Here is a 57,671-nt window from a genome sequence, read left to right as displayed (position 1 = left end):
TCGGGAAAGCGGCCATTTAGCTGGCCTCCGAGCTTCGACGGCAACGACTCCGTTTTGGACAAGCGGTCTTCACATTGGCTACCTAAAAGCAGACATTCCCGCGTTTCTCAGGATCGTCGGACGTAGCTGAAGATAAACATACTCAAAGGATGTTTAGCCATTTTGGCTAACGCTCCGGCCGGTCTTTTCCGTTTTGGGCGACTCTGGACGGGGCTTGCCGCGAAAATCCGGAAAGTCAGGCGCTACTGCTTGGATCGTGTCGAAACCACCGTCAATATCCCCCAAGATCGTGACACGCTTGCATCGCCAACCGGGATTACGTTGTCAATGATCCAATATTGACCGCTGGCACCGGCATGTTACCTTTAGCCTCTGGAAACGCGGGGGAGTGGACGATGTGGCGGCCTAAGGTGGCCTGGAGCGTGCTTTTGGCAGTTTCCGTATCGACTGTCTGGAGCCGCGCCGCGTTCTGTCAAGTAGCAGACGACTATTTTGCCGACGCGTTCCGCATGGTGCAGGCAGGGCAGCAAGCCAACGCGATGGAATTTTATCTTGAGGGCTTGCGCCTCGATCCGAATAACGGCCTTGGCCATTATTATCTTGCGCATCTTTATAACCAGACTTTCGACAGAAAAAACGCCTATTTTCATTTCCGACGCGCCAGCGAACTGATACCGGCTACCGAGCAGGGACGAGATGCTCTTGTCAGCAGGCGTCTTTTGGCCCGGGAATTATTTGACCATCGTCGAAAAGCTCTTGGTCTGAAACGTAAATTTTTCGAGTATCATCTGAGGTTTAGCTCCCGAACGCATGTGTTTTGCGCAAAAATTGACCAACATTTGCTGCAAACGGACCAGGAGGATTTTCGCTTTCTCGAGAAGAGTTTCATCCGCTGGCGGATGTGGATTGCGAACAAAAAGACAGGAAGTATGGAGGAGATGGAGCAGAAATATGCCCTTGAATGGTCCGAATGGGCCGGCGAGACGGCAATTGCAATGAAAGCAATCGAACCGATAAGCAAGCTGGGTCTGTATGTTCCTGATATAAAGGTCGTAGAATACACTTATAAAGGGATAAAAAACTTCAGCTATATTAGCGACAAACTGAACGCCGAGCAGTCACAAGGTGAACTCAGTTATGCGGATACACGGCTAGGGGGAGCATCCAGTTGCTGGAAAGAATAGGGGGATAAACGATGGCCCGAGGCGTCTTTCTTTTTGCCACCATTTTATTGTTGGCAGGCGATCATCCCATCTCGGCCGAAAGCAGGTATGTCGACATCATTCTCGACATGACCATGCCTCGATCATCCAGCAAATCGACCGTTTATGACACTGCAAACGCCGCTGAACAAAATTGCGAAGACGGAATCGTTCGAATTTACGAATGGGCCGGTGACCAACCCAAAAGCTGGATTTGCGACGACATAGACCCCGCCACAGCGGTTGCACGCGAACTCTTCGGAAAGAGTATAGGAGGAGCGGTGCTGGAAGAGAGCCGCAAACAGTATGAGCAGACAATAGATCGTGCTTATGGCGTGGGCGCAGGCGCCACGGTTAATCCTTTCTCCGGGAAGCCGACGCAACAGGAGACGCAAGTACTCAATCCCTTCGCAAAAGGTGATGTTCCACCTGCTGCTGTCTCAGATGGCGCCACCTGCTCGGCCGAACGCCTGCCCGACACCAACACTCTATGTATCGGAACCAACGAGCGTTGTCGTTGCCTAGTGGTGGCTAACGGTTGTCCCTATCCGGTGATTGTCCAGTGGCATCTCACCAATTCGCAACGGAAGAAGCCTTGGAGAAACTCAACCGATCCGGGGAAAAATGGGCAATTTTGCGGTACCCGTGACGGGACTCAAGAGCCGCTTTATCTCGGATGGTATCCGGAGAACGGCTATCCCAAGCCGGGTCAGCCACAGCCGCGTTACTGAGACGTATCAGAGCGGCGCTTTGTTGAGTTGGCAAAGAGACTAAAGATCGGCATGCCAGATAGAAGTGGGGGGAGATGGATCGGTGATTCAGTCGGATAAATCGCAAGCAGGCTGCTCCAGGTTCGTAGTCGAAGTCGTTATTGGTCTCCCCTAGCCAGTGCCATTTGTAGGCCCGAAGCTATCGGTTTCGCCGAAGCGGAATCTTAATATGCCTCGCCGTCTTGTGGCTTATCCTGCCTCATCCGGAAGTTGACTCCTGCGCCATATGTACAGGGGGTGGCGTTGCGGTCGGGCGTAGAGTCTCAGGGCGGTCGACCGACTGCTTTGCGCCTTTAAATCAGTCAATCCGGAACGTATTCCAAAATCCCCAAAGCGGACGTCACTTGATTGTTGCTCGGAGCATAGCCATCAAATGGCACATACGAACTCACGAAACTAAAGGCGGCGATCATGTTCGCCTAGCTAGCGGGCCATTCGCGAGAAGTGCTTCTGCTTGTTCAAGAAAAGAGGCCATGTCACCGGAGCGGCCAGGTCCGAACATCTTCCACTCCTCTATGGGACGCAGTGTCGCGAGTGCGCCTGCGCTCTTCAGCAGGTCATCCAGGTCAGGTTGGCGAAGACCGCTAGCCTGCAAATAATATTCTGCCCATCGCGACCACGCAAAAATCCACATTGACACGATGAGCCCGTCGTTCCACTGCGCCCAGTTTGATGTACTCGCAAGTGGTTGTCGCACCGCACGCTCTTTGCGCTTCAAGATCTTTTTCAGCATGTTGATGGTTGCCCGTTGCCTGACCGCAGTGCTGTGTGCAAAGAGATACGCACTTATATTGGTAGTTCGACCTTCTCGAGATATTTCGAAAAGCCTTGATTCACTCGCCCGACCATCGCCCAAAAGCACTTCCAATTCGTTACTCCACACACGGCAAGCATCATCTACCTGGACGCGGCCACCTTGAACGAGTGGGGAGATGACATCTTCGAATAGCCACGGCTCCGCCCAACCGAGATGATGCATGTGTCCACGCAATGAGTCGACAAGCCAGTTCAGATCATTATGAGTGAGTTCGGGAGGCAGACCTTTATCTAAAGCCTCAAGCAGTGCCTTATAGACTTCGGCCTTATCGGATGAGCGTGCCGCACGAGCTGTCATCCAGCCGAGAGCTTGAATCTGGGCGGCTGGTGGTAACGTACGTATCAGATTCAGCGACGAGTCTCGCGCCTCAGGCTCCTGGAGACCGGTCTCGATCGCGTTCAATCCCAACCAATGCAGAAGTGCAATATCGCTTTGAACGAGCGAAGCTCTCTGGTCCGTATTAATCTCGAACATTACGGATTGTGAGATTTCGCTGATGATTTGGCTCAAGACCAACATGCGCTGCACGTTCGCGCTTCTCACCTCAGCCGGCATATCCTTCATCTGGTCTGTGGCAATGGCCAATATCTTGTTCGGCGCATAAGTCCACAGGAGCTTGATGGCGAAAAAATCTGCCCAGCCGAGGCCGTTGTATTTCGTTGTATGAGAAAAATGGTCCGGTCGGTAGGACTTGTGCAGCAACGTATCCAACGGCTCCCGGACAATATCGGTGTTGAGAAACGCAAGTGCTCCGTCGGCAGCCTCGGGTTGCCGATCAAATGCCATCTGGATGAAAGACGCCAGGAATTCCAAGAAGGCGGGGTTTTCCTGGAGTTCACGGACCGTTTTGCCGTCTGACCAGGTATGGGCGAGAACGTCGCCAATTATGCCCCAATCTGCGTCAAACCCGGAGAAATCTTTTCCTCTCTTTTGGATGCAGTTTAAAAGGCCCGACCTCGCCGTGACGGAGAACCTGTCATCCTTGATGAGACCGAGCTGCGTCATACAGTCTCTTAAGTGATCGCCCGCCAATCCTTCCAACGACCGCTCGCCGGTCCAAGTGGCAAGAATATCTCCGACTCCTTCTTTCTTTAGGAAGCCTAGGGGTTCATAGCGACGCGGCACAGTGGCCCGTCCTCCCGCCTCGAAGAGGAGTTTGATTGGTTGATTGATGGCGTCTTGACCACTGTGAGCAGCCATTGCTTCCGCCACCAGCCCCGTTTTGTACCGCTCGACGTCGAGCAAAGTGTCGGCCGGAATCGGAGTGATAAGGAGCGGGTAGTTTTCGGCCGCTTTTTGTAAAGAATTGGAGAGATTGAAGCCTGCGGCCGGGAGACCGTCCGGCGCAATGACCAGGATGTACCGGTCATGAAGGCGTCCTTCTCGCAATCCGTAGATCCTGAGATTCATACCTTCCATCTGCTGGCGATTGCGTTCGCAGCTTGCCATGAGATTGTTCATGCGATCGGACTGGGGTACCGCCTCCCCATTCACAATCGCGTCGTCACTTTTCGAAGCCTTGGGTAACGATGTGAATATCAGGTATTGCGCCTTTGCTGCCGCCGAAAGCAGCACCAACCCCAACCCGGCATCCTCGAAATAGGGGTCGAATATCAAGATCTGGTGCTCGTTGTATTTCGTGAGGAGGGTCTTGAACCACTCCGTGAACTGCAAGCGGCCTTCGCCATCGCCTTGATTCCAACGCTGAAAAAATCTGGCCTCCGATTTGCTCGGATGAAGCTTTCCGAAGAGTGAGCGGAGCTCACGATTCACTGGTACCCATGGATCGGCTTCGCGCCCACCAACCTTGCTGTTTGTCACCACGCCGCCGCCGTTGAGCGTCAGCACTGCCTTCACTCGTTCCGTACTCGATGGTCGCGCAGTTTTCTGCAGCCAATCGAATTTAACCGGGATCGGGGCTGAGCCCATTGCTTGCAGTCCGAAATGGATTTCTCGAATATAGTGCATACGCCAGCGGCAACATAACGTCCCCTCGCCGGAAATTGCGCCGCTGAAGCCAAATATCTCGATATCCGTGCTGTCGCTGCGGGCGCGCAGCCCCTCGCTTAGTTCAAATCGATGTCTATAAGTTCCCTCGTCCTCTCGCTCGGCAAACGCGATGCACGAATGATAGATATGATCATCACTGCTGACTGAGACTCGAAACTGAAAGCTCTGATATGCCGCAACCTGCTTTGCATCGAAGCGAACCTCCAATGCTAGCGGCGCAGTTGTCCATCGTACGTCCAGCAAAGATCTTTCCTCGTCATCAAGCCCCGGAAACACGATGAGTTCGATATCTCCGAACCGGGTTACATCCGCGCCGCCAAAGTCGAGACCAGTGTCGTCGTTCAAACGTTTCACAACGAGATTAGTCAACGCGATGTCGTAATTCTCTCCAATCCGAAAAAGCCCTTTCTTGTCGGCCTGTGCGATCGAGGCACTGAATGCCCCTGCTGTTTCATGAGGACTTACAAGGGAATGCTTGTCATGCGCACTCCGATTGAGCAGATATGCGGCTGGCCTGTATATGAGTGCTCCTCCGTCCAGGGCTGTTGTGCCAAGCCGTGCACCTAGTTTGTCGGGGAGACTGAGGTTGAGAGTGCCACTGATCGCTGCGATGGTCTCGCCAGCGCAAAGCAATTCAAGAACCTCTGCGCATCGCTCGCTGCCGAGGTACAGGTTCAGCCGGACAACCTGCGCCTGAGCCGCACCGAGAAACTCGAAATTGTCGTCCTCCGTCGCCGACCAGGTATTGTTTGAGAAGCTATAGGGAAGTACTCGGCCATACAGGATTCGGTTTTCGTTCTCATTGTCCACCCTGATCTGCAGGATCCATAGTTGCAACGCGCAGGGTTGTGGATCCAATGAAAATAGGCGGGCTAACCGGACGTCGCTGATTAAGTCCTCTAATCGAGGAGAGAGTGCCTTTTGCCGGGCGTCTTCTATCATTGTTCCCTCCGAATGGACGTTGCGGCTCTCACGCACAGGCAGCTAGATTGTCTCGTGCGGCTCGGCATTCCGAGGAGCTGTTCCTTGATATATGCTACGTAGAAGGCAAGGGTTGTAGTAGGCCCCACAACCTATTCAGACATAAATCATGGAAAGACTAGATATACCGGGGCGGTTTTCCGTTCTGGACTATCACTAAGCCACCAGATGCGTGATAGAAATCAAGCATGTACGCCAAGAATCTTGCTCACCTTCTTCATGAAATTCTCGCCAGCGGGTCACCATTTGATGAGACGTTAACCCGTTTCGAGCGCCTGCGAGGATGTGCACTTCTTCCGAGAGGAAGAGAAAATGCAGCCAAGCGGCTGACCGACACCGAGGTTGCAAATGCAATCCTGGGTTTTGTGCCATCGTTGCCCGGTTGGGCAGGACACGCGTCGCTCATTCTTGGCGGGTTATGTGCAGTTGGCGGAGGTCGTGCGTCGTTCGAGAGCACGACGACCTTGCGGGAGACAATAGCAGCCATTCTTGCCAGTGATCTAGGATGTCGATCACTCGTCGGGATAACGTTTTCTATCGAGCGTGGCTATGGCAGCGAGGAATACCATGCCCGAGCGGTATTTGATGGAAGGGGTATTAGTAAGGTTGTATCCTACGTTTCTCACATGGCGACTACACTTTTGGCGGAGGGCGCTGAAGAGCGCTACGATCATGACAAAATGCGCGCGATTTCCGGCAGGCAACTTACGCTTGGACAGGACTTCTTCCTACGCCTACGGAGAGATTTGACGCTATCACGCCATCTCGACCTACCGTTGAAAACGGACTGGCGAGAATACGAAACCGAAGAAGAGAAAAACGCTTTTCATAGGCGTTTGGGCGCGCGCCAAAACTCGCGGTTCCTCAATTTAGCCGTTGATACCCAAGCAGCTTGGCCTAGTGAACCGACCCGTATGAAGTTCGAGGGGTATCAATTTGTGCTGTTTCCTAGGACGAAGGAAAACTCCCATTCGATAAGCATAGATCTCGCCACAGAACGGCTCTCGGCGGAAGAAGCGAGAACCTTGCTCAATCGCTTTTTAAGCCTACTGGCTTGGTGTGATGATCAGTATGCAGTCCTTGGATTCGGTTGGTCAGGAAACCCGGTGCCCGTGCCAGTTTCTCTGTCCCGAAAAGGTTTCTCAACGACTTCGCAATGGCTATTTTCAAGAACCTTACCTACCGATCAGGAGCTAAGGCAGAGGCTCGCGTACTATCGAGAGGGGCTTAATGCACGCGAAGCAGGGCTGGTGACATTTGCGGTCCTGAGCTTCTTCAAGGTGTTTGAGGTCAGGGCGGCGCCGAAGCGAGGCGATCCAAACCCAACGATAGAGTGGATTAGGGACGCGTTCCCGCTCGTAGAAAGTACCCTACAGCCAGAAACGATCAGAGATTTTCATATTGCTCGCGACGGTATCGAGGTTGAAAAATACATTTCGCAGAATTGCCGAGTAGCGACCGCGCATGCTTCGGCCCAAGTTCCGTCGGACGCGGACTCTTCCCTCGAAATCCAGAGGCTGTATTTAGCTGCCGAAGTAATACACGCACTCGCTCGCCACTGCCTCAGAACGCAGTATCGCCTATCCAATATCCATTACACTGATGAGTTTTCCGACTGACCGACCGCCAGATAGATTCGACGTCAGAGGTCTCATGTTTGGCGGAATGATTTCCGGAACGGTGCAGGCAGTAATCTTCGTTCGGGTCTTCTATTTGATTATAACGCGGTTTATGCACCGGGCGGAAGTCCAAGCTCGCTCCGCGGCAACGGCTATCCCGCGGGACTCATCCCTCCGAGGTTGTCCGCTTCCCTTCGTCCAAAAGACAGAAGCGGACAGTCAGATCGTCGGCCCCGAAGAGGAAATAATTTCCGCTTTGCGCCGCCATTGCAGACGTTACCGTACAATTCACACGCACTCAAACGCGGTCATTCCGCTTTTTCTTGCTACTAACGACCATTATTAGAGGAGACAGGCAGGTCTTATTAAGCCCACTTTGGCAGCAGACATTCATCCAATGCCAACGTCTCGATCTGTGCACCCATTCTGCTGAAGCGCTGCGCGGATGGCCGCCACAAATGAGTCGTATACCTGTTTGTCGTCCCTCAACGCGTTACGAAGCCCAGCCTTGAGTTCTAGCTGAACGCCTTTTCTGGTACGGCCTCGATTGCAGATGTTGAGCGGTTCGGTTCCAGCGTACGCTCCTGATGTCTCGATCTTGCTATCGAACCCCGCAGCTATCAGAGCGTCATGAATTGCTTTACCCAAAGCGCCATCGGCACCACCGACTTGTACCGACTTAGCGTTGCCGTCCAAGCCGTGGACGGTCACGACACGATCGCAACCGGCGATCAATGTGAGCGCACGCGCTTCTTTGAAGCGGTGCGAGGTTATGTGCAGGTCCCAATTGCCATCTTTCTTGACGCCCTCGAATGCATAGAAATTGTAGTCGCCGCCGGCAATTGAGCGTGCTAGCGGAAGCGTCAGGAACTCGATGCCTCCGCCATGAGGCGCAAGGATCGCCGTAGCGCTTCCTTCTATGCGCCGCACCGAAATGCGATAGTCTACATTCTCGGTCGCGTTCTGCATTAGCTCATCCCAACTTGCATATTTATCGCGCTTCGCCATTTCCCCTCCAAACACATCTTGAACCGCGAGGCTCGAAGCTTCTGTGACGTTGTCGCAAGCCTTATCGTCGCGACCCCTAAACCTGCCATTCGTTAATTGGTTTCGCCGCAGTAGCGAGAACGGTTGCTGGAACCTTACTGATATTCGTCTTCGAAGCGACTTTATTTCAACGGGTTTGGCTGCGCAGGCACTCGACCGCTGCTTCAAGAAGCTTCTCATCGGGTTGCAATGTGCCCCACTCCTTCCAAAATTCTCGCGTAGCGCTGTCAGGCTTCACCTGCGGCCGATCCAACTTAATCCGCGTGGGAAGTAGGACCGCATCGCCGAGCAAAAGTGCTTCGCCCGTGTCGAGAAGCGGAAGCATTGCCGTCAAACCGACGAGAGAATCCGGCATCAAGCGCTTGATGACGTTCTGATCGCTGTCATTTGTAAGCCGCAGGGCAAGGAAGTTGTTGCACTGGGAGAGGATTGTTCGACTGACGTCGGATGGGCGTTGGCTTACCACAAGAAGAGAGAAGCCGTATTTTCGACCTTCCTTAGCAATGCGCTCAAACGACCACAGGGCCTGCCGTTGCACGGCGTCGGCATCATCCTTCACAGGAAGATAGAGATGCGCCTCATCGCACAGCAGTGTAATTGCTGTGCGTGACTCCGCGTTCATCCAGAATTGGACGTCGTAGAGCAGGCGGGCAAGCGTGCCGGTCACGACCGGCAGCACGTCGGCGGGAACCTCCGAGAAGTCGATGATCTTAATGCCGTTACCGGAGTCGGCCCGCAGCAGTTTCACGATCTGCTTCGCGAGCCACCCATAGTCGAGCGCTTCAGCAGGTGGCGAGAACATAAACCCATATCGGCGATCATCGAGCTTCGCTTCCAGGCGGGAGATGAAGCGCGTCAGCTTATCTTCCCAATCTCCCTTTATGGCGGCACCGTTTTTACCGATACCTTTAGCCGTATTGTCGGTCTCCAATCGGTCGACCAACTCCGACATGGCGTAGGGGATTGGAGAATCGACGGTGAAGGTCTCCTTGACAGTAGTCTTTTTCGCCATGTCCAGCGTTGCGCCTTTCAGTTCGCGGACATGGAGGGTGAAGCGTGAGGCCTGATTGGGCGCGTTTTGATCGCTGCGATCCAAGATCATGGACAGCATCTCATCGCGGTTCAAGAGCCAATACGGTAGAAAGAGAGTGTCGTCTTTCGGTGCAGCGAGGTCTCCAGGGCCGGCAATCCTGAGGCGCTGCGCGAATCCACCTTTAGTCTTATCAGCAAGGGGAGCGTACTCGCCATGCATATCAAATACGACGAGATTGGGGTATTTGAGCTTGGCTGCTCTCTCAAGAATGAGGGCGACTGCCCAGCTCTTACCAGAACCGGTGCTGCCGAGAATTGCAGCGTGACGCTGGAAGAAGCGATCACCACTTGCGATCGCTTCAGCGCTTCGATCGGCGACAAATGTGCCTAGCTTCAAGCGCTCCTCCTCAGAAACGTCGGCGCCCAAGATCCCCATGAAGCGCTGTAGGTTGCCGCCCTCGATGACAAAGCAATCGCGGTCGATCTGGGGGAAACTGTCCGCGCCGCGTTTGAAGGTGTCTACCTTGTCACCATCAATGGTTCGGTAGGTACCGATGACAAAGGCCTGCATGTGATCCGCAGGCGAAACGGTCAGCGCGCCGAATTCACCACCTTCTGGATCAGGGAGCTCTTCGCGAAGAGAGCGAGTGACCCGGTCGGTCATCCCGATAAGAAATTCCGCCTGTGTGGCGCCTTTAATAGCAATGAGTTGCCCGATCCCAACGCGCGTCAGCATTTCGGAATTGGTGACGTCTATAGCTACGCGACTGGTGTCAACACCGGCCACGCGCCCGATCTGATCATTCTCCGTAAACTCAAGTGCCGGACCAGTCATGCCGCTAGAACTCCCTTCACAAAACCATCGAGGTCCCAGTAGTCGATACCGGGATAGAAAACTTCCGCTCCATCGACGATGATGCGGGCACCGGCATTTCCACCGTTTTCGTGAAACTCCGCCGCAACTACGTTTTTGTTTTCGATCGCTATCTCTCGCGCCTTGGGGGAAAGCGCATAGGTCAAAATTACGGTCTTCACGCCCGATTTGATGCGTGGCGTGAGATGGGTTTCCAAATGATCATCATTGAACCCATAGCCTATAATGAGAAAACGGTGGGCCTTGTCGATGGCGTCGTTCCCTTTTTCTCGGTGCTTGTCGAATGGACTCTCGTAGCCGCTGCGGAACTTGTTCAGTCCGGGCGTGATGATTAACCGCGGCAACGGCAGTGTGCCTGCATAGCGGACCGGATTACCCTCCCGATGGTACCAGTCCAGGCTGCCGTGAGGCTTGAAAACATTGGCCTTTGAGGCAAACTTGTATCGCACGTTCTTGCCGACGAGCTTCACGTGGCGGCAGAAGCTCCAGTAGCTATCCTCCGGATCGAGTCGAGCAGCGAAATGGCCGGAAAACATAGTATCGACGCCCAGTCCGGCTTCCTCGCAGGCTAGCTCGGCAAGACGATCATAGTTCGTCGTTACGATTGGAATGCCGGTACCTGGTTTCAACAAGTGCGGGATAAGCTTGGTGAGCCGAAGTGTCCGCGTATTGTTGAATACTTCCGCGATGATGTTTGCCTCGGAGGCAGCGATGAAGTCTCCGGTGCTCTGTACGATGGCAGCCTCAAGGGACGGAGTAGGCGCGTGTTTCAGCAGCGCCGCTTCCAGACCATTGGTTTCGATGAGTGGATGGATCTCTTCCCAGAGTTTCGTGTCTTCCAAGGACAGGCTGGCTGGTATGTGTGTCACCAGATGATGCCCGAGCGCGCCCATGCCAGGAACGCCCTCGGCACAGGACAGCCCTGAGCCGACTATCAGAACCAAGCCATCGCCAAGGTGTTCCTGAAGCTGCTTCTTTAACGCACTTAGTTCCACGAATCCCCACTGACGTCACAGCGCCATCCCCGATTGCAAATTACATTGCGCCATTGAAGGGAAGCAAGCGCGCCTTCCACAATATTTCAATGTGCTGAATTGTTCTACGCCGTGCATTATTCCGGAAATGGAATTGGCTGCCCAACTCCATTTGTTTGACCTCACGCTGAATGATCTTCTTGCTTTGGCAAAAGAACCGCTGTGCAATACTCGTAACAGGCACTTGTGGCTCAGGGCTGCCGGTTGCCCGATGCAGACATTCGAGGCAAGCTTTTGAGGTTGGAAAGATCGGCTATAGCTGAGCTACCTGTGAGCAAGTTGTCCGAAGCCAACGAGTTTCTCATGCAGTGGAGATTTGCTAATCGGTGAACAGAGCAGGGGGAGGGAAAATGGACTTCAAGGATCTTTTTACGCATCAGCAAAAGATACTCGAACTGGAGCTAGAAGTAGCGCGCACTCGTTTTGAACATCTCGGTTTACGAGGTAATGCACTCGAGATCGCCTCCCGCGACTTCTTCGAAAAGCACCTACCCCGATCCGTAAACGTGGGTACGGGCGAAGTGATCGCTTCGGAAAGCGACAACGACAGCGCTGGGGCCCGATCGGGCCAGATGGATTTGGTGTTTTCGAATCAGTCGCAACCGTTCCCGACGGCACGAGATATTCCGACACTTTTTTTCATCGAAGGGGTACTAGCCGCTGGCGAAGTGAAAACCAGTTTGTCGCGCTCCGTCATGCCGGACGAATTGAGGAAAGCTCGGAAGTTTCGTGCATTACGTGCAAAGAACATGTCTCGGCTAGTGCAGGTCACTAGCCCAGACGTCTGGGCTTCCTACTATGTTTTCTATCGCCCGTACTTCATAATAGCAACCGAGACGAAGTCGCCCTGGCAATCGATCCTATTGGAGTTGATGGAGTATATCGACAGTGAAAGGGTCCTCCCTCTCGACGGCATATTCCTTCTGGACCAGAACGTCGCCTTGATCTTGTCGCCTCACCAGGAAGCACCGTTCACACAAGCAATCGGTCTACCTTTCCTTCATAAGGTGGGTGCTCTGGACGTAAGTGGCTTCATTATGCCCTACAGCACCGATACTCCTCTTGCCTTCCTCATGGCTTGGTTGTCTCTGTTCAGAACCAGTTTCTTTGAGGATCAACAACCGATCGGCTTATATCTGCAAAACATGGTCAACTCGTCTTTGAAGGAAATGACACTGTTCGAAACTCAAACGCCTGTGGAGGAACTAATGCGCGCGATGGAGGAAAAAGGTCTGTGGCGTTTCAACCTTGACACGCTCAGAGAGAAATATCCTAAACGGTAGCCATAACACTCGGAGACCGACTTGGGATTGAGTTAGTAATCCCCTCGAGGATCGTTGTTTTTCGTACGTTAGCAAATTAAAGCGGCCAGCCGCGTTTAGGCCCCGCCCGTGCCCTAGGCAGAACGGAAAGGATGGCAGGTTTTGGGTGGGGATGGCAGCGCGCCGAATGGCTGACATGAAGTCGCAACCGGCCGATCGGCAACAGGCTTTATTGCTGTCATCCATGCGGATCTGGCGAACACCGATAGCAGCCTTTCTACTTTGGCTGTTGCCGAAACCGAGAAGGGTGGATGACGCCCTGTCTATTCGCTTTCGGTTGCATTACCGAAGACGTCCTGCCTGCAGCACAAGAATGGAGGCAGGCAACTGTGGCATCTGGACCCTGACTATGACCCCGGCAAAATGCATAAGCGTCACCTCCAACATTGCGGCGCTTTAGCATGCGGCGATCAGGTTTTCTTCAGGGGCACCGAATACCGATCGATGAACATCTTAGGAGTGAAGGCATGGGTCTTTAAGAGAGCACCTGATCATCTCAGCACTCGGCAGTACGCCCGACTGGTCGATGAGTGGGTGATGGCGATCGGGCTTCGTCGGGAGGATTACGGTACGCATTCCCTGCGGCGAACGAAGGCTGCCATGATCTACAAGGCCACCGGCAATCTTCGAGCGATACAGATCCTGCTTGGCCATACCAAGATCGAGAACACAGTAAGGTATCTCGGCGTCGATATTGAGGACGCACTAGAACTGGCGGAGCGGACTGAAATTTGAATGCGGACGGCCCTGCGTATCGTGGGGCCGCTCCTTTCCCCTGACAGCACTCTTAAGGATTCAATCTGCTTTGCGCCTTCATTTCGGACGTCGCAATGGCTTTCGAGTTTGCCGAAAGCTGCCGTTCGCCTGGTGCCCTTTTATTCAACGACGGAGGTTTTTTCCGTGCGCTGAACTTCCTAGCTGATCTCTTCGGCTAACAGCGCCAGCTCGATCCTAGCTACTGCGTCATCCCACGACTCGGCCTTTTTTGCAGGCGGGATGTACGGCGCCAGTATTTCAAAACGCTTATGAAGCTGCCTGCGTGATAATTTATCGCGTCTCAACCGAAACCCGAGTGCGGCTTGCTCATACGTTTGATAGCCATTCCGAATGCACGAACCCAACTTTGTCAGCGCAGGGCTAAGTGAGAGTTCCGTGCCGTTGGAGGCCGCCAGACGCTGCCTCAATAGCGCAGGAACACCGAATAGGTAGCCCAGTTCCGGAATCACGCGCAGGACGAACTTCCGCGCGCCGATACAAGTTTTCAGTTTGTCAGCGGGTGTTCCGAGTGCCTCTTCAAGATCGGTCAAAGGCTTCCCGCGCACCCACAGCTTTGTTAACTCTTTGAGATACGGGACCGCAAAGACGCATCGCTCCTCGCTGGTGTCTAGCGATGTGACGTCCTTTCCAAACAGATCGTCGATAGTCTCGGGGCGAAACACTTGATCGAACAACTTTCCATTGGCGGCAATCCAGTGGAAGAACCATTTTCGCCAATCGGTCACCGTCTCGCTTTCGGGAGCGCCGACCAAGTCCTTTGAGAGCTGCTTCATAACGGGAAGCGCAATACCTAACGTGGAGGCGACCTGGTGGCCGACTAGGTCCTCATCGGTCTCCGGCTCCTCTTTTTTCTGGAAGTCGGTGGCCGCTTTCAGGCGGCTCTTTACCCAATCCGCATCGCCTCGCTTTTTCGCACGAAAGCCCGATAGGGACTTCTTCACGGCGCCGTCGAGACTTACCGATGCCAACCGAGCGATGACGTAGCGGTCGATATCGTTCCGGTCGCCTGCCGCCGCATGAACCCGATCGAGAATCGCGGTCAAAGGATCGTCTATCTCAAGGCATTGGTCTGATTGGCCAAAGACCTTCTGCAGCTTGGTCCAATGCGCACCGATCTTCGCGTCCTCCATGTCGATGCCGACAACTTTGCCAGGAATGACCAAAACGATCCCATTGGCATTCTGACCTGCTCGGCCAGCTCTTCCCGCTGCGTTGAGCAACTCCTGAGCCTGGAGAACTTCGCGACGATCCTTGGCTTCGTCGAAGCGGCTATCCTCAGCGATGACCACAAGTTCGCTCGGAAAATTCATTCCTTGTGAGACAGTTGAGGTCGCCGCCATCACGGTTGCACCGTCGGCGCGCTGATAAAGAGATTCGCAGAGCTGTCTCTCCTCTGGCAACAGCAGACCATGATGGACGACGCATGGCGAGGATAGCTCTCCCTTCCTCACGTCGAGGTACAGATGGTCTGTGCCACCCATCTCCAATTTGCTTATCGCGAGCCACTCTCGTTCCTCGTCAATAAGTTTGATGCTCACTTCTCCCAGCTCGTCAATGACCTTATTCTTCGCGCTTACCGCGTTCTGGATTGTCTGAAAGAACACCAAGGTTTTTACGCCTGCATCTGCAGCGGCGGATGCAATGGCCGCAGAGACCACGCCGGAGTTTGGAGTCAGCCTCCACCACTTATTGGCGGACAGCTCCACGGCATCTTCCAGCAATCCGAGCAACGCGTAGTCCTCGGTATTACGGGTCGCCCATGTCTGTTGAAGACCAAACAGGCCCATCGGGACACTCTGGAGCCTTGCCTTGTCACCCGTGGAAGGTGCTTTGGTCTTGCGCGCACGCGCCGCTTTCGCCAACCCGCGAGCGAGATTGTCCACGTCGGCTTGGGGATAGACGACACTACCGCGCAACTGCCGCGTTGGTTTCCACGGCAGCGCAAGCGGAAGACATGGCCGCTCTGTCAGACCCTCGATCCAGCCAGCGATCTCATCTGTGTTCTTCATCATAGCTGACAGAAGCAGGAAACTAGCCCCAGGTACCAGACCAGCGAAGTTGAGCACACACAGCATCGCGTCGAGCGCGCGTCTTCCGCGGCCTTCCTCGGGATGAAGCAAATGGCATTCGTCGAAAATGAGCAGCCCCACATCCTCGAAGACTGTAGGTTCAATACTCATCTGCGCGAGACACGATTCCGGCGTCATTACAAAAATTTCCGGCAACTCATCTTCGTCACTGAGGAAACCTACCTCGTCGAACCGCTCCTTCTCGACCTTGGTTCTCTTAAAAGTCTTGCGCAGACCAATGGTCGTCTGCCCGACCAACGCATTTGTCGGGGCGAGGAAGACAACTTTTTTGTCGCTTAGGAGCGTTGCGTAAATCTTGAGTTCCGCAAGAGTTGATTTGCCCGCTCCGGTGGGGAAGCTAACAGCGGCGGAATTTTGAGGATCCAGGTAACCCTTCGCTACTGCCTCACGGTGATTGCGCCAGAGGTAAGGACGCCTGCGCGCGATGCGACGCATAGCGTTAAGCCACTTTACGCCGTCGATGCCTGATGGTGGCTCAACGCCTGTAACAGCGCTGCTCGAAAGATCGCCCGTGACTGCGAGCAGGAGCGACGCCAAGTGATGGGGACCGGCGAAAGATCCGATTTCCTCACCGAGCCACCCCTTGTCCTCGCGGCTCGCTGCCGAGCTCAAGTTCAAGATCGACTTGAATATCCTGTTGGCCTGCGCACTCTCAATGTCCTCGCCTCTTCGAAGCAACTGGTTCGCAAGTGCTCGAACACCCAGCAGTGTCTTGTAATAAAGCGCCAGCGCAGCGACCTCGGCTGCGCTGGCACCCGTCACGAGATCCTTTGGTGGCAACGTTGCCGAGGTGATAGCGACAAGCTCGCCGCGCGCTAGGGATCGCAATGCTTCGACGAGAGAACGTTCGACACCGGGCATACCCTCCACGTTTAATCGATCAGCGAGTTCACTGGCATCGGCCGTGGCTTCAGCAACCAGGAAGAGTAGCATCGCTGCGATATCGGAGGAGATACCGTTGGCATCCACGTAAGTCGCGGTTACTTGGTCTTCTGCACCGATCCTGCGCGCGTTGAAACAAAGCTGGTGCGCCGAGCCTGCAACGAATGCAGCGGCAGCCCTGTCGTCACGGTTAGGAGATACTGCCACCAACACTTCGTTGGTGATCGCGAGCCGCCGCATCTCAGAAATGAGAGAAACGACCTCCTGATCGTCTTCTAAAGTCCCCGACCGCAAACGGAACCTGGCTGCTGCGATCTGAGCGAAGGCTTTTGACAGCTCCTCAGGAAGGCGCTCACGGTCGAGTCCTTCCAGAGAAGGAGTTGAACGAATCAACTCCGCGGTGTCGGCATCATACATTTGCTGCCACCATGGTCTTCGCCCTTTCGATGGCATTGTCGGCCAGTGCTGCCATCCAAGCTCGCATATTATCCAGGTGAAGCACCTCGCCGCGACGGCGCACTACCTCACCGCCCACGACGGCGCTATAGCCATCGAAAAGTTCTTTCTGGCCCTCGGCGTCGATGTGATTATCATCGATGGTGATGGCGATGCGGTAGTGACGCGCGTTCTTCCAAACGACTGTCTCCACCGCCTCATCAACGTCGATACCCTTCGCCGTCTCGAGAAGCCGCGTGATCTCGGCAGCAAGCTCGTTATCCCGTTCGCCGCTCTGCATCCCCTTGAACTCTTTCCAGATGCGATCGCGGACCATCTTTCGGGCGTTGTCTGTGGCTTTCTCTTCGCAGATAACAACTGAACTTATCTGATGGGTCTTTGGATCGACTCTGACGTGAATGCCATCAAAGCCCTTATGCGCATGGATCATGTGCGGCGGTGCGATGAGATCTTCAGGGTCCTGAAGATTTGCTGCGATCCACGAGATGACTTGGAACATCCATCCATCCCGATGCCAGGGTTTCTTGGGGTCGTTTGCGATGAGCAATTTAAGTGCTCCCGACAACTCCGTCTCCTTGGGGTCCGGTGCCGCAAAGCCCGTCTCTTTGAGAACGCGCCGTACATACCGACTTTGGCCGAGAGCAACCCTTGCGATTAACTCGGCAAGGTCGTCGTCCTTCGCAATAGTCCAGCTACTACCGGCCCAATCGTCTTTGTTGCTAATGGCGCTGAACGTAATAGGCATCGTGTCCCCCACTTCGGTTGTAGGTTGTGACATGCCATTCTTCAACCGATTTGGCGCTATTTCCACACTGAGATTTTTTGGTCATTCGAACGGCAGCTTTCTATGGCTCGACATTAAGAAGCTGCCGTTCCGCTAGCGGCCCCAACTCTGTCGTCGGGTGAAACTTGAACGAATTGTAACTTTCAGATGGCAGCGAAAGCACGCCGAACGGCCGCAATGGGGGCGGAAGCAGTCGTAGATGGTCGCCCGCGCCCATGGCTTCTATTACATCGCTAGCCTCCCGAAGCGGACAGTCCACGCCCGGCCCAAATCGGTTGTTCTGTTGAAGGCGGAAATGGATTCAATTCTCACCATTTTCGCTCCGACGGTCGTATTCAGGCTGGAATTTACAAGAGCCGTGGCCGCCTATTCATAGGCTTCCCAGCGCGTTGATTGTGAAAGCCAGAACGCCCATGTTGAAAATGAATGCCGCCACGCATTGGAACAGGACGACTTTACGCATGTGCCAACCAGTTACCGTGATATCCGAAGTCTGGAACGTCATACCCAGCGTGAAGCTGAAATAAAATAGGTCCCAGTATCCAGGGCTCGGAGTATTGGGCACCTCCAGTCCACCGAGATCTTTTCCCTGTTCCTGGGAGTAGAAGAGGTGGATGTAGTGCATTGCAAAGACCGTATTTGCAAAGAGCCATGACAATATCAGCGTCAGAACAATCAGAGCGACATCCGTCCATTCCGGTGTCGTGGGTCTGGCGACCAGCGTTCCGATTGCTATGAGAACGACAAGGCAAAGCAGCAACGTGATCGCGAGCAGTCCTGCGCGGTTTGCATCGTTACGCTTTGCCGCAGCCCGAATTTCTTCAGGGCTGTCGTCAAGCAGTGGAAACGTGCTCACGATGAAAACGCATGTCGCCACATCGAACCCGACAAGGAGAGCGATATTCCACTCGGCATGCAACGCTGTAGCAACGATGACCGAAAGCACAAGGGCCGCAGCAAAGACCAGAAAGCGTATCGGAGCTATTCTGTTGCCGATCGTCATTTGGTATCCCCGATTCAACCGAACAAAGTTTCGTGGTCTGTTTGTTTCTTTCATGAGGGGCGGCAATCAACTTTGAGGCTTACGCGGCGGACCACCGCGGGAGATGGCAACCTTTGCGGGACGTAAGGGACGAGCGCCGATGGCGTAGCCCGGTTCGGCCACCATCGTGACCGTGCCGTGCGGGACACTTGGATCTTCCGCCTCGAACATTGCTTCGTGAAAACTCGGATCGAATGCTTTACCCTCAGGGTCGAGCTTGGTGACACCATGCTTTTCCAGCGAGCGCAACAATTCCTTCCCGGTCAGTTCGACGCCTTCAATCAGCGTCTTTACCGGCCCTTCATCGTGGCGCAGTTTCTCCGGAATGCTGGTAATCGCACGATCGAGATTGTCTGCTACCCTCGTCATGTCGCGGGCGAACTGGGTGACGGCATATTGCTTTGCATCGCTTATATCGCGCTCTGCCCGGCGGCGCACATTTTCCGTCTCTGCCAACGCACGAAGCAGGCGATCCTGAAGACGCTTGATCTCCTCTTCAAGGATCAGGACTTTTTCTGACGGGGCGACTTCAGGTGCGGGCTGACGATCGTCGGACACTTCTTTTTGCGCAGTGTTGTCGCCTTCAACGGGGTGAATGGACGTGCCCTTGTCCTTTATCTGCTTTTCATGAGGGTGGGTTTTGTCGTTGCTCATCTGAGTATCCTGTCGTGGTTTTTCGTTTGAGCCGCCCCGGCGACACCGCGAATGCAGAGCGTGGGGAAAGGGTCAGTTGATCGTGCCGAGCTGGTAGGCGAGGCCGATCAATGCCACGCCCTGGAACATGAGATCGATCGCCAGCAACAGACCGAGCAGCCACGTGCTATTGAATGGCCATCCGATCAGGAACATCAGTCCCGCCAGAATCGTCAGTGTGCCCGATGCGACGACCCATCCCCATCCCTTTTCCGGTTTGGCCCTCAACCCCAGGATCAGGCGAACCATGCCCGATGTCATGATCAAAAGAGCGACGACCAGAGTGAGGGCAACCGAGCTGAATGCAGGATTGGTGAAGGCGGCTATCCCGGCTGCGGTATAAAGCAGGCCACTGGCGAGCCACAGGAGAAAACCACCCCAGTTCCTGACGCTGAACGCGTGAAAGAATTGCAGTGCGCCTGCCGAGGACATCAAAGCGCCAACATAAAAAACGGCCGCGATCGTTGCATAGAAAAGGTGGCCGGCCGCGATCGCGCCCAGCGCAATGAACAAAATACCGAGGAGCAAAAACCACCCCCATTTCTTTCGCAAGACGATAGAGTTTTCCGCACAAGTGGGAAACTTGGTTATGGTTGTCATCTCCGCCTCCTTCGTCAGGTCGTCAGGTCGGGTATCGGCGAGCCAGCGGTTGAACCTGCCAGCGCGAACCGCAACTGGCTGGAAATATCCACGCAATGACTGTGCCAGTTGAATAATTTAATGAAAGCAAAGCCTTGATGGTGGGGCCTCTGCCCTTGCGAAGACATATTGTCGGTTGTAGCCGGACAATATGTCGGCCGCATCGAGAAATGGCGGCCGCATCGGATACCCGGCGCGCCAGTCTTTTCACCGCAGCTTCAGGTTACTTCACGGGTAGCCTGTAGTTGCCAAATCTCTTCAAACGGGCGTTTTCGAACTCGGCGAGCGTCTGCGGTTTGACGAACAGAGCCACGACCTCTGGATGAGCAGCGCGAACCTTCTTTTCGATCGAGGCCACGCAGGCTTCTATTTGTTCCGTGAACAGTGTCGGATCGAAGTCGATACTGAGAGCAACCATCGCCTGATCGGGGGCGAGTTGCGCCGTCAGGGCGCTGTTTGCATGAATTACTCCGGGCTCTTTCTGGGCTATCCGACAGATTGCCTCGACGAGGGCCGGCGTCGCCCGCTCCCCGATCAGAAGGCTTTTGCTCTCGATCGCAAGCAGGACAGCGGTAATCGCAAGGACAAAACCGATAAGGATGGAAGCGGCTCCATCGAGCACCGGCATGTCGAGTGTTTCGGCTGCGGCGATACCGATTGCGGCAATGATGATGCCGATCAGCGCGGCGGTATCCTCGAACAGCACCATGAATGCTGGCGGATCCTTGCTTTGGCGGAATGCCGCCCAGAATCCGAGATTGCCACGCGCCTTAGCGAAAGCCCGCCAGCCAACCATCCAGGACGCGCTTTCGAAAACAAATGAGAGTGCCAAAACGATGTAGCTGATCCGGGCATGTTCGACCGGGTGAGGGTCGATCGCATGGTGAATGCCCTGGTAGATTGAAACGCCGGCTCCAAGAGCAAACAGCATCAGAGCGACGATGAAGCTCCAGAAGTAGAGCTCGCGGCCAAATCCAAATGGATGGACGAGATCCGGTCGCCGAACCGCGCGGCGGTAGCCGTAAAGAATGAGAGCCTCGTTTCCGCAATCGACAACCGAATGCACGGCTTCACTGAACATCGCCGCGCTGCCGGTAATGGCCGCGGCAAACAGCTTTGTTATTGCGACCGCGATGTTGCCGGCCAGTGCAGCGTAAACTGCAACTCTTGAGGAGTGCCGGCCCTGAATTCGCGGATCGGAAATGGATGCGGACACGAAACGAACTCCTATGTTCGATCGAAGAGAGGACAGGCTCTCCGGCAGTTGTCCGGGGCGTCCCGTCGGTCTAGGTGCGGTCCGATTGCTTAGGCCTGTTTTCGTTCACCACTCTCATCAGATTGAAGAATCCCGCGATAAAGCCGACGCATAGGCATGTGATCAGGCCCCATGGCGAGGTGGAGAAGGCGTAGTCAATCAGCCATCCCAGTACTGCCCCCGCCACGATTGCTCCAACGGAGGCTGATGAGAGGCGCAGACCGTATGCCATGGCCGATGCGCTCGTGGCCGATGCCACAAGGGCGTCGGCCTCCAAGGCATGTTCGGCATGATGGTGCCTCGCTGCGTCTATATCGTGGTCGAGCCGGCGCCTTTGCTCTTCCAATGAGGGGCTACCCCCGGTCGCTTTTGCGGTAGTCTCGCGCAGAGATGGTTCATCGTGCATGTCTTGAACTCTTCCTGTCATCTGTGATCATGCGGAAAAATCCGCATTAATCCCATGTTAATCCATGTCGCGAAACGCATGGCCTGCGGCAGCCACACCCTCGAGTACGCTGGGTGGCAACAAATCCTGCGCTGAAGTTCCGTCGAAAATCCATTCCTTGGGATCAGCAAAGTCGGGAAGGCTGGCTCCGGAACGGACGTAGAGACCAATGGCCGGCTTTTTCTCGTTAATGTAGAGATCATATTCTTGCATGGGAACCTCCTCGTTGATCCTGGCGATGTGCTGCGGGCAGTCACCTTCACCGTCACCCAACTCCAAAGTGCAACAGGCGTGCCAACTGGATAATATTCAATCGAAACAGAGGCATGGCGTTTTCCGTTTTCTGGCACATCGACAATATGTCGGACCGCCGGAGGACATATTGTCCGTATCGCAGATCGGCGCCAGGACCGGGTTCCCTCTGCGCCCGGTATGCCCGGCGAACCTTGCTTCATATCCGGTGCATGATCGCGCCGATTGAAAGGCGGCTTGCGAGCGTCGTTCTAGCGTGCGCACTCGCCGCCCTTCACTGCCGACTGTTATCATCCGCCCTTCGACCTCGGACATTTTGTCTGAAACGATCGAGACATCCTGTCCGATTTTGATGCGAAATTGACTGTATGTCATTGATATTTATAGGCGTTGGAAACTGGCACGCGTGTTGCTGAGATATTCGGGCAGTACCAACTGGCTGGCGGCATGGCCGTATGTGCACAGGCGTAGACAACGCAAATCGGTATCCCGTTCTGCGACATCGACCTGGGGGTGAGTTGGCGACAAAGCGGGATGACCTTCGGACGCATGGCCGTGCGAGGGGGAACATCAAAACCGGAAGCAAACAGAGGAGTCATACGGTGAGTAAAGTTATCGGAATAGATCTGGGTACGACCAACTCCTGCGTTGCCGTGATGGACGGCAAGAACACGAAAATCATCGAAAATTCCGAGGGGGCGCGAACGACGCCCTCGATCGTCGCGTTCACAGCCGACGGCGAACGCTTGGTGGGTCAGCCGGCTCGCCGGCAGGCCGTGACGAACCCCACGAATACGATTTTCGCCGTCAAGCGTCTGATCGGCCGCCGTTACGACGATCCGACGGTAGAAAAGGACAAGGGCCTCGTTCCTTACGCGATCGTCAAGGCGGGTAACGGCGATGCCTGGGTCGAGGCGGAAGGCAAGACCTATTCGCCATCGCAGATTTCAGCCTTCATTCTTCAGAAGATGAAGGAAACGGCAGAGGCCAATCTCGGCGAGAAGATCACACAGGCGGTCATTACCGTGCCCGCCTATTTCAACGACGCGCAACGTCAGGCAACCAAGGATGCAGGCAAGATCGCCGGTCTGGAAGTGCTGCGCATTATCAACGAGCCGACGGCCGCAGCGCTGGCCTACGGACTCGACAAGAAGAAGCAGTCGAAGATCGCGGTCTACGATCTTGGCGGTGGTACGTTCGACGTCTCCATCCTTGATATTGGCGATGGCGTGTTCGAGGTGAAGTCGACAAATGGCGATACCTTCCTCGGTGGCGAGGATTTCGACATGCGCCTCGTCGAATACATCTCGTCCGAATTCAAGAAGGATCAGGGTATCGACCTGAAGACCGACAAGCTTGCCCTGCAGCGCCTCAAGGAGGCGGCGGAAAAAGCGAAGATCGAGCTCTCTACGACGACGCAGACCGAGGTCAATCTTCCCTTCATCACCGCAGACGCCACCGGGCCGAAGCACCTGCAGGTGAAGATTACACGCGCCAAGTTCGAGTCCCTTGTCGAGGATCTCGTCCAGCGAACCATCGAGCCCTGCCTTAGCGCCTTGAAGGATGCAGGACTGACCGCAAAGGATGTCAGTGAAGTAGTCCTTGTCGGTGGCATGACCAGAATGCCAAAAATCCAGGAAGTGGTCGAAAAGATTTTCGGCAAGGAACCTCATAAAGGCGTCAATCCCGACGAAGTGGTCGCAATCGGCGCTGCGATCCAGGCGGGCGTATTGCAGGGAGACGTCAAGGACGTCCTGCTTCTCGACGTGACGCCTCTGTCTCTCGGACTGGAAACGCTCGGAGGTGTCTTCACCCGCCTCATCGAACGCAATACCACCGTGCCGGCGAAGAAGAGCCAGACCTTCTCCACCGCCGAAGACAATCAGAATGCGGTAACGATCCGTGTCTTCCAGGGGGAGCGTGAACTGGCGGCCGACAACAAACTGCTCGGTCAGTTCGATCTGATGGGCATCCCGCCGGCGCCGCGCGGCACCCCTCAGATCGAAGTTACATTCGACATCGACGCAAACGGCATCGTCAACGTCTCGGCCAAGGACAAGGGAACGGGCAAGGAACAGCGTATCCAGATTCAGGCGTCGGGCGGTCTTTCGGAAGCGGACATTGACCGGATGGTGAAGGATGCTGAAGCCCATGCCGAGGAAGACAAGAAACGAAGAGCCACCATTGAGGCCAAGAATGCTGGCGACGCGCTCGTTCACGAGACCGAAAAGGCGTTGGCCGAACACGGTGCAAAGCTTGGAGATGCCGACCGCAAGTCGATTGAGGACGCCTTGTCCGATCTGCGCGAAGCGTTGACTGGCAATGACGGCGAGGCGATCACGACGAAGGCCAATGCGCTTCAGCAGGTGAGCATGAAGCTGGCGGAAGCTGCCTATGCGCAATCGCAGCAGGCGGGTTCGAGTTCACAATCTGCAGGGAGCGAGAACGTCGTTGATGCGGATTACACCGAGATCGACGACGAACAGAAGAAGGCCAATTAACAGGAGCCGTGCGGGGCGGCGCAAGCTTCTCCGCACCTTCTCTGGTGTTGCCAGGTTCGCAACGCTTGATCATGACTTGTTCAGTTTCGTGGACAGGAGTTTAAATGCTCCGAAAGGTTTTTGATCGGGAATGGCCCAACTCAAATTTTTAACCGGAGCAAGATGTGAAAAACCCATATGAGGTGCTCGGTGTCAGCCAATCCGCGTCTGCGGCGGACGTTCAGTCCGCATATCGTAAGCTTGCGAAAAAGCTGCATCCCGACCTGAACCCCGGCGACAAAGCCGCGGAAGAGAAGTTTAAGGAGGTTGCGGGAGCTTACGACCTACTCAGCGATGCAGAAAAGCGGAAACGCTTTGATGCCGGAGAGATCGACGAGAGTGGAGCAGACGTCCGCAAAATTCATATTACCGGGACTACGCGCATTCGGATGGCGGCCATCCCTATATGGATATGTCCGGTTTTGCCGACTTCATGGATGGCGACGATGCATTCGCCGAATTGCTCAGGCGCGGGCAGCGCAGTCGTACCAACCGGCGCGGCGAGGATCTGCACTATACCCTGGCGATCTCCTTCGTTGAATCGATCACCGGTGCCAGCAAACGCTTGACATTGCCGGGCGGTGGCACGTTGGACGTCGCCATTCCGGCCGGTCTTGTCGACGGCAAGACCCTTCGCCTCAAGGGCAAGGGCGCGCCGGGGGCAGGTAACGGCGGTCCCGGTGATGCCCTCATCCAGATTGAAGTCCTGGCTGATCCCCGGTTCCAGAGAGACGGCGACGACATTTCCGTCGAGTTGCCGATTTCTCTGACCGAAGCCGTACTGGGTGGAAAAATCCGTGTGCCAACTCCGACCGGCGACGTATCCATGGCGATACCGAAGGGTTCGAATACGGGTACGAAGCTGCGCCTGCGTGGCAAGGGTGCACCAAAACGCGGGGGCGGGCATGGAGACGAGTTCGTCAAGCTAAAGGTTGTCCTGCCCAAGCATGGAGATCTGGAGCTTGAGACTTTCGTGTCGAATTGGGCCGCTGGAAAAGACTTCAACCCACGCGAGGACAGGTCATGATTATCACAAAGAAGGAGCTCGTCATTCGCTCGGGTGTGCAGGTGCAGACCTTGGAATTATGGATCGAGCAGGAATGGGTCAAGCCGGAACAAACATCCTCGGGACCTGGCTTTTCGGATGCGGACATCGCGCGGGTCCATCTCATCCGCGATCTTACGGAAAACGTAGGGGCAAATGACGCAGGTGTCGATGTTATTTTGCACCTGCTCGATCAGTTACACGGCATGCGGCGGGCTTTCGAACACCTGCAATTGCATTTGAAAAAAGATGCTGAAGACGACCGGCGCCCTTCTTAGGGCGAAAGGCATCGGGAAGTCCGGCAGTGCCGAAATGTTCGATACAAGTGTCTTTAAGGGGTGGCAATGCCGGAATCTGAACTCAATGATACACCAGACCGTATGAAAGACCCGGAGTTTGGACCGTGGCTTGCCCAGGCTTCGATCCTCGTCGTCGATGACGAACCTGGCATGAGAAACTTCCTGATGAAGACCCTCGGTCCTCGCTGCAAGCTGATCGAGGAGGCGGAAAATACGGCCGAAGCATCCCGTAAGATCGATGTGACACATTATGATGTCGTCATCCTCGACAATATCATGCCCGATAAAAATGGTCTCGACTGGTTGGCGGAGCAGCGGGCAACCGGTTTTTTTGCTGATGTGATCCTGATGACCGCCTATGCGGATCTGGACACCGCGATAAGCGCCGTCCGTGTCGGTGTTGTTGATTTCGTTCTGAAACCTTTTCGATCGAACCAGTTGTTGAACTCGATCGCACGCTGCCTGGACCGCAGCCGGCTGCAGCGTGAAAACGACGTCCTGCGACATCAATTGAACTTTCCTGCCCACCAGGTCTATCTTCGCAACAATTTCGTCGGAAAGTCTCCCGCAACCGAAAAGGTGCGCTCGATGATTTCCCGCGTTGCCCCGATCTCGACATCGGTGCTGCTGACGGGACCATCAGGGACCGGCAAGGAGGTCGCGGCCCGCTCGCTACATTCACTTTCCGGGCGGGCCGACAAGCTGTTCGTGCCGATCAACTGCGGCGCTATCCCTGCGGACATGATCGAGAGCGAGCTGTTCGGCCATTTGAAGGGAGCCTTTACTGGAGCGAACAGAACCCGCGAGGGATTGTTTTTACATGCCCAGGGTGGCACGGTCTTTCTCGACGAGATCGCAGATCTGCCCTATCAGTTGCAAAGCAAGCTGTTGCGCGTGCTCGAGGATCGGCGCGTAAGGCCCGTCGGTTCCGAGAGAGAAATTCCCTTCGATGCCAGATTCATCTTTGCAACCAATGCCGACCTGGAGAAGCGCGTTGCAGAAGGTGGGTTTCGCGCCGACCTCTATTTCCGTATCAACGTCGTTCAGATCCAGTTGCCGCCGCTCAAGGACCGCGGTAACGACGTCCTGGAACTGGCCGCGCTGTTCATGCGCGAGGTGGTCCAGCAAGTTGGCATGCCGGCGGTCGAGATCGATGACCGCATCCGTTCCTATCTCCTGCGATATGACTGGCCAGGCAACATACGAGAGCTTAGAAACTTCATCGAAAGGGCCGTGATCCTGGGGGCTTTTCCTGATGAGGCCGAGAGATCTCCCCTGACACATGAAGATGCGGGAGGGCTGAGCCTGGCGGAAATCGAAAAACGTCACATTCTTTCCGTGCTGCGTGAGGTGGGCGGCGACCGTGAGGAGGCTGCTCGACGGCTAGGGATTTCCCGGAAGACGATCGACCGGAAATGTGTAAGCTGGAATGGATGAGGTTCAACACAACATCCCGAAGAAAAAGGCGTCGGTCCGCTATCGACTTCTGGCCACCGCGCTCGTACCGATGCTCGTTATCCTGCCCATTCTACTGGGTATCGCGATTTATCGTTGGAATGAGCGGTTTGACGCACTCGCGATTTCGAAAGTCAACGACGACTTGACCATCGCCCATTTTTACGTGGACAGGATGCTGGCTGCGACGGAGGAAAGACTTTCCGCCGTCAGTCAGTCCGCCCGGTTTCGCGATCTTACGGCGAGTGGCTCCACGTCGAATGCAGACCTCAATCTCTTCCTGAAGGAAGTCGCCGGTGATCGCGGCCTGGATTTTCTTTATCTAATCGACAGCTCGGGCAATGTTCTTGCAAGCAGTCGGCCGCTTGCGACTGTTTCACCCCGTTGGGACTGGCCTGTTGTTAAGGCAGCACTCGATGGCAAACGCTCTGCCGGTTTCGACGTGTTCGACCAGACAGAGCTTTCCGCGCTTACACCGGACATTGCCGAGCGGGCTCGGATCTCTCTCATGTCCTCAAGCTCGGACGCGATGCCCAGCGGGCAGGAAGAGACCCGTGGTCTCGTTCTCCACGCCGCTACGATGGCAACCCGTGGAAGCGGCGAGCGCGGAGCATTGGTTGGCGGGGTGCTACTGAACAACAACACCTCATTTATCGATGCCATTAACCAACTGATCTACGTCGAAGCCAGCCTGCCATCCGAAAGCCGTGGAACCGCGACAGTATTTCTGTCCGACGTCAGGATTGCTACCAATGTGGATCTATTCGACGGGCGGCGCGCGATAGGCACGCGTGTATCGAAAGATGTGGGGGAAGCGGTCCTCAAATACGGGCATACATGGAAGGAGCAGGCTTTCGTCGTCAATGACTGGTACATTTCGGCCTATCAGCCATTGCTGGACACCAACAACCGCCGCGTCGGCATGCTCTATGTCGGTTTCCTTCAAAAGCCCTTTACGGATGCCAAGCGCGAGGCCGTGATGGCAATCGTGATTGCCTTTGCGATTTCAGTTGCAGCCACAGTGCCCCTTTTCCTTGTTTGGGCAAGTAATATCTTCCGGCCCCTTGAAAGGATGACCCGGACGATCGGTCGGGTAGAGATGGGGGATCTCTCGGCACGAACGGGGCTCCCTGAAATGACCGACGAAATTGGCCAGGTTGCGTCGGAACTGGACCATCTGCTCGACCAGGTTCAGGAGCGGGATGCAGAGCTGAGGTTATGGAATACTGAGCTTAATCAGCGTGTCGAGGAGCGCGCCAGAGAATTGCAAACGGCGAATGAACAGCTTGAGACAACGACCAAGCAGTTGATTATGTCAGAAAAGCTCGCGGCGATCGGTGAGATTACGGCTGGCGTCGCCCATGAGATCAACAATCCCATAGCCGTGATACAGGGCAACCTCGAAGTCATCCAAGGCATGATTGGATCCGATGCCGATAAAGCCAGAGACGAGTTCAAGCTGATAGACCAGCAACTTATGCGTATCAGCGAGATGGTCACCAATCTGCTCAGGTTTTCGAAGCCGCAGGAGTATGCCGGTGTCCTTGAACGCTATCTGCCTTCTGATGTTGTCAATGACACCCTGCCGCTTGTTCATCATCTCCTGAAGAAAACCACGATCATGGTTGAACGTGACGACCGCGCATCGAGGCTCATCGCGATGCGCCGTACAGAATTGCAACAGGTATTGATTAATCTGATTGTCAACGCGATCCACGCCATGCCGCAAGGAGGCGAATTGCATATCGAGACGCTTGATTCCGAAATTGAAGCAACGCCGGGCGTCGAAATTAAGGTCTCTGACACCGGAATTGGCATTGAACCCGAGGTAGCGAAGAAAATATTCGATGCCTTCTTTACGACGAAACGCCGCGAGGGCACAGGCCTTGGCCTTTCGATCTGTCAGATGCTGGTGACAAGGCAGGGCGGTACGATATCGGTGCGAACGGCGCCAGGCCAGGGGACAACGTTTACGGTCTGGCTCCCTGAAGCCATATGACCGGCCGTACCCGGCCGACGACCACTGTGCGGATGTGGGTTAGATCTGTTACGACCGGAGAGGGGCTATTCGCACCTACTCAGGCGAATACCGCCTCGATGTCCCCAGCAAGAAGACGTTGGGGAACCTGGGTGAGATGCCAGACATCACCCACTCGGTCGAAGACCCAGATCATATCGTAACGATCATCCGGCCAGTCGGGAACCTGCTCGCTTGGAGGAACCAGAATCCGCGCCATTGGCGGGATGTTTTTGTGTTCCCATGCAATCAGCACAGTGCCATCGCAAGAGATGACCGCGTTGACAAGTTTGTCGAGCTCGTCTTTGCGAAATGAGCTGTCGATCCCTCCGGAAATCTGGAGATAGGCTGCGAGAGGCTCGATCGTCTGATATGGTCGTTTGCTGTGTTCGTCTTCTTCATGACCGGCACGGGCGGCGAACAGGTGGTCCGGGCGCATCAGCGGTGCTTGCGGGTCGGCAGTGCGTGGTGCGAAGAGTTGCACCAGTGCGCCGGCCCGCTGCCAGCCCCGTGGCGTCAATGATTTCGGGTCCGGCTGCCCGCTCGGGTCGACGCCTCCGGTTCCGTGGCCATCCGGTTTCTCCGCGTGACGCACGACGAGAATTTTGGTTGTTGCCATGCTGCTTATCCCGTTCATTGCCTCTTGCGAGGCCGTCCAGTGAATGTTGCTTCCGGATGATGCGTTCCGTGTTGACCGGCCCAGTTGGGCCGATCAACACGCCACTGGTGTCAGTTGTATTCTTCCATTGCCGCCCTCCAGACGCTTTCACTTCGGCCTAAGGCAGATAAGCGAAAAAGCCCGTGGGGGCGCCGCCGAAAGCGGAAAAACCGCCCGGACCGGTTGTGGCCAGGGCAAAAAATCCTCCTGCCATGGTCCCGTTTTTCAGAAGCTCGGTCATATTCCCCCTGTGTGCGTCATAGCCTGTCGCGAGGCACCAGAGGCCCAGCAACACGCCGGCAGTATGCACCGGATAGCCTATGACGACGGCAACACCGCCGACAAGTTCACACACTGCAATCAGATAGGCGAAAAACGACGCGTCGGGTAATCCGAGCGCCCGGAGCCCTGGCACCAGTTTGGCTTCATCACCGCGGAGCTTCAGTACACCCCACACGATGAACGGAACGCCCAGAAACAATCGAGCAATGAGAAGACCTACATCATACATCAAGCTTCACCACGCTGGTTGTTCACAGAGGGACCGGTCGGCCCGAGGGCTCTTCTTCCAGGGTCACGGCGATGTCTGCATTCGCGGAAAGACGAACTTTGTCACCCTCGACACCGGCGACGAACCCGAGTTCGATATAGTGATGATGTCCCTTGTGATGTCCAAAATTGTCGCTTTTGCTCAGCTTGATACGGTTGCCTTCTACTTGGTCGACTGTGCCAACATGCACGCCGTCGGCGCCGATGACTTCCATGCCTTCTCTGATCTTGTCGCTCATTTCAGTTCTCCTTTGCTAAATACAGGTTAGATGCTTCAGTGTGCCCTGAATCTCCGGTATGCCGGAGCATATTCAGGACAATTCCTCCAAGTGTCGTGCGCCGCCACAGAAAGCCGAAGACTGTTTCCAGATGTTCATTTTCGGCAGGCCGACATTAATTCGTCACGGTGCCTTATCGAATAGAGCATCGACGTATTCCCAGTTCACCAGATGCTCCAGGAAGGCTTTGAGATAATCAGGCCGACGATTGCGGTAATCGATGTAATAGGAGTGCTCCCAGACATCGCAGCCGAGGATCGGCATGGCACCATGCACGAGCGGGCTCTCACCATTCGGCGTTTTGGTAACGGCGAGCTTCCCGTTTTCAACGGCAAGCCAGCACCAGCCGGATCCAAACTGGCCGACGCCCGCCGCCACAAAGTCTGCCGTCAATTTCTCGACCGAGCCGAAATCACTTATAATCTGCTTCTCCAGCCGCCCCGGAATCGGACCGCCGCCCTTTGGTGTCATCCACTTCCAGAAATAGGTGTGGTTGAGGTCCTGACTGGCATTGTTGAAAAGAGGCACGTTCTTACCGAACGATCCGGTCACCACCTCTTCGAGGCCGAGACCTTCCCACTCCGTCCCTTTGATCAGTGAATTAAGCGCATTCACATAGGCGGCGTGATGTTTGTCATGATGATATTCGAGTGTCTCCCTGGACATGTGCGGCGCCAGGGCATCATGGGGGTAGGGCAGGTCTGGAAGGGAAAATGCCATCGAAATCTCCTGTCGACTGAAGAAAGGCGGCAGCGACGACGGTCAGGTCACCGGTGCGGGGACAAATCTGGAACGACCCATCACAATGGAAGCCCGCGCCAACATCAACGCATCTCACTGTGATCGAAAAAGGGGAAGCAATACGCATGCCAAGTATATTCGTATTAAATATCAGTTAGTTGCATCGTCGTTCATCGGGAGTTGCGACAAATTGGCGAACACCCTTCGGACAGATTGTCATCTTGCTGGGAACCTTTTGGGTGAGGACCATATCCGCTGGCTACGCTTAATACAGGAAAGCAGTTTGAGCATTCCGTCTTTATGCGCCCTATGCTGGCTGGCGCACCAACATCTTCCAGCCGGGTCTGATTTCGGAAGTCAAGATCGTCTCCATGCCGGCGACTGGACCTTGCAGGCACCGGCACATCGGCTGGGCCAGTTCTTCCATTTATTCGGAAGCTCTATCCGTTATGACAGATCCTTTCCGGACATTATCGGGCACCAGCCCCAGCGTATCGTTGTGACGACGACTTCAACGTATTGAACTCAAGAGTTTGAATTGCAGCTACGCGATCGGGATCGGTTTTCGGTCGCGCTCGACAACTTGTCCAATCAAATGCGGACAAGTTGACTTGGTGGCGTTGAAGTTAAAGTTAACACATTGATATTATTTTATATTGTAATTGGCATGATCATTGCTTCGGAGATTTCATCGTAGACCGGCGCACTTCGAACAAAGCCAAGCGTACTGTCGAAAAGCAGGGGTACGCGTGCACTCGCTAAGGCTGTCAACAGAAGTGCGAGCGATGCGGAATATCAGTACCGGCGAGTATCGCGCCGCGCGGTGTTCCGGCCGGGAGGCGATCGACCCGACAATCGAAGGGCTCTGCAAAAATACAAACGGCCCGAATGAGCGACCAGATGGACGAGGAGATAGCGATGAACCTGCAACGGCTACAAACCAAAGATGCTTATTCCGATTTCGAAATTCATGAGAATAATATTGATCCTTCCTTCGATGCCTTGGGGAATGTCCACGATCCGGCGAACATCTGGACCCTAGGCGTCGTAAACATCACCGATATCAAATATGTATATGCGTCAGTCGCGGAAAATAGAAACGTCTACGGCAAATGGTTCAAGATCCCAGTGACCGGCAAGACTTGCGACACGAACTACGATGAGTGCATCGCAAATGGCGGTTGGAATGCAATACTTGCTCGCGCGAATAACTCATCGGTTTTCAATATCCGGCTGGCGACCGAACCCAATGAGTTTGGCGTAGCCACCGGAACGGAATTTCTCGATATCAAACCTGACCAGCGATTTGAAGGTGGCCTTCTCGGGATATGCTAGCGAACGAACGCCGCATATTGGCGCGTGCGGGATGCTGGACCCCGCTCCGACCGCAGTGCCGTCTACTCCTCAATAACGTTGCACGACCGGCCTCAGGAGATAGCTATATGACCGCAGTAACGATCGAGCAGCTTTCTAAAGACATGCAAGCCGCTATACAAAATCTTGAAGAATCGGGCCTGGTTCCGCAGTCACGGGATCAGCCCCTGAATGCCAATGATCTGCTCTTCTATCTGACAGGAACCTCCATGCCGATGGCGGATTTTCTGCATCAGCATGGTTTGTTTCTCGACAATCGAGGTCTCAATTTCGACCTGACGCAATTCGATGCGATAAAACAGACCGCGAACAAGATCATCGCGGAACGGCAGGCAGGTTATCTCGACGGCACCTGGAAAAAGTTCGATCTCTCCACCGATGAGGACATCGACACCAATGGCGGATATATCCTGACCGCGATTGCGGCCCTTGAGATCCTGTACGGGCAGCCGACGGGCTAAATCGGCTTAACCGACAGGACTATTTGTCTTCCCTGTACCGACATATTGTCCGAAACTTCGTCGAGTGCCTCGCGCAATATATTGATTTTGATAATTTATTTCGTTTGGCACAGAGGTTGCACAGCGTTCCGCAAACCCGGAGTATTTCCCATCGAAGGAGCGCGTTCATGTCCGATCTGATCGTGATTGTTTACCCGACCGAAGACAAGGCGGAGGCCATACGGGAGAAACTTCTGAACCTTCAGAAGGAGTACCTGATCGAGCTTTCCGACGCGGTGATCGCGGTCAAGCAGGGTAATGGTAGGGTCAAGCTCGTACAACTGATGAATACGACAGCGATCTCGGCCGTGTCCGGAGGCTTCTGGGGATTGCTGATCGGATCGATTTTCCTGATGCCTCTACTGGGAGCTTCCATCGGTGCGGCCTCCGGCGCTCTGAGCGGCGCATTGAGCGACTACGGCATCAATGATGGTTTCATGAAGGAACTTGCGACCAGTCTGAAGCCTGAAAACGCCGCACTGTTTCTACTGATCCGCAAGATGACCGCAGACAAGATTCTCGATGAGCTCAAGGGAACCGGCGGGACGGTCCTTAGAACATCACTGGATCACTCGAAAGAACAGGCACTGCGCGACGCGTTGGCAGCATCCCCGGCTCTGGCAGGTTCGGCTCACACCGATACGCCAGCCGCAACCTGACGTCACCTGTTCCGATCATTGAAATCGTCGTTGTAAGGGGTGATAGACCATGAATATCGAAAAATTCACGGACCGCGCGAAGGGCTTTATCCAGTCGGCCCAATCGCTTGCCATGCGGGATGGAAATCCACAATTCAACAGCCTGCACCTTCTGAAGGTGTTGCTGGACGACAATGAGGGACTTGTCGCAGGCCTTATCGACCGTTCGGGCGGCAACGCGCGGACCGTTCATGCCGCGACCGAGGGCGCTCTTGAGAAATTGCCGAAGGTCTCCGGTTCGGGTGCTGGGCAGGTCTATATGGCCTCCGAACTTGCCCGTATATTCGACGCTGCGGAAAAGATCGCGGAAAAGGCCGGCGACAGCTTCGTGACGGTGGAACGCCTGTTCCAGGCATTGGTCGAGGACCGTGGCAGTGATGCGGGGAAGGTTCTTTCCGATACTGGTGTGAACCTTCAGGCGATCACGGCAGCGATCAGCGCGCTTCGCAAGGGGCGGACTGCGGACAATGCCTCGGCCGAAAACGCTTATGACGCTTTGAAAAAATACGCCCGCGATCTAACAAAGGCAGCGCGGGACGGAAAACTTGACCCAGTCATTGGCCGCGATGAGGAAATCCGTCGAACGGTTCAGGTGCTCTCGCGCCGGACCAAGAACAATCCCGTCCTTATAGGCGAACCCGGCGTCGGCAAGACTGCGATCGTTGAGGGGCTGGCGCTTCGGATTATCAACGGCGACGTGCCGGAAAGCCTGCATAACAAGAGACTGCTGGCGCTCGATCTCGGCGCTCTGATCGCCGGAGCGAAGTACAGGGGTGAATTCGAGGAGCGGTTGAAAGCCGTTCTGCAGGAGGTTACCTCTGCAGAAGGTGGCATCATCCTGTTCATCGACGAAATGCACACGCTGATCGGCGCCGGCAAGACCGATGGCGCCATGGATGCCTCCAACCTGCTGAAACCGGCGCTGGCCCGCGGCGAATTGCACTGCGTCGGCGCGACCACGCTCGACGAATATCGCAAGCATGTTGAAAAAGACCCGGCGCTGGCCCGCCGTTTTCAACCGGTCTTCGTACCGGAACCCAGTGTCGAGGATACGATCTCGATCCTGCGTGGTCTCAAAGAAAAATACGAGCTTCACCACGGGGTCAGGATTTCGGACGCGGCGCTGGTGGCTGCCGCCACCTTGTCCAATCGTTACATCACGGACCGATTCCTTCCCGACAAGGCGATCGACCTGATCGACGAAGCCGCAGCCCGGCTGAAGATGCAGGTCGATTCCAAGCCGGAAGAGCTGGATTCCATCGACCGCGACGTTATTCGGTTAAAGATCGAGCAGGAGGCGTTGAAGAAGGAGAGCGACAAGGGGTCGAAGGCCCGTCTCCAGGCGCTCGAGAAGGAACTGGCCGATCTGGAAAAAAGATCGGCCGACATGACCTCGACCTGGCAGGCCGAGAAGAGCAAGTTGTCGGACGCTCAAAAAATAAAGAGCGAGTTGGAGCAGTATCGAACCGATCTTGCGAATGCGCAGCGCAAGGGGGAGTTCCAGCGCGCAGGCGAGCTTTCCTACAGCACCATTCCTGAGCTGGAGAAGAAGCTCGCTGCCATCGAGGCAACCGAAACGTCCTCGATCAGCGAGACCGTGACTGCCGATAACATTGCCCAGGTTGTCTCCCGATGGACTGGCGTGCCCGTCACCAAGATGCTCGAGGGTGAAAAGGACAAGCTGCTCCATATGGAGGACAAGCTCGGGGAGCGCGTCATCGGCCAGGCTCAGGCCGTGCGCGCGGTATCCACTGCCGTACGCCGCGCCCGGGCGGGCCTTCAGGACCCCAACCGGCCGATCGGTTCCTTCATGTTCCTCGGTCCGACGGGCGTCGGCAAGACAGAGCTTGCCAAGGCACTTGCCGAGTTTCTATTCGACGACGAGACCGCCATGGTTCGCATCGATATGTCCGAATTCATGGAGAAACATTCGGTCTCGCGGCTGATCGGGGCTCCTCCTGGCTATGTGGGTTATGACGAGGGTGGCGCACTGACCGAAGCCGTGCGCAGGCGACCCTATCAGGTCGTTCTGTTCGACGAGATCGAAAAGGCACATCCGGATGTTTTTAACGTGCTACTTCAGGTGCTCGACGACGGGCGTCTCACTGACGGTCAGGGCAGGACCGTGGACTTCCGCAATACGCTGATCATCATGACCTCGAATATCGGCGCCGAATACCTGGTCAACCAGCCGGAGGGCGAGAAGACCAGTGTGGTGCGCGAAGAGGTCATGGCGATGGTTCGCGTCCACTTCCGACCGGAATTCCTCAACCGCATCGATGCGATCATTCTGTTTCACCGCCTCCAGAAGAACGAGATGGGCCGGATAGTTGAGATCCAGTTCGCTCGCCTCAAGAGACTTCTCAGCGACCGGAAAATCAGCCTCTCACTTGATACAAAAGCGCAGAACTGGCTCGCAGAAAAGGGCTGGGACCCGGCCTTCGGAGCTCGTCCGCTGAAACGGGCCATTCAACGCTACGTACAGGATCCTCTGGCCGAACTGCTCTTGGGGGGAGAGGTCCATGACGACTCGACGGTAAAAGTCTCGGTCGGAAAGGACGGGCTCACCTTCAATGGCAAGAGCGTCAGGATCATCGATGACGATGACGAGTGAGGGATGGAGCACCGGACTGCTTCAGTCACGCCGCATTTGAAACATCGTTGATCCCGGCGCTCGGCGACACGGGCGTTGGCCTCGCAATCATCGTGATGCCTTACCGAATGAAAGCTCTGGGATGATGTCGTCTGAGGCTTGATAAAATTCATGGACATAGTGTCCAATAGCCATGAACAGATGTTCCGACGGCATGGTCGGGATTCCTATAGGCCGTTGTGATTAAAGAGTATTTGTCATGGCATGATGTTTGCTTGATCTTCGGCGTATGGGAAATCATGCCCCACAGCCCGCTTCCGACTAAGAACTGGTTTGGAACTCATGAAAGGCGACAACGAGATGGCGACTGTTCTCTGTGTGCTTTATCCTGACCCGGTAACGGGATACCCACCGGAATACGCGCGAACGGGCCTGCCGCTATTGACGAGTTATCCGACGGACCGATCCATGCCGGCTCCGACCGGCCCGCTTGGCTTCACGCCTGGTGAACTGTTGGGATCGGTCTCAGGAGAGCTTGGGCTCCGCAACTATATCGAGGGGCTTGGCCATCAGCTCATCGTCACGTCTGACAAGGACGGACCGGAATCACAATTCGAAAGAATGCTTCCGAAGGCCGATATCGTTATTTCCCAGCCGTTCTGGCCAGCTTATCTCACCCGTGAGCGAATTGCGAAAGCGTCAAAGCTGAAACTTGCCATTACTGCCGGCATCGGTTCCGACCATATCGATCTGAAGGCTGCGTCCGAAGCCGGTATAACAGTCGCCGAAGTCACCGGCTCAAACTGCATCAGCGTCGCAGAGCATGTGGTCATGACGGTGCTGGCATTGGTACGCAATTATCTGCCCTCGCATGCGATTTCAGTCGACGGTGGGTGGAACATCGCCGATTGTGTATCGCGTAGCTACGATGTCGAAGGCATGGACTTTGGTACGATCGGCGCGGGTCGTATCGGACTTGCGGTGCTTCGCAGACTTAAGCCCTTCGATATGCGCCTCCACTATACGCAAAGACACCGTCTTTCGACGGAGATCGAGGCCGAGTTGAACCTGACGTTTCATCCTGATGTCAAATCGCTCGTGCAAAGTGTCGACATCGTCAACCTGCAGGTCCCGCTCTACCCCTCCACCGAGCACCTCATCGATGAAGCGATGCTGGCTGAGATGAAACGCGGCGTCTACATCATCAATACCGCGCGTGCGAAGCTCGTAGACAGGGACGCAATCGTTTGCGCAGTGGAGGCGGGTCATATCGCGGGTTATGCGGGCGACGTCTGGTATCCACAGCCCGCACCGCCCGATCATCCGTGGAGATCCATGTTCTACAACGGGATGACACCGCATATCGCAGGCACTTCACTCTCGGCCCAGGCACGTTACGCGGCCGGAACGCTTGAAATATTGCAGGGCTATTTCGAGAAAAAACCTATCCGTGAGGACTATCTGATCGTCGAAGCCGGCGGCCTCGCCGGAACAGGCGCACGCTCCTACCAACTGACCTGATCCTGGCGGGTCGATGATTTAAAAGGACTTACGATTGGACATGACATCGCCTGAACAGAAACCCCTGGCGCAGCCTGTTGTGGCGCGGCTCACACGCGCTGCGATTTTTCTCGTCCTCACCATCAGTCCCGGTCGGGAAAGCGAAATAGCTGTCCGCTCGCTTTGTGGTGATCTCGGCGGGTTGCTTCGCGCAGTTGGCTTTCGCGCTCTGGACGGGGGATTGTCCTGCGTCATGGGCTTTGGATCGGATGCCTGGGACCGTCTGTTTGGCGGACCGAGGCCGAAGGACCTACATCCCTTCAAGGAAATCCGCGGGGTGCATCACGCGGTTTCGACGCCCGGAGACCTCCTCTTTCATATTCGCGCCGCCCGCATGGATCTCTGTTTCGAGTTGGCAATGGAGATCATGTCGCGGCTCGGTGACGCCGTCGCGACCGCAGACCAGGTCCAGGGTTTCAACTATTTCGATGATCGCGATCTGATCGGTTTCGTCGACGGGACAGAGAACCCGGTCGACCAGGCCGCCATCGATGTCACGATCATCGGGGACGAGGATGCGGCTTTTGCAGGCGGTAGCTATGTGATCGTCCAGAAATATCTGCACGACTTGAAAAAATGGAACGCGATACCCGTCGAGGTACAGGAGGGCATTGTCGGCCGCAAGAAGCTCACCAATGTTGAGCTCGATGACAGCGTCAAGCCGAGCTTTGCCCATAATGCACTGACGACAATCGTCGAAAACGGCGAAGAACTCGATATCGTCCGTGACAACATGCCGTTCGGCGATGTCGGCAAGGGCGAGTTCGGTACCTATTTCATCGGCTATGCCAAGTCGCCGGGGCGCATGGAGCAGATGCTGGTCAACATGTTCGTCGGTCGTCCGCCGGGCAACTATGACCGACTGCTCGACGTCAGCCGGGCGATCACCGGCAGCCTTTTCTTCGTTCCGTCGGCGACTTTTCTCGAAAGTGTCGAGCCGGATTCCATCCCTGCACCAGTCGATGGACCTCCTGCAGAAAATCCGTTGGACGACGAAAACGCTGCTCCCGACAAAATGGCCACGAACGGTTCCCTCGGGATCGGTTCCTTGAAAAAAAATGAGGTTTGACCATGAACAACCTTCACAGAGAACTCGCTCCGATTTCAGAAAAAGCCTGGGAGCAAATCGAGGAAGAGGCGAAGAGGACACTGAAGCGTCACCTGGCAGCACGCCGCGTGGTGGATGTCGATGGGCCGAAGGGAGCCGAATTCGCTGCCGCCGGCACAGGTCATCTCAAAAAGCTGGAAAGTCCGGGCGAGGGCGTTCAAGCTTCGCTGCGGGAGGTCAAACCGGTTGTCGAGCTCCGCGTTCCGTTCGAGCTTGCACGGTCCGCGATTGATGACGTCGAACGGGGATCGGAGGATTCCGACTGGTCACCAGTTAAAGACGCTGCCCGCACGCTGGCGTTCAGCGAAGACCGGGCCGTGTTCGAAGGTTTTGCCGCTGCAGGCATTCAGGGGATCCGCGAAGGCAGCAGTAATCAGGCGCTGCCCCTTCCACCAAGCCTCAAGAACTATCCTGACGTCGTGGCCAAGGCCGTCAGCCAATTGCGTCTCGCCGGCGTTCAGGGACCCTATGCTCTGGTGTTGGGTGAGGAGACATATACCGCCGCGAGTGGTGGCAGCGATGAAGGCTATCCGGTGTTTCACCATATCGAGAAGGTGGTCGATGGCGGGATCATCTGGGCACCAGCGATCAAGGGCGGCTATGTCTTGACGACACGAGGCGGCGATTTCGAGTTTGATCTCGGCCAGGACATCTCCATTGGCTATCTCAGCCATACGGCAACCACAGTGGAACTTTACTTCCAGGAAAGCTTCACGTTCCGCATGCTGACCGCAGAAGCGGCAATCGCCTTGCTGTCTCCTGAAGGCTCAGTAGACAAAGCTCCCTGATCTAAGCGGGAAAGGCGGGTATGATCATGGACCGTGGCTTGTCTCATGTCGTCATCGTCGGTGCCGGTTTTGGCGGGCTGGAAACAGCCCGCAATCTCGCGGATACGGCGGTCCGCATCACCGTGATCGACCGGCGCAACTACCACCTGTTCCAGCCGTTGCTCTATCAGGCCGCTGCAGCCTCCGTTGCCCCCTCCGAGATCGCCTGGCCTATTCGCTCGCTGCTCAGCCGGTTTAAAAACGTCACGACGCTTCTCGGAAACGTTGTCGGCGTCGACCTCGAAAAGCGCCAGGTACTGGTCGAGGATGAAGAACCGCTTCCGTTCGACTACCTGGTACTGGCCACCGGCGCCCGCCATTCCTATTTCGGCCATGACGAATGGGAGCCACATGCGCCGGCTTTAAAGACGCTCGATGATGCGACCACTATACGCCGCCGGATTCTGGCTGCCTTCGAGGAGGCCGAATGGACAAGCGACGAGGCGCTGCGCCAAAAGCTCCTGACATTCGTCGTCATCGGAGGTGGGCCGACAGGCGTAGAATTGGCCGGAACGATCGCAGAACTGGCGCATGACACGCTGCGCCTGGATTTTCGAAATTTCGATACACGCACGGCAAAGGTGGTGCTCATCGAGGCCGGCCCCCGGATACTCCCGGGTTTCATGAAAACCCTGTCGGAGTATGCGCTGCACGCCCTGAACCGCCTCGGCGTGGAAGTCCTGCTCGGGCAGCCGGTGTCCCGATGTGACGAGCGAGGTGTCGAGATCGGCGGCAAACTGCTGCCTGCGCAAACAATCCTGTGGGCTGCAGGCGTTGCGGCGTCTCCGGCCGGGGAATGGCTCAAAGCCCCGGTCGATCGTGCCGGTCGGGTACTCGTGAAACGCGATCTGACGGTCCCGGGCGATGAGAACATATTCGTGATCGGTGACACGGCCTATGTGGAAACGAACGGTCGACCGGTGCCAGGAGTTGCGCCGGCAGCAAAGCAGGAAGGAAGCTATGTTGCGGCGATTATCCGCGCACGAATTCGCGGCCAACAATCAGATGACCTCTTTGCCTACAAGGATGCCGGCAGTCTGGCGACCATCGGAAAGCGTGCCGCGATCGTCGATTTCGGGCGCGTGAAGCTCAAGGGGTACGTGGCCTGGTGGCTATGGGGGATTGCACACATCTATTTTCTGATCGGGCTTCGAAACCGACTCGCTGTCGCGATGAGCTGGCTCTGGATTTATCTCACCGGACAACGAAGTTCGCGCCTCATGACCAATGTGGATGAGCAGCGCGCGCGAGTTCAAATAGTGCCGCCCACGGTAGGTATTTTGCGAGACAAGCAACTGGAAGGGAAAAATTCATGAGTCTCCAGGAGGCTAAAACGGTCGCAGTTCTTGTCGGAAGCGAACGAAGAGCGTCGCTCAGTCGGAAAATTGCAAATGCGGTGGTCACCCTCGCACCCATAGGACTTGAGTTCGAAGTTGTCGGTCTCGGGGATTTGCCGATTTATAATCAGGACCTTGACGACGATGGCAAGACGCCAATTCCCTGGGCCATATTTCGTGACAGGATGAAGAGTTTTGACGCCGTCCTGTTCGTTACTCCTGAGCATAATCGCTCGGTGCCTGCGCTTCTCAAGAATGCACTCGATGTAGGATCGAGACCCCGGGGGCAGAGTGTGTGGCTTGGCAAGCCCGCTGCGATCATCAGCATTTCTCCCGGCGCGATCGGTGGCTTCGGAGCCAGCCATCATCTACGTCAAATCCTTGCGGGCCTTGGGGTTCCCACACTGTCTCATCCCGAGGTTTACCTCAGTAACGTGACTTCCCTTCTCGATGATCAGGGAAATCTCGTCAACGATGACACTCGAAAGTTTCTGACAACCTTCATGGAGGCATTTGATGACTGGATCGCCCGGAATGCGTAGTGTGAGTCATTCGACATTTGGTGATCCGGCCAAGGTCCTGGCATTGACGGATAGTCCGATTCCTCAACCCGGTCTCGGTCAGGTCCGTCTCAGAACGATCCTCTCGCCAATTCACAATCACGACCTCTGGACGGTTCGCGGCAGTTATGGCTACAAGCCGACCCTGCCTGCCATCGGGGGATCGGAAGCTGTCGGCATAGTCGACGCTCTAGGTGAAGACGTTCATGGTGTGTCGATTGGTGAACGTGTCGCTGTTGCATCGGTCCATGGCACATGGGCGCAGTATTTTCTTGCGTCGGCAAAAGCAGTCATCCCCGTGCCTGACGCGATCCCCGACGTCGCCGCAGCGCAACTGATCGCAATGCCGTTCAGCGCCATTGCTCTGCTTGAGTTTCTGAATGTGAAGGGAGGCGATCAGATAATCCAGAACGCCGCCAACGGTGCGGTTGGCAAGACAGTGGCAATGCTGGCCGCAACGCGCGATATCGAAGTGGTCAATCTGGTGCGCCGCGACGACGCCATAAAACAACTCAACGAACTTGGTATTTCCAACGTCGTATCAACCGAATACGACGACTGGGAAGAGCGTGCCCGGGCAATCACCGGTGGCGTGCCGTTCAACGCTGCCGTGGACTCGATTGGTGGAGAGATAAGCGGCAAGCTTTTATCGCTGCTTGGTGAAGACGGGTTGCTCGTTTCTTTCGGCTCGGCCACGGGCGAACCGATGCAGATATCGTCCGGTGACCTGATCTTCAAACAGGCGGTCGTCAAAGGCTTCTGGGGCGCCAAAGTCAGTGCCAGTATGTCGCCGAAAGATAAATCTCGACTAATCGGTGAGCTGTTGCAACTCGTTGCAGCCGGCAAACTGAAATTGCCGGTCGAGGGCGTGTTCTCTCTGGATCAGATTGCAGACGCGGTCACAACCTCCCTGACGCCAGGCAAAACCGGCAAGGTGTTGCTGAAGCCATAGACGGTGGGTGGGGTAATCTGTTTTTCGGGGGCCTCGAACTCAAGGTCGCACTGGCATGGTGCGCAGTCAGCATTCCGATCCTTTGGGGAGTGTGGAATACCCTGCTGAGCACCGCGTCCCTGTTCAGGTAATCTCCCAACGGTAATGCGCAAAGGTCATCATATGCATCCTGAAATACAGTTCGCAATCAAGGTATTCGCCGCATTGTTCGCGATCATGAATCCGATTGCAAACATTCCTATCTTTCTGTCCCTTACCGAAGGACGATCCGACGCCGAAAGGCGGCGGATCGCTTCGGTCGCAATTCTGGGCGTCGTTGTGGCTTCGCTTGTCTCTGTCTTTGCAGGGCAAGCCATCTTGACGATCTTTGGCTTGACGATTGATGATTTCCGCCTGGCCGGTGGACTGATTGTCCTGCTGATCGCTCTTGCCATGCTGCATGGGTCGTCAAGCGCCCAGCATCAGCCTGATGCAGGCGAGACATCAAAAATCGCCGGTGACAGCGTTGCGGTCTACCCGTTGACCATTCCTCTGCTGGTCGGCCCGGGTACGATATCGACGCTGATTGTGTTCGGCCATGCGGCAAGTCTTCAAGACACGCGAATCGGGCTGGGTGTCGGACTATTCGCTATGATCGCCGTTCTTGCGGTTGCGCTCTGGAGCGCCCCCTTTATCGGCCATTATCTTTCGGCCAGCGTTTCTGCGGTGACCAAGAGATTGATGGGCATGATCCTTGCGGCTATCGCCGTCGAAATGATCGTGACGAGTCTGAGAGCCTCGTTCAAAGGGCTGGCCGGATAGAGAAGTGGAACCTCTTAACGCAGATCACCTAATAAAGAGAGAAATGCGTCTTTCCTGGTTGATACGTCACGTCGTGTTCCGCCGCAGCTCAGAGCGATTTTTCACCCGTTGTGATCTCGGAGTGCGTAGTCGCATCGCACTTCCGCGGTCCGCTATCCTGAAAACCTTCAAAGAAGGATCGATTTGACGGGCACCGGCATCTCCGGGAGATTTTCCTCTCCGAGGGCTTCGCGTAACGTGATCTCGATCGATTTGGATATTGCCGCGATTGGCAACGCGTTGGGCCTCGTCCCAAAGGGCATCTCCAACTCGTCACCGAGCGCATCGAGGCCGAAAAACGTGTAGGCGATGACGCCTGCGGCAAACGGTGTGATAGGGCCGAGCATGTTGGCTAGTCCGAACGGCAGGAGAAAACAGAAAAGATAAGCGGTCCTGTGAAGCAGAAGCGTATAGCCATAAGGAACAGGGGTATTCCTCAGGCGTTCGCAGCCAGCGATCACCTCGTTCATTTGACAAATTGTGCGGTCAAGAATGCCGAACTCGATATCGGTGATGTAACCCTTTGCCGACATGCCGGCAAGACAGTCCCCCATCAGTTGAATGACATAGTTGGGTGCGTTGAAGGATTTGAGAAGCGCCAGACGTTCGTCCCTGGACAGCAGAGTCTCGACGTTTTCTCCCAGCCTGTCGCCATAGCGAAGGTGGCGTACCAGATCCTCGACCAGAACGATATTCAACCTGATCAGACGGTCACGATCCTTGGCAGCCTGATCGCCGTATTGCAGCAGCAATTTGGTCTGACGTGCGAGGTCACGACTATAGGCGAAAAGATGACCCCATAGCTTTCGTCCCTCCCACCAGCGGTCATAACAGGCATTGTTGCGAAACCCGAGAAAGATGGAGAGGGTGAGGCCGATCAGATAAAAGGGCGCGCCATCCACCAGCGGAATAAGATTGGGGTGATGGGTGTGAGCCCAGACCACGACGGCTGACATGAACATCACGATGAGCACACGCGGATAAATCCGCCGTATGACCGATCCTCGAATCTCGAGGAAGAGACGCAACAGGTTCGGTGTTTCACGGACGATCATGTTTTGTCCTAGCAAACTTCAATCTGGAACAGCGCTCGGCACGGAATGAAATCCACGCGAAACAGGTGGGCCGTCGGACACGACTGCGTGTCACCCACATGACCCAGAACTCCTCTGCAAGTGCCGTACCACTTCGGATATTGATGATTGTCAATGAGTTAGCAGGGTTTGCGATGTGGGGAACGGACAGACTGTCCGCCTCTGATGGACATATTGTCCATGGAAAACAATGACATAACGTGCTTTACTGTCGTGGGAATAGCACTTGTGGAGTGTGGGCCATGGCTGACAAAAGAGCGGAATACAAAACATACAATCATCCGGCCGGAGGATGGGGCGCTGCTGCTGCAACCGCCAAGGTCCTGCTGGAGCAAAGTGTCGTGACGAAGGGATCGCGAGCGTTGCTGGCGATGAACCAGCCTGGTGGCTTCAAGTGTCCAAGCTGTGCGTTCCCGGACGCTGACTGCAAGAAGACGCTCGAATTTTGCGAAAACGGCGCAAAGGCGCTGGCGCATGAAGCTACCAAATTCAGGGTCACGCGGGAGTTCTTCGCCAAGCACACCGTCTCCGAACTCATGGAGCAGTCCGACTATTGGCTGGAGATGCAGGGGCGTTTGACCGAGCCGATGCGTTACGATGCCGCCACGGACAAATACGTGCCCTGCGACTGGGACAGCGCCTTTGCGCTGATCGGCAAACATTTGAGGGCGTTGGAAAGCCCCCATCAGGCGGAATTCTACACGTCTGGCCGGACGCCGAACGAGGCGGCCTTCCTCTACGCCATCTTTATCCGGGAATTCGGCACCAACAATTTCCCGGACTGTTCCAACATGTGCCATGAACCGACGAGCCGCGGTCTGCCGCCTGCAATCGGTGTCGGGAAAGGGACGGTGGTCCTCGAAGACTTCGAGCATGCCGAGGCGATCTTCGTGATCGGGCAGAACACCGGCACGAATTCACCGCGCATGATGACGAATCTGGTTGAAGCCCGCAAACGCGGCGTTCCGATCGTGGCCGTCAATCCCATGCCCGAACGCGCGCTGATACGCTTCACTGAACCCCAGGACATGATCCAGATGGCGACATTCGGCTCCACGCCGATCGCCAGCGAATTCGTCCATATGAAGATCGGCGGTGATCTCGCCTTCCTGAAAGGCATCATGCGGGTGATGTTCGAGCGCGAGGCGAAGGGGGAAACGATCCTCGACCATGATTTCATTGCGAAACATACTGTTGGTCTCGATGATATTCGCGATGAGGTCATGACCCATGATTGGCCCGAACTCGTCAAGGCGTCGGGCCTGGAGGAGGACCAGATCCGCCGCTGTGCCGAGATCTACATTCGCTCGAACGCGACGATGATCTGCTACGGCATGGGTATCACTCAACATCAGGATGGGTCACGCCTGGTGCAGCAGGTCTCAAACCTGCTTTTGCTGAAGGGAAACTATGGCAAGCCTGGAGCAGGCATCTCGCCGATAAGAGGACACTCCAACGTTCAGGGCGACCGTACGGTGGGGATCGATGAAAAGCCAACACAGCGCTATCTCGATAAGGTCCGGGATGTGTTCGGGTTCGAGCCACCCCGCGAGCACGGGCATCATGCGGTCGAATCCGTCGAGGCGATGGAGAACGGCACCGCCAAAGTCTTTATCGGCATGGGCGGTAACTTCGTTCGTGCGATCCCGGACACGGAGCGATCCTATGCAGCAATGAGCAAGCTTGCACTTACTGTCGGCATTACCACCAAGCTCAACCGTGGCCACCTCGTGCATGGCAAGGATGCGCTAATCCTCCCCGTGGTTGCCAGATCGGAATGGATACACACGTCGGCCGGCGAGCAGTTCGTAACCATCGAGGACTCCATGTCGAACGTGAGCGCCTCACGTGGCGTACTGAGGCCAGCCAGCGAGCATCTGAAGCCGGAAGTGGAAATCGTCTGTCGCATGGCGATGGCGACGCTTCCCGATAGTAAGGTGCCTTGGGAGACCTATATCCACGACTATAACCTGATCCGTGACAAGATCGCAGCCGTCTATCCAGAACTCTACTCCGATTTTTCGGAGCGCATCAAAAATCCCAAGGGTTTTCATCTCGATGTTGCGCCTAGGCGACTTGTTTGGCTGACGCCGAATGGCAAGGCGAACTTCCTGTTATTGCCCGGCCTTGAGGTCAATGCGCCTGTCGCCGATCCTGCGATGCTGAGGCTTGCTACGGTGCGCTCGCACGATCAGTTCAACACGACGATCTACAGCTACAACGACCGCTACCGCGGCGTTTACAATGACCGCATGGTGCTCTTCATGAATGAGGACGACCGCAAGGAACGCAAGTTGGAAGCCGGCGCGCGAATCTCCATCGAAACGATCACGGATGATGGTTTACAGCGTCGGGTCGACGGGCTGACGGTCCTTGACTATCCGATGCCGCGCGGTTCGGTTGCCGGATATTATCCAGAACTCAACCCGCTCCTTCCGCTTGAGTACTACGACAAGATTAGCGGCACGCCGGCGGCAAAGTCGATTCCTGTCAGGGTTCTGGCGGCATAGAGCAACATCGCAGACATCAGATTAGGTCAGTTCAACCGATCTCAGCAAAGGAGACGGAACGGTGCTTGAGAACCTGGATCCGGTAATTCTGGCGAGAGCACAGTTCGCTTTCACCGTTTCATTTCATTTCATCTTTCCCGCCTTTTCGATCGGTCTGGCCAGCTTTCTGATGGTGCTCGAGGCATTGTGGTTGCGGACAGGTGACGGTGTCTATGCCAATCTGTATCGCTACTGGCTGAAAATCTTCGCCGTCGTGTTCGGCATGGGTGTCGTTTCGGGCGTCGTCATGTCCTACCAGTTTGGCACCAATTGGTCGGTGTTCTCTCACAAGGCAGGGCCTGTCATCGGCCCGCTGATGGCCTACGAGGTGCTTACCGCCTTCTTCCTCGAAGCCGGATTTCTTGGGGTGATGCTGTTCGGCATCAGCAAGGTCGGGAAAGGGTTGCATTTTTTCGCCACCTGCATGGTGGCGCTTGGAACGCTCATTTCGGCGACCTGGATTCTCTCGGTTAACAGTTGGATGCATACACCGACCGGATTTGCGATCAATGCCGATGGGCAATTCGTGCCGGGTGGTTCGTGGATGGCGATCATCTTCAATCCGAGTTTCCCCTACCGCCTCGTTCACACCGTCCTCGCAGCTTATCTGACAACGGCATTTGTTGTTGGTGGTGTCGGAGCGTGGCATTTACTTAAGGACCGTTCCAATCTCGGGGCACGGAAAATGTTCTCGATGGCGATGTGGATGGCGGCGATCGTTACGCCGATCCAGATATTTGCCGGTGACGCTCACGGACTCAATACGTTGGAGCACCAGCCGGCCAAGGTTCTCGCCATGGAAGGGCATTATGAGGCACATGCCGAGGGCGCGCCGCTGATCCTCTTCGGTCTGCCGAGCAATGAAGAGGCAAGGGTACGATACGAGGTCGCCATACCGCATCTCGGATCGCTGATCCTCAAACATGATCCCTTTGCGCCGATGCAGGGGTTGAAAGATTTTCCTCGGGACCAGTGGCCGCCCGCGCCGATCATCTTCTGGTCGTTCCGGATCATGGTCGCACTCGGCTTTGCGATGCTCGGCATCGGTTTGTGGAGCCTGCTCGCCCGCTACAGGCGAAAGCTCTACGAGTGGGTGTGGTTGCATCGGGCTACCGTGTGCATGGGCCCTGCGGGATTTGTCGCGGTTATTGCGGGATGGATCACGACTGAAGTGGGGCGTCAGCCTTTCACCGTCTATGGATTGCTGCGGACGGCGGAATCGCATTCACCGCTTGCAGCCCCGGCCATCGCGGTCTCGCTTCTGGCTTTTGTGATCGTGTACTTTTTCGCATTTGGATCCGGCATATTTTATCTGCTCAGGCTTATGGCTAAACCGCCGGAGCCACACGAAAGCGAGCCGGCCAATGTGCCACAACGCGCCGCCGGTCTGACGCCCGCTCCAGGCCTGGGTGCATCGCTTCCTCTGGAGGACTGAACATGATTGCATCTCTGGATCTCACCATTGTCTGGGCCGTGATCATCGGCTTCGCGGTCTTCGCCTATGTGGTGATGGACGGTTTCGACCTTGGGATCGGCATTTTGTTTCCCTCGTTCGGCGTCGGCGATGAGCGCGATCAGGCCATGAATTCGATTGCACCCGTTTGGGATGGCAACGAGACGTGGCTCGTGCTCGGCGGCGGCGCATTGTTTGCAGCCTTTCCACTTGCTTATGCAATCATCCTTCCGGCGACCTATCCATTGATCATCGCAATGCTTCTCGGATTGGTGTTTCGGGGAGTGGCATTCGAATTCCGTTGGCGCCACCCGCGTCACCGGGCGTTCTGGGATGCGGCCTTTTCCCTTGGCTCGCTGGTCGCTGCCCTGTCGCAGGGTATCATGCTGGGTGCCATCCTGCAGGGTATTCACGTCGAGAACCATGCCTATGCAGGAGGCTGGCTCGATTGGCTCAGTCCCTTCAGCCTTCTCACCGGTATTGCCTTGGTGATAGGATATGCTCTGCTGGGAGCATCGTGGCTGGTCTGGAAGACAGAAAACACAAGCCTGCATCATGCGCGTCGATTGGCGTTCTGGCTTGCTATCGCAACACTTGCCGCTCTTGCCGCGGTGAGCGTTGCCACGCCCTTTCTGACTTACGATTATTGGCGGCGCTGGTTTGCATTCCCGGGCGTGCTCGTCACGGCACAGGTGCCGCTGCTGGTGATCATTTCGGCTGCCGTCTTTTTCTGGAGCCTGGCACGCGGAATGGAGCGGGTGCCTTTCGTCATGGCGCTCGCCCTGTTCCTGCTCGGCGCGGCCGGCCTTGGGATCAGCATCTATCCTTATATCGTGCCGCGATCGGTCACCATCTGGGAAGCGGCGGCGCCACCTGAGAGCCAATGGTTCATGCTTGTCGGAGCCATGATCATCATTCCGATAATCCTGATCTACACCGCTTGGGCCTATTGGGTTTTCCGCGGCAAGGCTGGCGTGCATGGTTATCACTGATGCAGGCTGAAACCTCATCGATCTGGAAACGCCTCGGATGGATGTTTTTGATCTGGGCCGTGAGCGTTGCGGCGCTCGGCCTAGTGACGGTCGCCATCCGATACTGGCTGGTTGGATAAAGCCTTCATGATCGACGTTTCCATAAGAATGATCACTCCTTCACGTTATAGGCCGTGAAATCGACATGCGTGACGTGCTGGTTCCATATCTCGAAGCCGCAATTCAGATCTGGCGCTATGATGTCGCCGGCGTCACAGCTGGCCAGCTCCTGCTTGCGGTTCTGGCACTGGTGATTGCCGCCACGATGCGACGCCTGTTCGGCTCCGTCGTATTACGCCAACTACGCTACTGGTCGCAAAGAACGCCGAACAAGACAGACGATGCGATCATTGAGGCGCTTTTACCACCCCTGCAGTTCGTTCCGATCCTCATTGCATTTTTCGGTATTGCCGCAATGTTGACCGTCCCTTCCGAGATCGCGGAATTATTCGGGCGTATCAATCGGACGCTGGCGGTCATCAATATGTTCTGGTTTCTCTTTGAGGTCGTGAAGCCGCTTCTGACGAGCCTGGGGGAGCATCTCCCAACCTTCAGCCATGGCATGATCGGCTGGACTGTCCGCGTCGCCAAAATTGTTGTGTTTTCTCTGGGAATGGCAATTGCCCTCGAAGTCTGGGGAATCCATATAGGGCCGGTTCTAGCGGGCTTTGGTCTCCTCGGAGCGGCTGTCGCGCTTGGAGCTCAGGATCTCTTCAAGAATCTCATCGCCGGTGTCTTCATCATCGGAGAACAGCGTCTCGAAAGTGGCGACTGGATAATGGTCGACGGCATTGCTGAGGGAACGGTGGAATTGATCGGTCTGCGGACGACCAAAATTCGCCGCTTCGATATGGCGCCGCTCTATGTGCCAAATTCCAAGCTGGCCGATAATGCCCTGACGAACTTCTCCAAAATGACTTACAGGCGCATTTCCTGGACCATCGGCCTTGAATACGAAACCAGCGTCGATCAACTCAGGCAAATCCGCGATGGTATCGAAAGCTATATCTCCCGAACCCCCGATTTCGTCGACCCTCCCGCAGTGCCGACATTCGTCCGAGTTGCAAACTTCGGGGACTCTTCGATTGATATGATGGTCTACTGCTTTACCAACACGACAAACCGGGGCGAATATTTGGAAATCAAGGAAGCGCTTGCCTACGAGATCAAGGGGCTTGTCGCTGCGGCCGGCTCCGATTTCGCTTTTCCCAGCCAATCGCTCTATGTGGAAACCGTCCCCTCGGGCGCCGAGATATTTCCTGCACGACGCTGCGCATCCGAAAATAGCAAGCCACCCGCGCAGTCACAGTGAACGATCCACCTCAGGACGCGAGCACGTACCGCTTATGTCTTCTTTCGAGCTGTTTGCCTTGGGGGAGACACAAGCAGCTCGGCGCTGGCCCAACGCCAGATGAACTGATGCGGATTGGGTGGGAAGGATTTCCACTTTGTTACCGGATACACGGCCAAACAGGAATATCTCTCTATCAGGGGATGGCACGACACCTGTGGCGATAGGTAATTCCACGGGCGTTGGGCGCGATCCAAGGATGGGCCGCTCCGTCCATGAAGGGAAAGTTTCCTCATCGGGAAATCGCGCGATGGGAGGCCCCGACCACGAATTCCTGAGTTCCGTTTCTTCTGAACCCATACGTCATCATGACGACGCGCCAATCTGGCGGATAGGCGAAGCGTGCGGGAATTTTCAACCACCTGTAAGGCTCATATGGCGCGCTAAAGCGGGGCGATTGTGGTCGCGATCGATGATGAAATCGTGCCCTTTGGGTTTACGCGCAATCGCCTCGTCGATGGCTCGGCCAAGATCCAGTTCGCCATTGCTTTGGCGCAGTGCCTTTCGCAAATCTGCCTCATCGTTTTGCCCAAGGCACATATAAAGCATGCCTGTGCAGGTCAGGCGGACGCGGTTACAGCTTTCGCAGAAATTGTGGCTCAGTGGTGTAATGAAACCAAGCCTTCCCCCGGTTTCGGCGACAGCCACATAGCGAGCTGGACCTCCCGTTCGACACGACGCGTCTGTCAGTGTGAACCTTGACGACAGGTCTTCACGCACCTGCGAGAGCGACAGATATTGATCGGTACGGTCGAATTCGATTTCCCCTAGCGGCATGGTCTCGATGAGGGTGAGATCCATGCCCTGACCATGTGCCCAGCGGACCAGATCGGGAATTTCCGCCTCGTTGAAGCCTTTCAACGCAACTGTATTGATTTTGACGCGGATACCCGCCCGCCTTGCGGCATCAAGTCCCTCGAGAACTCGGGCGAGCTCGCCCCAACGGGTAATTGCCCGAAACTTTTCCGGGTTGAGGGTGTCGAGCGATACATTGATCCGCCGGATGCCACAATCGGCAAGCTCATCTGCAAAGCGCGCGAGTTGCGAACCGTTGGTTGTCAGTGTCAATTCATCCAGCGCACCAGACTGCAGGTGGCGCGATAGTCGCTGGATCAGTTGCATGATGTTCTTCCGGACCAGAGGTTCTCCGCCCGTCAGTCGAAGTTTGCGCACCCCCTTGTCTACGAAAGCGGAACATAGGCGCTCCAGTTCCTCCAGCGTCAAGAGGTCCTTCTTGGGGAGGAAAGTCATATGCTCCGCCATGCAATACGTGCAGCGAAAGTCACAGCGATCCGTAACCGATACTCTGAGATAGGTGATCGTGCGCCCGAAAGGATCGATCATCGATTCCATTCTGCGCTTGCTGGCGTGTGGTGGTACAAGGTCTGACATGCGCTTAACTAATAAAGATCAGGCTTTGAGAATCTGATGGTAATTGTCCAGTTTCCCCGGGCGCTCCTTTGAGACCAGCATGACGAGCTTCTCCTCGTCGAAGACACGGAACCAGTCGTCCCATTCAACAACTTCCAGGCCTCCGGCATCCAGGGGACGTTCGACATCGGCAAAATACTCCGGTTCGAATACGATCCGCAGAACAGGAGCGCTATCGTCTGACGTTGAAATGAAGGCCGGGTTACCTGCTCGGGCGGCGGCCCATTCACGAATTGCCTGATGGTCATCGAGAGTAAGAGTTTCGCTCATTTTGATCCCTGCCTTCTCCTGGTGACTCGACAGAATGTGGGCGAGCGCTTTCTGCGCAATCGCCTTCTGCAGCCCGCTCAATTCTTCACTGAGACAACGAAGCAAAAAACATACCAATAAAACAAACATATTAAAATCAATAAGATAAATGGAAAATCTTGCAATGGCGCCTTGTGGTTCGGACTATTTGTCCAACACTTTCGGGCGCACCGAATACAACATGTATGATGCGCGGCTGTTTCTGTGACGAAAAAAGCGATTTTCGGCTATCTCAAATGCACGACAGGCAACTTCGCAACAGGTCATCAGGACAACTTGGCCGCGCTGATTTCGATAATTTGTCCTTCATCGAACGGAATGTGGTCTTAACATGCTGATTTCATAAGATTTTCCGAAATGGCACGTCGGTTGCTTCCGTGTCGCTACAAAGCTTTTGATCTTTGGATCGACCGTATCGGAGGCTTTGATACCGAAGCGAAACTCAAGGAGTCGAAAATGAATTGGGATCGTATTGAGGGAAATTGGAAGGCTGCAAAAGGTGCAATCAAGACAACCTGGGGCAAGCTTACCGACAATGACATCGATATCATCGATGGTGACCGTGAGCGGTTGGAAGGCAAGCTCCAGGATCTCTACGGGCTCGACAAGGAGGAGGTTCGAAAAGAGGTCGACAAGTGGGCGAAGGAGGCCAACTGGGATTAACGCACCCTGACCTGTCAACGAGAGCCCGGCCGCGTGTCAATTCCATATCAGGCGGTTGGCGTCTATCGGCAGGCCGGTGAGCGATCCGGAAGTCAGGACTTATTTCTTTGGGATCGATCACCGGTTTTCACAACCGAGCCGCGATTCTCGACAGAACACGGCATCGCGGAAGCGGTGGGTAAAATCGTTCAACGAATTTGGAGGACTAAAGAATGTCCAAGGATCATGACAGAGCATCACATGGATCACAGGACGCCCGGCGTCATAAACTTGATCATCAGGTCCGCAATCAATGGCTGGACAGGGATTCCAACCTTCAGGAAGCCTGGAAGGCTTCCGGGATGACCCGCGACGACTTCATTCGACACCATGAAGGCCTGATCGACAAGACCATAGCCGAGGCGCGTGATCAGGATCGATAGTTGGCTCGCCATTACAAAGTTTCAGCCTGCGCAGCGGGGCCGCACGCCGTGTCTTGATAAGGGCCGGTGGCGCAGGCGGTTACTAAAAAAGCGAGTTGACCATCCGGGCTGCATTTTCGCCAACTTTGCGCAATCGTGGCCGTTTTCTCCATGTGTCGAGATCGAGAGTATCTGCGCTTTCCATATACTTCCGCTGGATCGCGTCGACACGCTGGATTGAATCGGCGTCGTATAGCAACAGACTGACTTCTTCGTTCAACTGGAATGAGCGCAGATCGACATTGCTCGATCCCACGATTGCAAGATTGTCGTCGATACCGACGTTCTTCGCGTGCAATAAATAGTCGCGATAAAGATGAATCCTCACGCCGGCACCCAGCAGATCCTCATAGTAAGAGCACTGTGATAGCCTGACTAAACGCTGATCGATCACCTTCGATAGGACAATGTCGACAGTCACGCCACGGACGACGGCTGTCCGCAAGGCGCCAAGGATATCCTCATCCGGAATGAAGTACGGTGTCACCAGAACGATGCGCTCGCGCGCCTGATGGATTTGCCAGACCAGCAGGGATTCAAAGCCCTCCAGCCGATAATCCTCTCCACTCGGCAGGAGTTGCGCCTGCGCAGACCCGGCTTGTTGGGGGCGAACGCTCCCGGCCGTTGCAGGCTCTCCTGTCTCGATGCTCCAGTCGCCTTTGACGACCGCATCCATCACCGCGACAACCGGCCCCTGCACCCGTACGACCAACTCATGATTGGTAATCCCTTTGCGGAAATCTTTCGCAACCAGATTCTGTGAACCCGCATAACCGATTTGACCATCGATGACGAATAGTTTGCGATGATTGCGCATGTCGCCACGAGAACGGAACCTGATGAAGTGCAACGGAAGGGCTTCACGCACCGAAACGCCTTGTGCATGAAGCATCCGCAGCGTGCCGCGTCGCCAATGGTGCGATCCGACCGGATCGAACATGACCTTTACATCGACCCCACGCGCCCTCGCGCGACCAAGCGCGTCGGCAATTTTCTGGCCAACGACGTCATCGGCAAAGATATAGACCAGTAGATGCACCGTTGACGTCGATGCATCGATATCTTCAACAAGCCTGTCGATCACGCCGTCATAGTCGTCGATCAACTCAATCCTGTTTCCATCTGTGGCGGGAAATCGCCCAAGAGCGGTTGCGAGTTCAGCAACAGGCTGCCTTGCGTCAAGAAATGCCTGAAAGGGCTTCAAGCTATCTGCCGTCGCCTCGAAGAATGGTCGCAGGGACTGAAACCGTGCCCGTCTCCATTTCGGGAAGCGGTCGTTTCCGATTGCCAGAAACAGAATGAGCCCTGGGATCGGCAGAAAGAAAATCAGAAGCAGCCATGCCCGGGCAGAGGAGGGGGAGCGCCGTTGCGGGATAACAATAAGCGCGCCCAGGCGAACGATCCATTCGGCACTGGCAAGCAGCAATTCATAGCTGAGCTTCATTCAATCCCCGCTTCAATCGCATCGAGGCGCTCGATTTTAAGTATGGAGTATATAGAACGACGACTTCATGAATGAAGCTCAGCACAATAAAACAGTAAAATCAAATATTTCGTCAAAATTGGGGGACGGTCCGGCAGGACATTTTGCCACGAAATTCGGGACACTTTGTCCGTTGCCGTCATGGCTGGATTGATAACTAGCTGATTTTTCGGACCCGCAACATTGGCATAGGCATTGCTTCATACAATTCGCGGCCTAACGGCGCGAAAACCTGTAGGGAGAACTACGATGCGGATAGATCATGCTTTTCTTTTTGACTTGGATGGCACGTTGGTCGACAGCGTCTATCAGCACGTTCTCGCCTGGAAGGAGGCTCTCGATGAGGAGGGGATCGATCTTTCCGTCTGGCGGATCCATCGAAAGATCGGAATGAGCGGAGGACTGTTCACCAATCAGTTGCTTCGTGAGACCGGAATTGAGATTACGGACGCGCTAAACGAGCGACTGAGACATCGCCATACGGAGGCATATCGCCGACTGGGCTCCAAAATTCATCCCCTTCCAGGCGCCAGCGAACTTCTGCACTGGCTGGCTGACGCCGGAATTCCATTTGCAATTGCGACCAGTGGCCGGATGGAGACGGCATCAGTAAACATTGCTGCGCTTGGAGTGGACACGTCGTCGTTTCCCGTCATCACTCGGGATATGGTCAAGTATGCCAAGCCTGATCCCGATTTATTCCTTGCCGCAGCAGACGCGCTTGGCGTCGATATCGGTAAAGCGGTGGTTGTAGGCGATAGTATCTGGGACATGCTTGCAGCGGTTCGTGCGCGGGCGCTCGGGGTCGGCCTGCTAAGCGGCGGCTACGGCAAGGAAGAGCTGAGAGACGCGGGTGCAATACGTGTCTATGACGATCCGGCAGATCTCCTGCTTCATATCGACGAAGTCGGAGGTCGGCGATGAACGGGACCGAGCAACCGGCGCTGCATCTGTCGGCGAACGGCCTGATGCTCCAGATCGAACCGTCTGACCTAGGGCTTCGTGAAGATTATGAGGCACTTATTCGGGAGGACTATGCCCGCTGTAATCCTGGTGACTCGCTGGAGTGGTTAAAACATCGAGCGCGCTTTTCGAAACTGGACCAGGGCGTCCTTTATGAATGGATAGGTATCGCATCGAAACGAGTTCGACAGCAGGAATAGAGGCCAACCGCCCTTGTTATTCGCGCAAAGCAGAAGTCATTTTAGCAGCATCCTATCCGTCTGAAAATTACAAGTCTCCGTGGACTCAGGTCCCCGCAACCAAATATAAAAACTATCAAAGGGCTCCGAAACAACGCGGAGCCCTTTTTGCATTCGATGTGGTTGCTCGCAACATCAATGACTCTACCTACTGCCATGGCCAACTCCATCTTCGGCATTGCCATCGATCCCAAAACCGTGATGATGCACAATCATTCCACTTCAGATAAAAACCGCCGTGACCGCTGATCCCTTGCATATCCTCAAGACCGTCTATCGCTACGATGCGTTTCGCGGAAGGCAGGCTGACATCATTCGGCACGTATGGCGGGAAGCAATGCTTTCGTTCCAACGCCGAGGATGTCCATGGCCCAGGCCCTGTCCGAAGGGAACCTCAGATCCCAGACCCATCAAGCTCCCGGGCGTCCTCGCCTTCCCAGGGAGCGGGCATCGTAAGGCCATCGATATTGGCTGAGGGCATAGGCATCCAGCACTTCAACTCCGGCTCCGCGTATTCGATGATCCGCCCCGGCGAAGAGTCCGAGGCACGCCAGCCTTCTGAACCGTACTGGTCGCCCTTCGACCAATACGCAAGGTCTACCTGGGACGGCCCTTGTTCGGACGACCGTATCGTGATGAGAATCCGATCTCCGTTTTTCGGTGCGCTTGCCATATGGCGCCATCGTTGTG

The 57,671-nt window shown here is 55.5% G+C and carries 49 protein-coding genes and 2 pseudogenes; 29 read left to right on the top strand and 22 right to left on the bottom strand.

What is annotated here, in order from left to right; translation table 11 throughout:
- The first annotated feature begins 338 nt into the window (after positions 1-338).
- Complete coding sequence (locus L901_RS13885; RefSeq protein ID WP_147401536.1) at positions 339-1,184, top strand: hypothetical protein; 846 nt, start codon at positions 339-341, stop codon at positions 1,182-1,184.
- Positions 1,185-1,195: 11 nt separating this feature from the next.
- A complete protein-coding gene (locus tag L901_RS13880) occupies positions 1,196-1,933 on the top strand; it encodes a hypothetical protein (RefSeq protein ID WP_059757652.1) in 738 nt (245 codons plus the stop codon).
- A gap of 448 nt (positions 1,934-2,381) precedes the next feature.
- Here the strand turns inward: L901_RS13880 and L901_RS13875 are convergent, their stop codons facing one another.
- Positions 2,382-5,741: a VPA1262 family protein gene (locus L901_RS13875; protein WP_059757649.1), complete on the bottom strand. Its 3,360-nt coding sequence runs from the start codon at positions 5,739-5,741 to the stop codon at positions 2,382-2,384.
- Between the two features lie 227 nt (positions 5,742-5,968).
- On the opposite strand from L901_RS13875, the gene mauJ reads away from it, so the two are divergent.
- Positions 5,969-7,399, top strand: a complete 1,431-nt coding sequence (mauJ, locus tag L901_RS13870) for a methylamine utilization protein MauJ (RefSeq protein WP_147401535.1) — start codon at positions 5,969-5,971, stop codon at positions 7,397-7,399.
- A 390-nt stretch (positions 7,400-7,789) separates the two neighbouring features.
- Here mauJ and L901_RS13865 read toward each other — a convergent pair whose 3' ends face one another.
- From L901_RS13865 to L901_RS13855, 3 genes are all read right to left on the bottom strand, one after another.
- Entirely contained in the window at positions 7,790-8,407 is a 618-nt protein-coding gene (locus tag L901_RS13865) for a poly-gamma-glutamate hydrolase family protein (RefSeq protein WP_059757643.1), read from the bottom strand.
- 166 nt (positions 8,408-8,573) lie between these two features.
- On the bottom strand, positions 8,574-10,313 hold the full coding sequence (locus L901_RS13860; protein ID WP_059757640.1) for an ATP-binding protein: 1,740 nt from the start codon (positions 10,311-10,313) through the stop codon (positions 8,574-8,576).
- Complete coding sequence (locus L901_RS13855) at positions 10,310-11,347, bottom strand: SIR2 family protein (protein ID WP_059757637.1); 1,038 nt, start codon at positions 11,345-11,347, stop codon at positions 10,310-10,312. The genes L901_RS13860 and L901_RS13855 overlap by 4 nt, the downstream gene beginning before the upstream one ends.
- Before the next feature lie 389 nt (positions 11,348-11,736).
- Between L901_RS13855 and L901_RS13850 the strand changes: the two genes are divergently transcribed.
- Positions 11,737-12,669, top strand: coding sequence for a DUF6602 domain-containing protein (locus L901_RS13850; RefSeq protein WP_059757634.1), 933 nt, complete (start codon positions 11,737-11,739; stop codon positions 12,667-12,669).
- Positions 12,670-13,200: 531 nt separating this feature from the next.
- Positions 13,201-13,443: pseudogene (locus tag L901_RS13845) on the top strand (tyrosine-type recombinase/integrase); the annotation flags it as partial.
- A 179-nt stretch (positions 13,444-13,622) separates the two neighbouring features.
- Here L901_RS13845 and L901_RS13840 read toward each other — a convergent pair.
- From L901_RS13840 to L901_RS13805, 8 genes are all read right to left on the bottom strand, one after another.
- The gene (locus tag L901_RS13840) at positions 13,623-16,874 is read right to left on the bottom strand and encodes a DEAD/DEAH box helicase (RefSeq protein WP_059757631.1); all 3,252 of its coding nucleotides are present in this window, start codon (positions 16,872-16,874) and stop codon (positions 13,623-13,625) included.
- Positions 16,867-17,658 (bottom strand): hypothetical protein, encoded by a 792-nt coding sequence (locus tag L901_RS13835; protein ID WP_156430053.1) that lies wholly within the window; start codon positions 17,656-17,658, stop codon positions 16,867-16,869. Before L901_RS13835 ends, L901_RS13840 begins: the two co-directional genes overlap by 8 nt.
- Before the next feature lie 409 nt (positions 17,659-18,067).
- The gene (locus L901_RS13830; protein ID WP_059757624.1) at positions 18,068-18,700 is read right to left on the bottom strand and encodes a DUF1345 domain-containing protein; all 633 of its coding nucleotides are present in this window, start codon (positions 18,698-18,700) and stop codon (positions 18,068-18,070) included.
- Positions 18,701-18,766: 66 nt separating this feature from the next.
- Entirely contained in the window at positions 18,767-19,393 is a 627-nt protein-coding gene (gene grpE / locus L901_RS13825; RefSeq protein WP_082710636.1) for a nucleotide exchange factor GrpE, read from the bottom strand.
- A gap of 72 nt (positions 19,394-19,465) precedes the next feature.
- Positions 19,466-20,032 carry an HdeD family acid-resistance protein gene (locus tag L901_RS13820; RefSeq protein ID WP_059757621.1) on the bottom strand — a complete coding sequence of 189 codons (567 nt, stop codon included), beginning with the start codon at positions 20,030-20,032 and terminating at the stop codon, positions 19,466-19,468.
- 262 nt (positions 20,033-20,294) lie between these two features.
- Positions 20,295-21,260 (bottom strand): cation diffusion facilitator family transporter, encoded by a 966-nt coding sequence (locus tag L901_RS13815; RefSeq protein WP_059757691.1) that lies wholly within the window; start codon positions 21,258-21,260, stop codon positions 20,295-20,297.
- Between the two features lie 97 nt (positions 21,261-21,357).
- Entirely contained in the window at positions 21,358-21,558 is a 201-nt protein-coding gene (locus tag L901_RS27715) for an AtpZ/AtpI family protein (RefSeq protein WP_245289648.1), read from the bottom strand.
- A 231-nt stretch (positions 21,559-21,789) separates the two neighbouring features.
- Positions 21,790-21,984 (bottom strand): hypothetical protein, encoded by a 195-nt coding sequence (locus L901_RS13805; protein ID WP_059757688.1) that lies wholly within the window; start codon positions 21,982-21,984, stop codon positions 21,790-21,792.
- A 494-nt stretch (positions 21,985-22,478) separates the two neighbouring features.
- Between L901_RS13805 and dnaK the strand changes: the two genes are divergently transcribed.
- The 5 genes and pseudogenes from dnaK (at position 22,479) to L901_RS13780 (ending at position 29,361) form a co-directional block, all read left to right on the top strand.
- Positions 22,479-24,524 (top strand): molecular chaperone DnaK, encoded by a 2,046-nt coding sequence (gene dnaK, locus L901_RS13800; protein ID WP_082710633.1) that lies wholly within the window; start codon positions 22,479-22,481, stop codon positions 24,522-24,524.
- A gap of 164 nt (positions 24,525-24,688) precedes the next feature.
- Positions 24,689-25,590 (top strand): annotated as a pseudogene (locus L901_RS27710) (DnaJ C-terminal domain-containing protein).
- Positions 25,587-25,886 (top strand): chaperone modulator CbpM, encoded by a 300-nt coding sequence (locus L901_RS13790; RefSeq protein ID WP_236776850.1) that lies wholly within the window; start codon positions 25,587-25,589, stop codon positions 25,884-25,886. Before L901_RS27710 ends, L901_RS13790 begins: the two are co-directional and overlap by 4 nt.
- A gap of 66 nt (positions 25,887-25,952) precedes the next feature.
- Positions 25,953-27,344: a sigma-54 dependent transcriptional regulator gene (locus tag L901_RS13785; RefSeq protein WP_059757614.1), complete on the top strand. Its 1,392-nt coding sequence runs from the start codon at positions 25,953-25,955 to the stop codon at positions 27,342-27,344.
- On the top strand, positions 27,337-29,361 hold the full coding sequence (locus L901_RS13780; protein WP_059757611.1) for a cache domain-containing protein: 2,025 nt from the start codon (positions 27,337-27,339) through the stop codon (positions 29,359-29,361). Before L901_RS13785 ends, L901_RS13780 begins: the two co-directional genes overlap by 8 nt.
- A 79-nt stretch (positions 29,362-29,440) precedes the next feature.
- Here the strand turns inward: L901_RS13780 and L901_RS13775 are convergent, their stop codons facing one another.
- From L901_RS13775 to L901_RS13760, 4 genes are all read right to left on the bottom strand, one after another.
- Positions 29,441-29,998, bottom strand: a complete 558-nt coding sequence (locus L901_RS13775; protein ID WP_059757607.1) for a hypothetical protein — start codon at positions 29,996-29,998, stop codon at positions 29,441-29,443.
- 157 nt (positions 29,999-30,155) lie between these two features.
- The gene (locus L901_RS13770) at positions 30,156-30,548 is read right to left on the bottom strand and encodes a DoxX family protein (protein WP_059757604.1); all 393 of its coding nucleotides are present in this window, start codon (positions 30,546-30,548) and stop codon (positions 30,156-30,158) included.
- 22 nt (positions 30,549-30,570) lie between these two features.
- Complete coding sequence (locus tag L901_RS13765) at positions 30,571-30,825, bottom strand: DUF2171 domain-containing protein (RefSeq protein WP_059757602.1); 255 nt, start codon at positions 30,823-30,825, stop codon at positions 30,571-30,573.
- A 162-nt stretch (positions 30,826-30,987) separates the two neighbouring features.
- On the bottom strand, positions 30,988-31,584 hold the full coding sequence (locus tag L901_RS13760) for a superoxide dismutase (protein ID WP_059757599.1): 597 nt from the start codon (positions 31,582-31,584) through the stop codon (positions 30,988-30,990).
- Between the two features lie 909 nt (positions 31,585-32,493).
- On the opposite strand from L901_RS13760, the gene L901_RS13755 reads away from it, so the two are divergent.
- The 11 genes from L901_RS13755 to L901_RS13705 all read left to right on the top strand — a co-directional run bounded on the left by L901_RS13755 (position 32,494) and on the right by L901_RS13705 (position 43,915).
- Positions 32,494-32,940, top strand: a complete 447-nt coding sequence (locus L901_RS13755) for a hypothetical protein (protein WP_059757598.1) — start codon at positions 32,494-32,496, stop codon at positions 32,938-32,940.
- A 107-nt stretch (positions 32,941-33,047) separates the two neighbouring features.
- Complete coding sequence (locus tag L901_RS13750) at positions 33,048-33,440, top strand: hypothetical protein (protein WP_059757595.1); 393 nt, start codon at positions 33,048-33,050, stop codon at positions 33,438-33,440.
- A 167-nt stretch (positions 33,441-33,607) separates the two neighbouring features.
- Positions 33,608-34,138 (top strand): DUF1269 domain-containing protein, encoded by a 531-nt coding sequence (locus L901_RS13745; protein WP_059757592.1) that lies wholly within the window; start codon positions 33,608-33,610, stop codon positions 34,136-34,138.
- Between the two features lie 49 nt (positions 34,139-34,187).
- A complete protein-coding gene (gene clpB / locus L901_RS13740) occupies positions 34,188-36,791 on the top strand; it encodes an ATP-dependent chaperone ClpB (RefSeq protein ID WP_059757589.1) in 2,604 nt (867 codons plus the stop codon).
- A 339-nt stretch (positions 36,792-37,130) separates the two neighbouring features.
- Positions 37,131-38,291 carry an NAD-dependent formate dehydrogenase gene (locus L901_RS13735; RefSeq protein ID WP_059757682.1) on the top strand — a complete coding sequence of 387 codons (1,161 nt, stop codon included), beginning with the start codon at positions 37,131-37,133 and terminating at the stop codon, positions 38,289-38,291.
- A gap of 40 nt (positions 38,292-38,331) precedes the next feature.
- Complete coding sequence (locus tag L901_RS13730; RefSeq protein ID WP_082710632.1) at positions 38,332-39,399, top strand: Dyp-type peroxidase; 1,068 nt, start codon at positions 38,332-38,334, stop codon at positions 39,397-39,399.
- A 2-nt stretch (positions 39,400-39,401) separates the two neighbouring features.
- Positions 39,402-40,226, top strand: coding sequence for a family 1 encapsulin nanocompartment shell protein (locus L901_RS13725; protein ID WP_059757583.1), 825 nt, complete (start codon positions 39,402-39,404; stop codon positions 40,224-40,226).
- 26 nt (positions 40,227-40,252) lie between these two features.
- Positions 40,253-41,581, top strand: a complete 1,329-nt coding sequence (locus L901_RS13720; RefSeq protein WP_082710640.1) for an NAD(P)/FAD-dependent oxidoreductase — start codon at positions 40,253-40,255, stop codon at positions 41,579-41,581.
- Positions 41,578-42,144 carry an NADPH-dependent FMN reductase gene (locus L901_RS13715; protein ID WP_059757580.1) on the top strand — a complete coding sequence of 189 codons (567 nt, stop codon included), beginning with the start codon at positions 41,578-41,580 and terminating at the stop codon, positions 42,142-42,144. The genes L901_RS13720 and L901_RS13715 overlap by 4 nt, the downstream gene beginning before the upstream one ends.
- Complete coding sequence (locus tag L901_RS13710; protein ID WP_349642987.1) at positions 42,119-43,114, top strand: zinc-binding dehydrogenase; 996 nt, start codon at positions 42,119-42,121, stop codon at positions 43,112-43,114. The genes L901_RS13715 and L901_RS13710 overlap by 26 nt, the downstream gene beginning before the upstream one ends.
- A 144-nt stretch (positions 43,115-43,258) precedes the next feature.
- Entirely contained in the window at positions 43,259-43,915 is a 657-nt protein-coding gene (locus tag L901_RS13705; protein WP_245289647.1) for a MarC family protein, read from the top strand.
- A gap of 167 nt (positions 43,916-44,082) precedes the next feature.
- On the opposite strand, the gene L901_RS13700 is transcribed toward L901_RS13705, so the two are convergent.
- Positions 44,083-45,009 (bottom strand): bestrophin family protein, encoded by a 927-nt coding sequence (locus tag L901_RS13700; RefSeq protein ID WP_059757574.1) that lies wholly within the window; start codon positions 45,007-45,009, stop codon positions 44,083-44,085.
- A 281-nt stretch (positions 45,010-45,290) separates the two neighbouring features.
- Here L901_RS13700 and L901_RS13695 point away from each other — a divergent pair, with 281 nt between their 5' ends.
- The 5 genes from L901_RS13695 to L901_RS13680 all read left to right on the top strand — a co-directional run bounded on the left by L901_RS13695 (position 45,291) and on the right by L901_RS13680 (position 51,393).
- On the top strand, positions 45,291-47,558 hold the full coding sequence (locus L901_RS13695; protein WP_059757571.1) for an FdhF/YdeP family oxidoreductase: 2,268 nt from the start codon (positions 45,291-45,293) through the stop codon (positions 47,556-47,558).
- 61 nt (positions 47,559-47,619) lie between these two features.
- Complete coding sequence (locus L901_RS13690; RefSeq protein ID WP_059757568.1) at positions 47,620-49,032, top strand: cytochrome ubiquinol oxidase subunit I; 1,413 nt, start codon at positions 47,620-47,622, stop codon at positions 49,030-49,032.
- 2 nt (positions 49,033-49,034) lie between these two features.
- Positions 49,035-50,042, top strand: a complete 1,008-nt coding sequence (cydB, locus tag L901_RS13685) for a cytochrome d ubiquinol oxidase subunit II (RefSeq protein ID WP_059757566.1) — start codon at positions 49,035-49,037, stop codon at positions 50,040-50,042.
- Complete coding sequence (locus tag L901_RS27935) at positions 49,934-50,161, top strand: DUF2474 domain-containing protein (RefSeq protein WP_338081642.1); 228 nt, start codon at positions 49,934-49,936, stop codon at positions 50,159-50,161. Before cydB ends, L901_RS27935 begins: the two co-directional genes overlap by 109 nt.
- Before the next feature lie 65 nt (positions 50,162-50,226).
- Positions 50,227-51,393 (top strand): mechanosensitive ion channel family protein, encoded by a 1,167-nt coding sequence (locus L901_RS13680; RefSeq protein WP_059757563.1) that lies wholly within the window; start codon positions 50,227-50,229, stop codon positions 51,391-51,393.
- A gap of 393 nt (positions 51,394-51,786) precedes the next feature.
- Here L901_RS13680 and moaA read toward each other — a convergent pair whose 3' ends face one another.
- Positions 51,787-52,776 (bottom strand): GTP 3',8-cyclase MoaA, encoded by a 990-nt coding sequence (moaA, locus tag L901_RS13675; RefSeq protein WP_059757560.1) that lies wholly within the window; start codon positions 52,774-52,776, stop codon positions 51,787-51,789.
- A 66-nt stretch (positions 52,777-52,842) separates the two neighbouring features.
- Complete coding sequence (locus L901_RS13670) at positions 52,843-53,262, bottom strand: hypothetical protein (RefSeq protein ID WP_245289646.1); 420 nt, start codon at positions 53,260-53,262, stop codon at positions 52,843-52,845.
- 366 nt (positions 53,263-53,628) lie between these two features.
- On the opposite strand from L901_RS13670, the gene L901_RS13665 reads away from it, so the two are divergent.
- Positions 53,629-53,835 carry a CsbD family protein gene (locus L901_RS13665; protein WP_059757674.1) on the top strand — a complete coding sequence of 69 codons (207 nt, stop codon included), beginning with the start codon at positions 53,629-53,631 and terminating at the stop codon, positions 53,833-53,835.
- A gap of 245 nt (positions 53,836-54,080) precedes the next feature.
- Here the strand turns inward: L901_RS13665 and L901_RS13660 are convergent, their stop codons facing one another.
- Positions 54,081-54,269 (bottom strand): hypothetical protein, encoded by a 189-nt coding sequence (locus tag L901_RS13660; protein ID WP_059757558.1) that lies wholly within the window; start codon positions 54,267-54,269, stop codon positions 54,081-54,083.
- A 70-nt stretch (positions 54,270-54,339) separates the two neighbouring features.
- Complete coding sequence (cls, locus tag L901_RS13655) at positions 54,340-55,740, bottom strand: cardiolipin synthase (protein ID WP_059757555.1); 1,401 nt, start codon at positions 55,738-55,740, stop codon at positions 54,340-54,342.
- Between the two features lie 288 nt (positions 55,741-56,028).
- Between cls and L901_RS13650 the strand changes: the two genes are divergently transcribed.
- Both L901_RS13650 and L901_RS13645 read left to right on the top strand, forming a co-directional pair.
- Complete coding sequence (locus L901_RS13650) at positions 56,029-56,703, top strand: HAD family phosphatase (protein ID WP_059757553.1); 675 nt, start codon at positions 56,029-56,031, stop codon at positions 56,701-56,703.
- On the top strand, positions 56,700-56,942 hold the full coding sequence (locus L901_RS13645) for a hypothetical protein (RefSeq protein ID WP_082710629.1): 243 nt from the start codon (positions 56,700-56,702) through the stop codon (positions 56,940-56,942). The genes L901_RS13650 and L901_RS13645 overlap by 4 nt, the downstream gene beginning before the upstream one ends.
- 433 nt (positions 56,943-57,375) lie before the next feature.
- Here the strand turns inward: L901_RS13645 and L901_RS13640 are convergent.
- On the bottom strand, positions 57,376-57,671 hold a 296-nt coding region (locus L901_RS13640; protein ID WP_245289645.1), incomplete at its 5' end, for a hypothetical protein.

Origin of the sequence: Agrobacterium sp. D14 (assembly GCF_001526505.1) — a bacterium.
GTDB classification, from domain to species: Bacteria; Pseudomonadota; Alphaproteobacteria; order Rhizobiales; family Rhizobiaceae; genus Agrobacterium; species Agrobacterium leguminum.
Note: the sequence above shows the minus strand (reverse complement) of the source record. Positions and strands in the feature narration are given on the sequence as shown.

What these genes read in the sequence shown, in the direction of transcription:
- L901_RS13725 (WP_059757583.1), top strand. Translation starts at nt 39,402, where the DNA reads ATGAACAACCTTCACAGAGAACTCGCTCCGATTTCAGAAAAAGCCTGG.
- L901_RS13745 (WP_059757592.1), top strand. Translation starts at nt 33,608, where the DNA reads ATGTCCGATCTGATCGTGATTGTTTACCCGACCGAAGACAAGGCGGAG.
- L901_RS13665 (WP_059757674.1), top strand. Translation starts at nt 53,629, where the DNA reads ATGAATTGGGATCGTATTGAGGGAAATTGGAAGGCTGCAAAAGGTGCA.
- L901_RS13670 (WP_245289646.1), bottom strand. Translation starts at nt 53,262, where the DNA reads ATGTTTGTTTTATTGGTATGTTTTTTGCTTCGTTGTCTCAGTGAAGAA.
- L901_RS13850 (WP_059757634.1), top strand. Translation starts at nt 11,737, where the DNA reads ATGGACTTCAAGGATCTTTTTACGCATCAGCAAAAGATACTCGAACTG.
- grpE (WP_082710636.1), bottom strand. Translation starts at nt 19,393, where the DNA reads ATGAGCAACGACAAAACCCACCCTCATGAAAAGCAGATAAAGGACAAG.
- L901_RS13805 (WP_059757688.1), bottom strand. Translation starts at nt 21,984, where the DNA reads ATGCAAGAATATGATCTCTACATTAACGAGAAAAAGCCGGCCATTGGT.
- L901_RS13715 (WP_059757580.1), top strand. Translation starts at nt 41,578, where the DNA reads ATGAGTCTCCAGGAGGCTAAAACGGTCGCAGTTCTTGTCGGAAGCGAA.
- L901_RS13755 (WP_059757598.1), top strand. Translation starts at nt 32,494, where the DNA reads ATGAGCGACCAGATGGACGAGGAGATAGCGATGAACCTGCAACGGCTA.
- L901_RS13720 (WP_082710640.1), top strand. Translation starts at nt 40,253, where the DNA reads ATGGACCGTGGCTTGTCTCATGTCGTCATCGTCGGTGCCGGTTTTGGC.
- L901_RS13705 (WP_245289647.1), top strand. Translation starts at nt 43,259, where the DNA reads ATGCGCAAAGGTCATCATATGCATCCTGAAATACAGTTCGCAATCAAG.
- cls (WP_059757555.1), bottom strand. Translation starts at nt 55,740, where the DNA reads ATGAAGCTCAGCTATGAATTGCTGCTTGCCAGTGCCGAATGGATCGTT.
- L901_RS13645 (WP_082710629.1), top strand. Translation starts at nt 56,700, where the DNA reads ATGAACGGGACCGAGCAACCGGCGCTGCATCTGTCGGCGAACGGCCTG.
- clpB (WP_059757589.1), top strand. Translation starts at nt 34,188, where the DNA reads ATGAATATCGAAAAATTCACGGACCGCGCGAAGGGCTTTATCCAGTCG.
- L901_RS13680 (WP_059757563.1), top strand. Translation starts at nt 50,227, where the DNA reads ATGCGTGACGTGCTGGTTCCATATCTCGAAGCCGCAATTCAGATCTGG.
- L901_RS13710 (WP_349642987.1), top strand. Translation starts at nt 42,119, where the DNA reads ATGACTGGATCGCCCGGAATGCGTAGTGTGAGTCATTCGACATTTGGT.
- moaA (WP_059757560.1), bottom strand. Translation starts at nt 52,776, where the DNA reads ATGATCGATCCTTTCGGGCGCACGATCACCTATCTCAGAGTATCGGTT.
- L901_RS13790 (WP_236776850.1), top strand. Translation starts at nt 25,587, where the DNA reads ATGATTATCACAAAGAAGGAGCTCGTCATTCGCTCGGGTGTGCAGGTG.
- dnaK (WP_082710633.1), top strand. Translation starts at nt 22,479, where the DNA reads ATGTGCACAGGCGTAGACAACGCAAATCGGTATCCCGTTCTGCGACAT.
- mauJ (WP_147401535.1), top strand. Translation starts at nt 5,969, where the DNA reads ATGTACGCCAAGAATCTTGCTCACCTTCTTCATGAAATTCTCGCCAGC.
- L901_RS13840 (WP_059757631.1), bottom strand. Translation starts at nt 16,874, where the DNA reads ATGTATGATGCCGACACCGCGGAGTTGATTCGTTCAACTCCTTCTCTG.
- L901_RS13775 (WP_059757607.1), bottom strand. Translation starts at nt 29,998, where the DNA reads ATGGCAACAACCAAAATTCTCGTCGTGCGTCACGCGGAGAAACCGGAT.
- L901_RS13780 (WP_059757611.1), top strand. Translation starts at nt 27,337, where the DNA reads ATGGATGAGGTTCAACACAACATCCCGAAGAAAAAGGCGTCGGTCCGC.
- L901_RS13770 (WP_059757604.1), bottom strand. Translation starts at nt 30,548, where the DNA reads ATGTATGATGTAGGTCTTCTCATTGCTCGATTGTTTCTGGGCGTTCCG.
- L901_RS13785 (WP_059757614.1), top strand. Translation starts at nt 25,953, where the DNA reads ATGCCGGAATCTGAACTCAATGATACACCAGACCGTATGAAAGACCCG.
- L901_RS13700 (WP_059757574.1), bottom strand. Translation starts at nt 45,009, where the DNA reads ATGATCGTCCGTGAAACACCGAACCTGTTGCGTCTCTTCCTCGAGATT.
- L901_RS13650 (WP_059757553.1), top strand. Translation starts at nt 56,029, where the DNA reads ATGCGGATAGATCATGCTTTTCTTTTTGACTTGGATGGCACGTTGGTC.
- L901_RS13860 (WP_059757640.1), bottom strand. Translation starts at nt 10,313, where the DNA reads ATGACTGGTCCGGCACTTGAGTTTACGGAGAATGATCAGATCGGGCGC.
- L901_RS13765 (WP_059757602.1), bottom strand. Translation starts at nt 30,825, where the DNA reads ATGAGCGACAAGATCAGAGAAGGCATGGAAGTCATCGGCGCCGACGGC.
- L901_RS13835 (WP_156430053.1), bottom strand. Translation starts at nt 17,658, where the DNA reads ATGCCTATTACGTTCAGCGCCATTAGCAACAAAGACGATTGGGCCGGT.
- L901_RS13760 (WP_059757599.1), bottom strand. Translation starts at nt 31,584, where the DNA reads ATGGCATTTTCCCTTCCAGACCTGCCCTACCCCCATGATGCCCTGGCG.
- L901_RS27935 (WP_338081642.1), top strand. Translation starts at nt 49,934, where the DNA reads ATGGTTCATGCTTGTCGGAGCCATGATCATCATTCCGATAATCCTGAT.
- L901_RS13820 (WP_059757621.1), bottom strand. Translation starts at nt 20,032, where the DNA reads ATGACAACCATAACCAAGTTTCCCACTTGTGCGGAAAACTCTATCGTC.
- L901_RS13695 (WP_059757571.1), top strand. Translation starts at nt 45,291, where the DNA reads ATGGCTGACAAAAGAGCGGAATACAAAACATACAATCATCCGGCCGGA.
- L901_RS13660 (WP_059757558.1), bottom strand. Translation starts at nt 54,269, where the DNA reads ATGGCGAGCCAACTATCGATCCTGATCACGCGCCTCGGCTATGGTCTT.
- L901_RS13875 (WP_059757649.1), bottom strand. Translation starts at nt 5,741, where the DNA reads ATGATAGAAGACGCCCGGCAAAAGGCACTCTCTCCTCGATTAGAGGAC.
- L901_RS13735 (WP_059757682.1), top strand. Translation starts at nt 37,131, where the DNA reads ATGGCGACTGTTCTCTGTGTGCTTTATCCTGACCCGGTAACGGGATAC.
- L901_RS27715 (WP_245289648.1), bottom strand. Translation starts at nt 21,558, where the DNA reads ATGGCATACGGTCTGCGCCTCTCATCAGCCTCCGTTGGAGCAATCGTG.
- L901_RS13830 (WP_059757624.1), bottom strand. Translation starts at nt 18,700, where the DNA reads ATGACGATCGGCAACAGAATAGCTCCGATACGCTTTCTGGTCTTTGCT.
- L901_RS13880 (WP_059757652.1), top strand. Translation starts at nt 1,196, where the DNA reads ATGGCCCGAGGCGTCTTTCTTTTTGCCACCATTTTATTGTTGGCAGGC.
- L901_RS13865 (WP_059757643.1), bottom strand. Translation starts at nt 8,407, where the DNA reads ATGGCGAAGCGCGATAAATATGCAAGTTGGGATGAGCTAATGCAGAAC.
- L901_RS13750 (WP_059757595.1), top strand. Translation starts at nt 33,048, where the DNA reads ATGACCGCAGTAACGATCGAGCAGCTTTCTAAAGACATGCAAGCCGCT.
- L901_RS13730 (WP_082710632.1), top strand. Translation starts at nt 38,332, where the DNA reads ATGACATCGCCTGAACAGAAACCCCTGGCGCAGCCTGTTGTGGCGCGG.
- cydB (WP_059757566.1), top strand. Translation starts at nt 49,035, where the DNA reads ATGATTGCATCTCTGGATCTCACCATTGTCTGGGCCGTGATCATCGGC.